Source organism: Chthoniobacterales bacterium, from assembly GCA_036569045.1.
In the GTDB taxonomy this organism is placed as follows: Bacteria; Verrucomicrobiota; Verrucomicrobiia; order Chthoniobacterales; family JAATET01; genus JAATET01.
The window spans coordinates 1-56,959 of the sequence record DATCRI010000088.1 but is presented as its reverse complement, the minus strand read 5'-3'; the positions used below and the strand labels follow the sequence as shown (position 1 = coordinate 56,959).

The 56,959-nt window shown below is 63.9% G+C and carries 54 protein-coding genes and 2 tRNA genes (1 of these 56 cut by a window edge); 26 read left to right on the top strand and 30 right to left on the bottom strand.

Features of this window, described 5'->3' with window-relative positions; translation table 11 throughout:
• Together VIM61_16230 and nusG are read left to right on the top strand one after the other, a co-directional pair.
• Positions 1 to 121, top strand: partial view of a preprotein translocase subunit SecE gene (locus tag VIM61_16230; GenBank protein HEY8901960.1) — the 3' portion only. Its footprint begins 95 nt before the window's first position; the window shows 121 of its 216 coding nt (coding positions 96-216); its start codon lies beyond the left edge, outside the window; it ends in the stop codon at positions 119 to 121.
• 6 nt (positions 122 to 127) lie between these two features.
• Positions 128 to 691 (top strand): transcription termination/antitermination protein NusG, encoded by a 564-nt coding sequence (gene nusG, locus VIM61_16225; protein HEY8901959.1) that lies wholly within the window; start codon positions 128 to 130, stop codon positions 689 to 691.
• Between the two features lie 71 nt (positions 692 to 762).
• On the opposite strand, the gene VIM61_16220 is transcribed toward nusG, so the two are convergent.
• The 6 genes from VIM61_16220 to VIM61_16195 form a co-directional block, all read right to left on the bottom strand.
• On the bottom strand, positions 763 to 1,515 hold the full coding sequence (locus VIM61_16220; protein ID HEY8901958.1) for a hypothetical protein: 753 nt from the start codon (positions 1,513 to 1,515) through the stop codon (positions 763 to 765).
• Positions 1,516 to 1,535: 20 nt separating this feature from the next.
• On the bottom strand, positions 1,536 to 3,056 hold the full coding sequence (locus tag VIM61_16215) for a hypothetical protein (protein ID HEY8901957.1): 1,521 nt from the start codon (positions 3,054 to 3,056) through the stop codon (positions 1,536 to 1,538).
• A gap of 235 nt (positions 3,057 to 3,291) precedes the next feature.
• Positions 3,292 to 5,475, bottom strand: a complete 2,184-nt coding sequence (locus tag VIM61_16210) for an amidase family protein (protein ID HEY8901956.1) — start codon at positions 5,473 to 5,475, stop codon at positions 3,292 to 3,294.
• A gap of 39 nt (positions 5,476 to 5,514) precedes the next feature.
• On the bottom strand, positions 5,515 to 7,122 hold the full coding sequence (locus VIM61_16205; GenBank protein HEY8901955.1) for an autotransporter-associated beta strand repeat-containing protein: 1,608 nt from the start codon (positions 7,120 to 7,122) through the stop codon (positions 5,515 to 5,517).
• Between the two features lie 251 nt (positions 7,123 to 7,373).
• Complete coding sequence (locus tag VIM61_16200; GenBank protein HEY8901954.1) at positions 7,374 to 8,051, bottom strand: response regulator transcription factor; 678 nt, start codon at positions 8,049 to 8,051, stop codon at positions 7,374 to 7,376.
• Positions 8,052 to 8,091: 40 nt separating this feature from the next.
• Entirely contained in the window at positions 8,092 to 9,924 is a 1,833-nt protein-coding gene (locus VIM61_16195) for a sensor histidine kinase (protein ID HEY8901953.1), read from the bottom strand.
• A 214-nt stretch (positions 9,925 to 10,138) separates the two neighbouring features.
• Between VIM61_16195 and VIM61_16190 the strand changes: the two genes are divergently transcribed.
• Entirely contained in the window at positions 10,139 to 10,414 is a 276-nt protein-coding gene (locus tag VIM61_16190) for a hypothetical protein (GenBank protein ID HEY8901952.1), read from the top strand.
• Positions 10,415 to 10,668: 254 nt separating this feature from the next.
• On the top strand, positions 10,669 to 11,604 hold the full coding sequence (locus VIM61_16185; protein ID HEY8901951.1) for a matrixin family metalloprotease: 936 nt from the start codon (positions 10,669 to 10,671) through the stop codon (positions 11,602 to 11,604).
• 28 nt (positions 11,605 to 11,632) lie between these two features.
• Here the strand turns inward: VIM61_16185 and VIM61_16180 are convergent, their stop codons facing one another.
• From VIM61_16180 to VIM61_16150, 7 genes are all read right to left on the bottom strand, one after another.
• Entirely contained in the window at positions 11,633 to 11,911 is a 279-nt protein-coding gene (locus VIM61_16180) for a hypothetical protein (protein HEY8901950.1), read from the bottom strand.
• 48 nt (positions 11,912 to 11,959) lie between these two features.
• Positions 11,960 to 14,251, bottom strand: a complete 2,292-nt coding sequence (locus tag VIM61_16175; GenBank protein ID HEY8901949.1) for a copper-translocating P-type ATPase — start codon at positions 14,249 to 14,251, stop codon at positions 11,960 to 11,962.
• A 125-nt stretch (positions 14,252 to 14,376) separates the two neighbouring features.
• Positions 14,377 to 14,458 (bottom strand) — tRNA-Tyr (locus VIM61_16170).
• A gap of 28 nt (positions 14,459 to 14,486) precedes the next feature.
• Positions 14,487 to 15,149 carry a peptidylprolyl isomerase gene (locus VIM61_16165; GenBank protein ID HEY8901948.1) on the bottom strand — a complete coding sequence of 221 codons (663 nt, stop codon included), beginning with the start codon at positions 15,147 to 15,149 and terminating at the stop codon, positions 14,487 to 14,489.
• The gene (locus VIM61_16160; protein ID HEY8901947.1) at positions 15,142 to 16,011 is read right to left on the bottom strand and encodes a hypothetical protein; all 870 of its coding nucleotides are present in this window, start codon (positions 16,009 to 16,011) and stop codon (positions 15,142 to 15,144) included. The genes VIM61_16165 and VIM61_16160 overlap by 8 nt, the downstream gene beginning before the upstream one ends.
• Entirely contained in the window at positions 16,008 to 16,964 is a 957-nt protein-coding gene (locus tag VIM61_16155; protein HEY8901946.1) for an NAD(P)-dependent oxidoreductase, read from the bottom strand. The genes VIM61_16160 and VIM61_16155 overlap by 4 nt, the downstream gene beginning before the upstream one ends.
• Before the next feature lie 4 nt (positions 16,965 to 16,968).
• The gene (locus VIM61_16150) at positions 16,969 to 18,087 is read right to left on the bottom strand and encodes a peptidylprolyl isomerase (protein HEY8901945.1); all 1,119 of its coding nucleotides are present in this window, start codon (positions 18,085 to 18,087) and stop codon (positions 16,969 to 16,971) included.
• 118 nt (positions 18,088 to 18,205) lie between these two features.
• Between VIM61_16150 and VIM61_16145 the strand changes: the two genes are divergently transcribed.
• The 3 genes from VIM61_16145 to VIM61_16135 all read left to right on the top strand — a co-directional run bounded on the left by VIM61_16145 (position 18,206) and on the right by VIM61_16135 (position 20,113).
• Positions 18,206 to 18,287, top strand: a tRNA-Leu gene (locus VIM61_16145).
• A 30-nt stretch (positions 18,288 to 18,317) separates the two neighbouring features.
• Positions 18,318 to 19,034: a ubiquinone/menaquinone biosynthesis methyltransferase gene (locus tag VIM61_16140; protein HEY8901944.1), complete on the top strand. Its 717-nt coding sequence runs from the start codon at positions 18,318 to 18,320 to the stop codon at positions 19,032 to 19,034.
• Between the two features lie 23 nt (positions 19,035 to 19,057).
• Entirely contained in the window at positions 19,058 to 20,113 is a 1,056-nt protein-coding gene (locus tag VIM61_16135; GenBank protein HEY8901943.1) for a S1/P1 nuclease, read from the top strand.
• A 151-nt stretch (positions 20,114 to 20,264) separates the two neighbouring features.
• Here VIM61_16135 and VIM61_16130 read toward each other — a convergent pair whose 3' ends face one another.
• Genes VIM61_16130 through mutL form a run of 7 tightly spaced genes read right to left on the bottom strand, consistent with a single transcriptional unit; the run spans position 20,265 to position 27,319 of the window.
• Positions 20,265 to 20,477 carry a hypothetical protein gene (locus VIM61_16130; GenBank protein HEY8901942.1) on the bottom strand — a complete coding sequence of 71 codons (213 nt, stop codon included), beginning with the start codon at positions 20,475 to 20,477 and terminating at the stop codon, positions 20,265 to 20,267.
• On the bottom strand, positions 20,474 to 22,471 hold the full coding sequence (locus VIM61_16125) for an alpha-1,4-glucan--maltose-1-phosphate maltosyltransferase (protein HEY8901941.1): 1,998 nt from the start codon (positions 22,469 to 22,471) through the stop codon (positions 20,474 to 20,476). Before VIM61_16125 ends, VIM61_16130 begins: the two co-directional genes overlap by 4 nt.
• Positions 22,468 to 23,460 (bottom strand): phosphotransferase, encoded by a 993-nt coding sequence (locus VIM61_16120; protein HEY8901940.1) that lies wholly within the window; start codon positions 23,458 to 23,460, stop codon positions 22,468 to 22,470. Before VIM61_16120 ends, VIM61_16125 begins: the two co-directional genes overlap by 4 nt.
• Positions 23,461 to 24,369: a nucleotidyltransferase family protein gene (locus VIM61_16115; protein HEY8901939.1), complete on the bottom strand. Its 909-nt coding sequence runs from the start codon at positions 24,367 to 24,369 to the stop codon at positions 23,461 to 23,463.
• Complete coding sequence (gene larB / locus VIM61_16110) at positions 24,366 to 25,049, bottom strand: nickel pincer cofactor biosynthesis protein LarB (protein ID HEY8901938.1); 684 nt, start codon at positions 25,047 to 25,049, stop codon at positions 24,366 to 24,368. Before larB ends, VIM61_16115 begins: the two co-directional genes overlap by 4 nt.
• Entirely contained in the window at positions 25,050 to 25,511 is a 462-nt protein-coding gene (locus tag VIM61_16105; protein ID HEY8901937.1) for a GNAT family N-acetyltransferase, read from the bottom strand.
• Between the two features lie 50 nt (positions 25,512 to 25,561).
• A complete protein-coding gene (gene mutL, locus VIM61_16100; GenBank protein HEY8901936.1) occupies positions 25,562 to 27,319 on the bottom strand; it encodes a DNA mismatch repair endonuclease MutL in 1,758 nt (585 codons plus the stop codon).
• Positions 27,320 to 27,417: 98 nt separating this feature from the next.
• On the opposite strand from mutL, the gene VIM61_16095 reads away from it, so the two are divergent.
• From VIM61_16095 to VIM61_16085, 3 genes are read left to right on the top strand one after another with little or no spacing between them, the layout of a single operon-like run.
• Complete coding sequence (locus tag VIM61_16095; GenBank protein HEY8901935.1) at positions 27,418 to 27,765, top strand: iron-sulfur cluster assembly accessory protein; 348 nt, start codon at positions 27,418 to 27,420, stop codon at positions 27,763 to 27,765.
• A complete protein-coding gene (locus tag VIM61_16090) occupies positions 27,765 to 29,258 on the top strand; it encodes a hypothetical protein (protein HEY8901934.1) in 1,494 nt (497 codons plus the stop codon). Before VIM61_16095 ends, VIM61_16090 begins: the two co-directional genes overlap by 1 nt.
• Positions 29,255 to 30,385 (top strand): SAM-dependent methyltransferase, encoded by a 1,131-nt coding sequence (locus VIM61_16085; protein ID HEY8901933.1) that lies wholly within the window; start codon positions 29,255 to 29,257, stop codon positions 30,383 to 30,385. Before VIM61_16090 ends, VIM61_16085 begins: the two co-directional genes overlap by 4 nt.
• Here VIM61_16085 and VIM61_16080 read toward each other — a convergent pair.
• From VIM61_16080 to VIM61_16060, 5 genes are all read right to left on the bottom strand, one after another.
• On the bottom strand, positions 30,382 to 30,876 hold the full coding sequence (locus tag VIM61_16080; protein ID HEY8901932.1) for a hypothetical protein: 495 nt from the start codon (positions 30,874 to 30,876) through the stop codon (positions 30,382 to 30,384). The two genes, VIM61_16085 and VIM61_16080, sit on opposite strands and share 4 nt — an antisense overlap.
• 52 nt (positions 30,877 to 30,928) lie before the next feature.
• The gene (locus VIM61_16075; GenBank protein ID HEY8901931.1) at positions 30,929 to 31,732 is read right to left on the bottom strand and encodes a DNA-formamidopyrimidine glycosylase family protein; all 804 of its coding nucleotides are present in this window, start codon (positions 31,730 to 31,732) and stop codon (positions 30,929 to 30,931) included.
• A gap of 75 nt (positions 31,733 to 31,807) precedes the next feature.
• Positions 31,808 to 32,863: a class II fructose-bisphosphatase gene (gene glpX, locus VIM61_16070; GenBank protein HEY8901930.1), complete on the bottom strand. Its 1,056-nt coding sequence runs from the start codon at positions 32,861 to 32,863 to the stop codon at positions 31,808 to 31,810.
• A gap of 69 nt (positions 32,864 to 32,932) precedes the next feature.
• Positions 32,933 to 33,829, bottom strand: coding sequence for a glycosyltransferase (locus VIM61_16065; GenBank protein ID HEY8901929.1), 897 nt, complete (start codon positions 33,827 to 33,829; stop codon positions 32,933 to 32,935).
• Positions 33,830 to 34,019: 190 nt separating this feature from the next.
• Complete coding sequence (locus VIM61_16060) at positions 34,020 to 35,108, bottom strand: glycoside hydrolase family 43 protein (protein HEY8901928.1); 1,089 nt, start codon at positions 35,106 to 35,108, stop codon at positions 34,020 to 34,022.
• Between the two features lie 633 nt (positions 35,109 to 35,741).
• Between VIM61_16060 and VIM61_16055 the strand changes: the two genes are divergently transcribed.
• Together VIM61_16055 and VIM61_16050 are read left to right on the top strand one after the other, a co-directional pair.
• The gene (locus VIM61_16055; GenBank protein ID HEY8901927.1) at positions 35,742 to 37,568 is read left to right on the top strand and encodes a hypothetical protein; all 1,827 of its coding nucleotides are present in this window, start codon (positions 35,742 to 35,744) and stop codon (positions 37,566 to 37,568) included.
• 253 nt (positions 37,569 to 37,821) lie between these two features.
• Positions 37,822 to 38,466 carry a hypothetical protein gene (locus VIM61_16050; GenBank protein HEY8901926.1) on the top strand — a complete coding sequence of 215 codons (645 nt, stop codon included), beginning with the start codon at positions 37,822 to 37,824 and terminating at the stop codon, positions 38,464 to 38,466.
• 59 nt (positions 38,467 to 38,525) lie between these two features.
• Here the strand turns inward: VIM61_16050 and VIM61_16045 are convergent, their stop codons facing one another.
• On the bottom strand, positions 38,526 to 39,308 hold the full coding sequence (locus VIM61_16045; protein ID HEY8901925.1) for a hypothetical protein: 783 nt from the start codon (positions 39,306 to 39,308) through the stop codon (positions 38,526 to 38,528).
• On the opposite strand from VIM61_16045, the gene VIM61_16040 reads away from it, so the two are divergent.
• Entirely contained in the window at positions 39,301 to 39,594 is a 294-nt protein-coding gene (locus tag VIM61_16040) for a hypothetical protein (GenBank protein ID HEY8901924.1), read from the top strand. The two genes, VIM61_16045 and VIM61_16040, sit on opposite strands and share 8 nt — an antisense overlap.
• A gap of 336 nt (positions 39,595 to 39,930) precedes the next feature.
• Here VIM61_16040 and VIM61_16035 read toward each other — a convergent pair whose 3' ends face one another.
• Positions 39,931 to 40,842, bottom strand: coding sequence for an AraC family transcriptional regulator (locus VIM61_16035; GenBank protein ID HEY8901923.1), 912 nt, complete (start codon positions 40,840 to 40,842; stop codon positions 39,931 to 39,933).
• Positions 40,843 to 40,970: 128 nt separating this feature from the next.
• Here VIM61_16035 and VIM61_16030 point away from each other — a divergent pair, with 128 nt between their 5' ends.
• The 10 genes from VIM61_16030 to VIM61_15985 all read left to right on the top strand — a co-directional run bounded on the left by VIM61_16030 (position 40,971) and on the right by VIM61_15985 (position 50,414).
• On the top strand, positions 40,971 to 41,930 hold the full coding sequence (locus VIM61_16030; protein HEY8901922.1) for an aldo/keto reductase: 960 nt from the start codon (positions 40,971 to 40,973) through the stop codon (positions 41,928 to 41,930).
• A gap of 7 nt (positions 41,931 to 41,937) precedes the next feature.
• Positions 41,938 to 42,138 (top strand): hypothetical protein, encoded by a 201-nt coding sequence (locus tag VIM61_16025; GenBank protein ID HEY8901921.1) that lies wholly within the window; start codon positions 41,938 to 41,940, stop codon positions 42,136 to 42,138.
• Between the two features lie 5 nt (positions 42,139 to 42,143).
• Positions 42,144 to 42,800, top strand: coding sequence for a cyclase family protein (locus VIM61_16020; GenBank protein HEY8901920.1), 657 nt, complete (start codon positions 42,144 to 42,146; stop codon positions 42,798 to 42,800).
• The gene (locus tag VIM61_16015; GenBank protein HEY8901919.1) at positions 42,797 to 44,041 is read left to right on the top strand and encodes a tagaturonate epimerase family protein; all 1,245 of its coding nucleotides are present in this window, start codon (positions 42,797 to 42,799) and stop codon (positions 44,039 to 44,041) included. The genes VIM61_16020 and VIM61_16015 overlap by 4 nt, the downstream gene beginning before the upstream one ends.
• 19 nt (positions 44,042 to 44,060) lie before the next feature.
• A complete protein-coding gene (locus VIM61_16010; protein ID HEY8901918.1) occupies positions 44,061 to 45,437 on the top strand; it encodes a sugar MFS transporter in 1,377 nt (458 codons plus the stop codon).
• Positions 45,438 to 45,442: 5 nt separating this feature from the next.
• Positions 45,443 to 46,255 carry an SDR family oxidoreductase gene (locus VIM61_16005; protein HEY8901917.1) on the top strand — a complete coding sequence of 271 codons (813 nt, stop codon included), beginning with the start codon at positions 45,443 to 45,445 and terminating at the stop codon, positions 46,253 to 46,255.
• 148 nt (positions 46,256 to 46,403) lie between these two features.
• Positions 46,404 to 47,426 (top strand): zinc-binding alcohol dehydrogenase family protein, encoded by a 1,023-nt coding sequence (locus VIM61_16000; GenBank protein ID HEY8901916.1) that lies wholly within the window; start codon positions 46,404 to 46,406, stop codon positions 47,424 to 47,426.
• Between the two features lie 2 nt (positions 47,427 to 47,428).
• Positions 47,429 to 48,196, top strand: a complete 768-nt coding sequence (locus tag VIM61_15995; protein ID HEY8901915.1) for a class II aldolase/adducin family protein — start codon at positions 47,429 to 47,431, stop codon at positions 48,194 to 48,196.
• A gap of 18 nt (positions 48,197 to 48,214) precedes the next feature.
• Positions 48,215 to 48,607, top strand: a complete 393-nt coding sequence (locus VIM61_15990; protein ID HEY8901914.1) for an RbsD/FucU family protein — start codon at positions 48,215 to 48,217, stop codon at positions 48,605 to 48,607.
• A gap of 13 nt (positions 48,608 to 48,620) precedes the next feature.
• Positions 48,621 to 50,414, top strand: coding sequence for an L-fucose isomerase (locus VIM61_15985; GenBank protein HEY8901913.1), 1,794 nt, complete (start codon positions 48,621 to 48,623; stop codon positions 50,412 to 50,414).
• 135 nt (positions 50,415 to 50,549) lie between these two features.
• Here the strand turns inward: VIM61_15985 and VIM61_15980 are convergent, their stop codons facing one another.
• The 3 genes from VIM61_15980 to VIM61_15970 all read right to left on the bottom strand — a co-directional run bounded on the left by VIM61_15980 (position 50,550) and on the right by VIM61_15970 (position 54,693).
• Positions 50,550 to 53,156, bottom strand: coding sequence for a GDSL-type esterase/lipase family protein (locus VIM61_15980; GenBank protein ID HEY8901912.1), 2,607 nt, complete (start codon positions 53,154 to 53,156; stop codon positions 50,550 to 50,552).
• 113 nt (positions 53,157 to 53,269) lie between these two features.
• A complete protein-coding gene (gene trxA, locus VIM61_15975) occupies positions 53,270 to 53,602 on the bottom strand; it encodes a thioredoxin (GenBank protein HEY8901911.1) in 333 nt (110 codons plus the stop codon).
• A gap of 17 nt (positions 53,603 to 53,619) precedes the next feature.
• Complete coding sequence (locus VIM61_15970) at positions 53,620 to 54,693, bottom strand: trypsin-like peptidase domain-containing protein (protein HEY8901910.1); 1,074 nt, start codon at positions 54,691 to 54,693, stop codon at positions 53,620 to 53,622.
• Between the two features lie 91 nt (positions 54,694 to 54,784).
• On the opposite strand from VIM61_15970, the gene VIM61_15965 reads away from it, so the two are divergent.
• From VIM61_15965 to VIM61_15955, 3 genes are all read left to right on the top strand, one after another.
• Positions 54,785 to 55,153 carry a helix-turn-helix domain-containing protein gene (locus VIM61_15965; GenBank protein HEY8901909.1) on the top strand — a complete coding sequence of 123 codons (369 nt, stop codon included), beginning with the start codon at positions 54,785 to 54,787 and terminating at the stop codon, positions 55,151 to 55,153.
• Between the two features lie 63 nt (positions 55,154 to 55,216).
• Positions 55,217 to 55,600, top strand: coding sequence for a hypothetical protein (locus VIM61_15960; protein HEY8901908.1), 384 nt, complete (start codon positions 55,217 to 55,219; stop codon positions 55,598 to 55,600).
• Between the two features lie 117 nt (positions 55,601 to 55,717).
• On the top strand, positions 55,718 to 56,959 hold a 1,242-nt coding region (locus VIM61_15955), incomplete at its 3' end, for a PDZ domain-containing protein (GenBank protein HEY8901907.1).

Below are 56,959 nucleotides of genomic sequence, written 5' to 3'. Positions count from 1 at the left end.
CTATAAGGAATTGTGGGATTCCACCGTCGTCGTGCTCATCGCGATGCTCATCGTCGGTGGTTACATCGCGTTCTTCGACGTCGTCCTCATTCAGATCGTCAATTTCCTGACGAAGGCCTAATTTTTCATGAGTCTAGCCCCACGCGATCAATGGTATGTCGTGCACGTGCTCTCCGGTCAGGAGAACAAAGTGCTCGAAAACATCAAAAAGCGCATCAAGAGCGAGGAGATGGAGGACGTCGTTTTCGAGGCCCTCATCCCCACCGAGCGCGTGCAGGAAATCAAGCGCGGCAAGAAGACCGAGACCACGCGCAAGTTCTTCCCCGGCTACATCATCGTCAACATGCACCTGCTGGATGAGAACAACCAGCTCGTGGACCGCACCTGGTATTTCATTCGCGAAACCAATGGCGTGATCGGCTTTGCCGGCGCCAAGGATCGCCCAATTCCCATGCGGAAGAAGGAAGTCGAAGGGATGCTCGCGCAGATGCAGGAGCGCGAGGACAGCGTGAAGCCGAAGATCGAGTTCGAGGTCGGCGACAAGGTCAAGGTGGCCGACGGCCCCTTCCAGAACCAGAACGGTATCGTCGAGGAAATCGACCCCGAGCGCGGCAAGCTCCGCGTCTCCGTCAGCATCTTCGGCCGCGACACGCCTGTCGAACTGGAATACTGGCAGGTCGAGCGCGCCTGAGTCGCTCGCCCGGCAAATTTGCAAACCCACCCATCCATCTGGATCGGTGGGTTTCTTTTCGCCGGCTTCACTCAGCCGCGCCTGCGCACTCTGCCTCGCAGGCGAATCGTCAACAGCACGCCGCCGAGGAGGAACAATCCCGTGACTGCCGGCTCCGGCACGGCGGTGGTCGGCGTCAGATCCAGAGCAAATGAGAAACTCGTGACGTTCGCAGCCGCACCGGCGGTGACCTGCGCCGAGGCATCCATTTGAAGGAGGTAATAGCCCTGAGTGGCTTGGAAGGAGATTTCCTGGTCGAAATTGTTGCCTTCATAGCCCAACAAACTTCCGCCGGCCCTGTTCCCGGCCGCATCGCTTGCAAACAACGAAAGGGTGAACCTGTTTCCGGCATCAGCCGCGACGGAACTCCGAATTCCCGAAAGAAAGATGTCGGCATCTGTTGGAAGGAAAATCAGATAGGAGAGCTGAACAGCTCCACTGCCCACTCCCCCCTTCCCGCTGGCACTGAAATCGATCGCCCCCGTCGCGATCAGATTCCCAACTTCGCCATCGTCGACGGAGAGACGGGCATTTGCCTGCAGAGAAGACCCGTTGACGTTCACCAACGTCTGAGAAACCGCCGGCACCGAAAAGGAATCCAGATAGTTGATTCCATCCGATCCGTCGGCACCCTCCACCTCGACGTTCGTTGCAAGCGTCGTCGCCAGCGCTCCACTCCCGAAGAGTTTGACGCTCCCGACTGGGTTGCTCCAGGTCCAGTCGGTCGCGTTCGCAGCCATCAGCGGCGCGAGAACTCCTCCGAAAAATAGAATCTTGCGCCACATTTTCACTCCACACCGCCCCTTCAATTCGACGCCTTCGGAGAAACGGCCTTGAGCATCCTGGTCAGCCGGGTGGTCTCGTCCGGCGTGAGGTCTTTCGTCTCGGCAAGCATGACTCGGGCCTGCTCCGGATCGCTCGCCACGAGGCTGGCGAAAGCCGAACGAAGGGCATCGCGTCGGGTGGCCTGGTTCCGGATGCCGGTCGCCCGCTGCCAGGCGGCATCCGGCTCGTCGAAACTCTCGGCATCTGCGATCTGGGCATTCGCCGCGTCACGTTCCGCCTTGCCCGGCAGCTTGTCGACCCACGCGGCGATAGCGGTTTGGTCCGCGGAGCTGTCGAGCCAGCCGCTCACCACGCCGCTGATCGCCTTTTCCCGGACAGCCGCATCGCTCAACTCGGCGGCCTGCTCGGCAGCCCGCGCCGGTTCCGCCTGGGCCCAGGCTTCGAAGATCGGCTCGGCCGGGGTCGGATTCGACGCACTATTCTTCAGATAATACGCGGAGGCCGCCTGGGGATCCTTCGAAGCCCAGCCGACCAGCGCACTGCCAACCACGTCGTCGCGGAGCCCCCCCGGCGGCAGGGACTCGGTCCATTTGAGGGCAGCCTGAGGATCCGTCTCGCCCCAGTTCTCCGCGATCGCGCGGGCCGCATCGGCGATCAGTCCGAGCTGCGGATTGTCCCGACCCGGCAGGACTTCGGAATTCATCGCATCGTCCTCGGAGAGAGGCTCGCCGGGGGCATACTGCCTGATGTCCGGAATGCCCATTCTGGCAATCTCGGCCTCCCGCTCGGTCGCGTAAGAGGAGACCATTTTGCTGCGGAAGTCGGTGAACTCCACGCCGGCGGCCTCCGGTTCCACTTCTGCCCGGGCAGCCAGAACGGCGTTCATGGCGTAGGGGCGCTCGGCTTCGTTCTGAAGATTCTTTGCCCATTCCGTTGCTTCCACGGGATGCGTCGTTCCATAAACCGCGCCAATCGCACTGATCGCGTCCACGCGCCGCACCGAGGTCGTGATTTCGGCGAACACCTTCAGCGCCTTTTCAGGCGCCTTCTTGATCATCTCGCCCGTGATCGTGGCGAGGGCGGACTCGAGCGCATCGTCCATCAGCCATTGTTTTGCCCAGACGAGGGCCTGGTCGGGATCCTTGCGGGCGGAGTATTCGATGAGTCGTCGCACGATTTCGCTCAACTCGGGCCGCATCGTCACCTCGTCTGGCAGGGACGGCAGGGCGCTGGCAAGCGCGGGAGCAAGCAGCGCCCAGAGGTCATCGGCGTTCGCGGCGTCGTCGACTTCGGTCGCATCGACGAAGGCAATGAAGCCGGTGAGATCGGCATTCACCCAGCGAGTCACGAGCGTCTTCGCGACCTGCGTGCGGATGACGGCGTCGGGAATTCCCATGATCTCGCGCATCAGCGCCGGAAAATCTGCCAGCTTTGCGGTCTCCACCCGCTTCTGCCAGTCCGTGGCGGTTTTCCCGGCAGCAGGGTTCATCTTGCCGGACGCGGAGAAAGTCCCCTTCGTCGCATCCGAGTTCGCGGACATCGCGGAATGGGACCCCGCGGAATCCCGGTCGAAAAAATACAGCGTTGCGCCTCCCACGGCGAGCACTCCCAAACCTGCAAGGCCCCAACGGGCCGTCCGGCCATTTGCCAGTTCCAATAAATTCCGAAGCATATTTTCTCTGGATTTCAAAATAGCGGCGGATCCACCGACTTCGGTGAATCCGCCTGACTATCTGAGACGTGAGTCGTGTTGATTGAGCCGGCTGGCTTCGGGTTTAAAGCTTCACGACCTTGGTGGTGGCCGATGCATTGCCGACGCTGTCCTTGGCCAGCACGGTGACCTCGATGCTCTTGGCCTTCGACTTCGTCCACTTTTTGATCGAGCTGGCCGGAACCGAGGCGGTCCAGCGTTTGCCAACCTTCGAAGCGACCTTGCGGCCGTTCACATACACCTTCAACGAGCCGATGCCGCTCGCGTCGGCGGCGACTCCCTGAATGACGATCTTCTCGTCCTTCTCGGTGGCCTTCTTCTTGATGGAGACGACCGGGGCCAGCTTGTCCGAGCGCTGGCTGAACAGCGTCCCCGAGGTCGTGTAGGTGATCGTCTCCCCGTCCAGAGGAGGCGAAAGCGGCGACGGGATGCGGTGGTTGTAGGCCTGCTGATAAGCACCGGCGAGGGCGAGGTTGTCCGCTTCCTTGCGATAGCGGCCGAGGAAGCCTGCGCAGATCGGCTCACCGCCAAGGGCCGTGTAGATCCCGATCGGCACGGTGCAGATGGGGAGGCCTATGTTGTTCACCAGATCGCGACCACTCACGCTGTTGCTCGTGCGGGTCTTCGTGTAGCTGATCGGCCAGACGAGGGCGTCGAGGCCGTTAGCGTCCATGAACTTCTCGTAGAGCGCGTTGTAGATCGCCTTGCGCTGGAAGTGTGCCGGGATGTTGATCGATGTGGTTTCCCCCGTCGTGGGATCGTGGAAGGACGTGCTCGTAAAGTCGATGAACTGCCCATTGTAAGCCGCGGCGCGCACCGCGGTGCTCAACGAGCTGCTCGCCGCGTTCGCCTGCGTGAGCCGGGTGTAGATGCCCTGGCCAAAGGCCCCGAGCATGCCCGCATTCTCGTAGGCAAGGGAGTAGTTCGTGTAAGGGCTCGCGAGCGTCGCACCGGGAGCCGGCGTGCCGTCATCGAACTGAGTCGGGAACTGTGGAATCGCCGGATTCGGGCTTGCGGCCGGGATCGTCTGAGCCGTGTCGAGGTTCGGCGGAAGGAAGACGGTAACGACCGTGGCGCCAGAGCTTTGGAGTTCACCGACAAAGCGGGCGAAAACCGCCGCGGTGGCCGTGTCCGGCGTCTGCACACCGGCCGCGTTGCCACCACTTACCACGTAGTTCGTGAAGGACGTCATGCCGCCATGGCCGTTGCCAACGCCGAGCGCCTTCTCCATATCCGCTTCGGACAGCTGGACCGGCGTGGGCGCGGGCGAAGGATAAGTCTGGCCGTTGTAAGTGCCGATGATCCCGATCCTTTTGCCCGCTAGCGAGGTGGATGCCACCTTCGCCGCGTAGCCGGTATCGAGGCCGCGACCGGGCACATAGTTGATCGGGGCCCAGAGATCCTGCGGATCGATGGTTCCGGCGGTGATGTCCATGATGTAAGCCTCGTCCTTGACGTAGCGCGCCATCGGCCCGATGACGTCGCGATCGGAAACGAGCGGGATGATGTGGTTCACCGAGTGGGTGCCCACGCTAACCTTGTAACCGGTAACGCCGGCACGATCGGACGGATTGCGGATCGAACCGCCGGTCTCTCCGCCCCAGGCAAAGCTGGCAAAATTCGAACCCGTGAGCGCACCCGGGCCGCCGGAGGAGCCCGACGCACTGCCGAGGCAGTAGGCGTTGAGCGTGGTGCCATAGGCGTTCGAGGCCGTGCTCGAAGCCGAGGTCGCCCAGGTGTCCATGTTGCCGTGGCCAAGAACGATCGCATGCGCGGCCTTGAGCTTGCCAACGACGTAGCAGTCTTCCGGCGAGATCATCGGGCCGTAGGTGACACCGGCTTCCGTGCCGAACGAGCCAGTCACAGACGAGAGCCAGGCCTTCACGCCACCGCTGGTGACCATGCCGAGCGTGGGATAGGAATCCTTCGTGCAATAGAACAGGCCGTGCACGGGACTCTGCTGGCCGCTGGAAGCGCGCAGATCGTCGGCCGCTTGCGCTTCATCGAAGACCGTCGGACTGATCGAGACGACCGAGTTGATCCTGATCCCGGCCTGGTCGTAGACCGCGCGGCGGTTGAGGTAAAGCGTCGCGAGCTCCACAGAAGTGATCGCGCCGGCATTCATCGCCGCCTGGAGATCGTCGAAGGTGGCGGTCTCGAGATTGACCGTGACAGTTTTCGCAAAGGCCGACTGGAACCCGAGGACGGCACAGGCTGCCAGCGCGATGCTACGTGAAAAGTTTTTCATGAATGATTGAGTTTGAGTGAATCGATGTTCGGATTCGCGTTAGTTGGTCTGGCGGCGGCGGCGCATCACGATGGCGAAGGCGGCGAGAGCCGCGATGCCGATGCCCACTTCGGTCGGCTCGGGAACCACGGTAAAGGTCAGCACGCCGGCACTGTTCAATCCGCTGGTTGCTCCAGTCATCTTGAACGTTCCGGTCAGACCGCTGGCGAGATTCGTCGCCACGAGATTGCCAACGGAAACCGAACTCGCGACGCCATATGAAATGAGCGTGTAGGTCTGCCCCGCCACGCCACCGCCCTGGAAGTCAATGATGTAGCTTGTTCCCGAAGAGCGACTGAAGGAGCCGGTCAGCGCGAGCATATCCGCCGATCCGTCCGAGCTACTCAGGTCGAAAAACATGCTCGCGTTCGTGTTGTCACTGAACCATGCGAAGCTTGTTGCCGAGAAGGTGCCGATGGCTCCGTCCGTCGCTCCAATCGAGAACTTTCCTCCCGCCAGCAGCGAGAGCGCACCCGCCGATGCTCCCACGATCGTCCCCGCGCCCTTCAACGTGGAACCCGATCCCACAACCAGGGTGGCCGTGGAATTCGCATCGGTGATCGACCCGTTGAAGATCGTCGTTCCACCCGCCAGCGTCGTCGCCCCGCTATAGGTGTAGGCTCCGTCCATGACGAACGTTCCGGCACCCGTCTTGGAGATCGCACCCGATCCGCTCACCGCATTGGACAGCGTCACGGTCGCGCCGGAAGCGACGTTGAAACGAATCACGCCGTTGTTGACGACGGCGCCGGTTCCGATCGACGAACTCGAATCGACCAACAGCGAGCCGTCCGTAACGGTGGTCGTGCCCGAGTAGGTATTCACACCTTTCAGGGTCAGCTGATTCGCCCCCGATTTGGTGAAGCTTCCACTGCCGGAGATATTCCCGGTGATCTCACCCGACTGGGAACTCACGTTGAAGGCCGTGTTTCCCGAAGCGAGCGTGATCGGCCCCGCGAGGGTCGCGCCGCTGATCTCCGCTGCCGTCCCGCTGCCGCCGTTGAAGGTCATCGCATTTCCGGCGACTGCACCCGACGCAACCTTGATCGACGCGCCACTGGACACCGAGATCGCCGTCGAGCTATTCCCAAATGACAGCGCCCCTCCGGCGTTGGTGGCCAGCGTTCCCGCCGTCACGTCGATTGACGAAATGCCGCTGCTGGCCCCGTTGACGGTGAGCGTGCCGGCACCTGCCTTGGTCAGGGCAGTTCCCGAACCGCTGAGGATGGAAGTAATGGCCGCGCTCGAGTCCGTGGTGATGGTGCCGGTCGCGCCGAAACCGATCGTTCCGTCGGAAATCGTATAGTTTCCCGTCGTCAGACCGAAGAAGATTTCGGCGACGTTGACTGTTCCGGAAACCGATACGGTTCCCGCAGTTCCACCGCTGCCAAAGATGGCAGAATCTCCATTGACCCAGCCGGCGTCGGATCCGCCGCTTGCCCAGTTCGCAACGCCGGTGCTCCAGGTGCCGCTACCGTCCGAGCCAGCCAGGTTATTGGCGGGATCCCAGGTGACGGAAGCGCCCCACGCGGTCCCGGCGAGCAGGGCGGGAACGGTGGCGCGGGCCAGAAAGCCGAATCGGCTCGGCGGTCGCAGCGAGCGGAACAACGCTCGCGTGAGGAAGGATTTTTGCATTGGGTGTTTTCTGCGTTTTGGTTTTTAGGCAGCCATTCGGAGCGGGATTCCCCCCGTTCCGGGCGGGTCCTCATCGAGCCACTGCGGTGCCACGCGGGAAAAATACCGCTCGTCCGAATGGGCGATCACCGTCCCTCCTAATTCGTTCGGGTGAGAACCTGCCCGAAAGTCTCCCTCCGAAAATGGAGCGCAGAAATGCGTCGAACCCGAACGCGAAAGAGTGTCTACACCATGCCTCGCCGCAGGGCGATGGCCGTCGCTTCCGCACGATTCGAGACGCTCAACTTCTGAAAAATCGCGCGAAGATGGGATTTGACGGTGTTTTCGGACATGCCCGTGCTGGCGCTGATTTCCTTGTTCGTCAGCCCTCGGCCCAGGAGGACGAGCACCTGATGTTCCTTCAGCGTCAGGTCGCGTTCGTGCATCCGTGCGCGAAGCGTGGATGACAATTCGCGCACGAGAACGTTCTCGCCACTCACGACCCGGCGCAATGTCTCGAGCACCTCGGGACCGGAGGCGCTCTTGGTCAGGTAAGCCTGCGCCCCGGCCCGCGCTGCCGCCAGCATGTCGTCATCCGACGTGAAGGCGCTCAGCACGATCATCAATGCCGTCGGACGAACGAGCCGCCCTTTCGAGAGCACCTGCACGCCATCCATGTCCGGCAATCGCAGATCGACGACGAGAAGATCGGGCGCCAGATCGCGCAGCATGTCCAGCGCCTCCGCGCCGGAACTCGCCTGCCCGACCACCTGAAATTGCGGATCGGTTCCCAGCAAGCCGGCGAGGCCGTCCCGCACGAACGGGTGATCGTCCACCAGCACCACGCGAAATGAACGGGAGGATTTTCCGGTGGGGTTGTTGGAGAAGGGCGGCGCCTGCATCACGTGAGACATCGGACTCATCCGAACACTCGCTTGCAAATCCCGCAACGAGAAGGATGTCTTAGAGCAGCGAAAGCGGAATCGACACCCCGACCCGAGTTCCCCCCGTTCGCGGGGAAGTCCAGGAAAGTCGGCCCCCGATTGCCCGGGCACGCTCGCGCATGTTGAAGATTCCGAATCGTGTGGATTTCTTTCCACGCGTGGCGGATTTCGCACACCCCATTCCGTCATCGATAATCCGAAGAGAAAGATGGCGACGTGAGACGGTGAGAGAAACTCCGATCGACCGGGGCTCCGCGTGTCGCACCGCGTTTTGGATCGCCTCCGAGGCGATTGCGAAGAGATTCATTTCGACCTTTGCCTCGATCGGTCCCATGTCGGAGGAGACCTTCACCCGGATTTTTACGCCCGTCGCCGCGGCGACTTCGTTTCCGAGCGCCTTCAAAGCGGACGTCAGCGCGTGGTTGTCAAGCAGCGCGGGGCGCAGCATCAGGATCGACCGTCGCACGTCCTCGACGCTGCGCATCGCCTGCGCCTGAATCTTCGACAATCGTTCGGAAACCGGAGCGGAGAGTTCCGGACACTCCGCGCGCATGGCCTCGATCTGCAGGAGGATGCCACTGAACGACTGCGCGAGGATGTCATGCAAATCGCGAGCCATCTTGCTGCGTTCTTCCGCGATCGCCCGGGAGCGCTCGGCCGCCGCCAGCCCCGCCACCCGCAGAGCGAATTTTGCCTGCAGGGCAAGCGCCTGCACCGCGAGCAGGCTTTCCTCCGTGCCCGTGACATTCATCGATGTCAGGATCTGCACGAAGCCGCCGTTCGTCGCCTCGCCGAAATTCAGGGGCACGGTCACCAGGTGCGTGCCGGGCAGTTCGCCCTTGCCGTCGAGAATGTCCACCATGTAGCGCCGCATGGCTGGCGTGGAGCGCTTCCGCACCTGCACCCCATCGGCCGTCGCCCAGAGCCGCACGAGACTTCGATGTTTCTCCCAGGCCACGCACCCGATCTGCCGACTGACCCCCTCCGAAAGCGCCCGCGCTTCTCCGTCACGGCACACCCAGCGCGGAGCAAAGATTCCAAAGCTCTCGTCCCATTGCCACAGCCCCCCCGCCTCACCGCGCAGGAGCTCGACCATGTTTCGCAATGTGTCCTGCAGAAATTGGTCGAGGCTGCCGACGTCATCCAGCGAGGTGAGAGAAATCTTCATCAGCCGGCTGATGCGGCGCATTTCCTCCTCGGCAGAACGCGCGAGCTGCTCGCTCTCGAGGGCGCACTCCATCTCCTGCGCCCGGTCGTTGAGAAAGTGCAGGTGAATCGCCAGGCCCGCCTGCTGCGCCGCAGTCTCCATGAAGGCGACGGTCTCCGGTCGAATCTCCGGCAGGGAACTCGCCGTCAGGTAAACGATCCAGCCAAGAATCCTCTCACCAACCAGCAACGGAAGCAGCAGCAGACTCCGCACGCCGCTGTTCGCGTAAAGCCGCCGGATCGTCGCGGGAATCCGCGAATCATCCGCCCGGAGAACCACGGTGCACCGGTGCTCCTCGATCAGGCCCTGATGCAGCCGCCCAACCATCCTCAGTTCGCGCGCATGCCAATCGCCCGCGATCTCCGCATCCCGGCGACTTTCCTCATCGATAAAGTAATGCATCTCGCGACGCGGCGTCTTCTCCGGAAACAGCCGCCAGAAGGTTGCCCCGATCCCGGCGGTTTCCCGGGTGATTGCCCTCAGGACCCCGCGCACGAATCCCGGTTCATCCGCGCGATCGAGCAGCAGGTTGAACGTGCTCGCCAGCGCCTGCGTCTGCCGGCGCACCGTCCGCTCGGCCGTGGCGCGCATCCGACTCTCGCGCAACAGAGCCCGCTCGACCTGCGTCAGGTAACGGGACTCCACTTCCAATCCGGCTTCAACGGCCCGATCTTTCTCTGGAAACACTCGCTCCGTCCTCGTCGCATTTTTGCGAGACCTACGCTGCAGGACGATTTTCTTTCCCTTCTTTCGAGGCAGAGGTTTTCTCGCGGGGCTCACCTGCCGCCACGTTTCAACCGACTTTCCCGACAATCCAGAAGAAATATTGCAGGCTCCTGCGAAAGTCCTACCTTGCCGCATGCTCCGAGTCGCCCGGCTTCCGATTTTCCTCGGTCTGCTGGCCCTTTCCAGCCTCTCGAGCACGGCCGGAACGATTGCCCCGTCGCAGCTACCCGCCGCCGTCTCTACCGCGTTGAAGCAGAAATTTCCCTCCGCTCGGGTGGAAGCCGCGGAGCAGGATGATCATCGCAACGACTACGTCTACTATCGCATCACCATTGCGGAGGCAAAAAATCGCACGCTCGTGACCGTCACCGAAACCGGCGAAATCATGGCCATCGCACCGCTCGAATAGGTCATCCCGTTCTCGCGCTTGCCTCAAGAAGGCTGCCACCGCCAACTTCGGGCGATGCTCCCGAGAGACTCCTCTCTGGAAGGCGTCCAAATTAGCTCGCCGTCCGGTCGACACCTTCACGGAAGCAGCAATCAAGTCGGAAAAATTCGGAAATTCTTCTACTTTGCCAACACACTCTTAATGAGATTAAATTCTTACGCCATTGAATGTGAATCTTTTTGACCACATGAGATACTCAGCTAGTTTGCGCGCCAATGTCGTTCCGGATCCTGGCGTTCTCGTTCGCTCTCAGCCTGATGTCCCAGGCTCAGGCCTACGTCTATTCCTTCGATCCCTCGACGCCGATTCGAAGCATCGCATTTGAATCCTATCTCGGAACGGCTTCCTTCCACCTGCTCGACGGCTCGTCATCGTGGGACGCCTGCGCCTCGCAGGTCGCTTTCCGCTGGGCCCTCCACGGGCAGAATCTGGAGATCAAAGCCACGCCCGGAACTTCCGCGAGCGGTCCGAGGCTCGGAAATGGCGTGAGTGAAATTTATTGGAGCACTTCAGCCGACGTTGCCGGGAAGCTCGCGGTCTGCAAGACGATCGAACGGTTTGGCGCCGGCATCGAGTCCGACATTCTCGTCAATGCCAGTTACCAATGGGACGCCTACGACGGTCTTGCGTTGCAGTCGACGGTCGACATCAAGCGCGTGCTGTTCCACGAGATCGGCCACGCATTTGGTCTCGGTCATCCGGACGAGTCCGGCCAGAACGTCGACGCGCTCATGAACTCCATCATCGCCGACCGTTACCTCCCCTCGCCGGACGATGTCGCCGGCATGCAATCCCGCTACGGCGCGGGCAATCCGGCTGAAACGCAGTATTACGCGCCGCCGGTCTTCGCCGTAAACCTCATCAAAAATCAGGGACGTCGCCTGAAAATCATCGGAACGGCGACCAGCCCCTATGCGCTTGCGTCCGTCGAGGCCGACACGGCCTCTCACTTCGCCGACGCGCCCGTCCGGAATGGGGCCTGGACGGTCAGGGTGCTCACGCCGCGGGCGAAGGAAATTCGCGGGCGGAGCGCACGGATCAAGCTGACCGGCGTGGATCCCGATGGGAACTCGCGCCTGAACCGCTCCCTCAGATTCGATGGAAAACGGTGGCGTTTGACGCTCCGGAAAAAGATCTCAGTGGATCGCTAACCGGAGCGTCCGTGTTTCTGCGACTCGATCAGTTCGACTTGCCGCCGGAGGACTTCGAGGCCACCGCGGCGTTGTATTTCTTCACAACGGCAGCGGGATCCTTGTCGAAAGCCTTCTTACAGCTTCCGCAGCAGAGTTTGATTTCCTGGCCTTCGTAGGTCACGACCGTCGGCTTGCCCATTTCGCCGATTTTCTCGCCGGAGATCAGGCAGGTATCGAGGGCGTAGGGCTTCGCCGTGTCGGCGGCGCGAAGACTGAACGGCGCGGCGATCATCGCGATCGCAGCAAGGAGGAGCGTGGGTTTCATGGTTTTGGGAATATGAAGGATAGACCACTTTAGCACGGAAGGCGGTTTTCACACCTCCTGCGTTTGGTGATCGGTAGTGAGAGCGGCGTCCCCGAGCTTTATTCCCCGCAATCGCAGGGCATTTCCGATCACCGACACGCTGCTGAATGCCATTGCCGCGCTCGCGATGATCGGACTGAGCAGCAGGCCAAACATCGGATACAGCACGCCAGCCGCCACCGGCACGCCGACCACATTGTAAACGAAGGCAAAAACGAGATTCTGCCGGATGTTGCGCATGGTGGCGCGGCTGAGCGCGACCCCCTGAACGATGCCGCGAAGATCGCCTTTCACCAGGGTGACGCCGGCGCTCTCCATGGCGACTTCGGTGCCGGTTCCCATGGCGATGCCGACATCGGCTGCCGCCAGAGCCGGGGCGTCGTTGATCCCGTCCCCAGCCATCGCCACGAGCGCGCCGGATCGCTTCAACTCCGCAACGTGCTCCTGCTTATCTCGCGGACTGACTCCCGCAAAGACCTCGTCGATGCCCACGGCGCGAGCCACGTGCTGCGCGGTCCGCGGATCGTCGCCAGTGAGCATCACCAGACGCAATCCGAGACGATGCAGTGCCGTCACCGCTTCCGCCGTGGTCGGCTTGAGGGGATCCGCAACGGCGACAAACCCCAGCAGGCGACCTCCCTTCGCGATCCAGATCAGCGTTCCGCCTTCGTCCTGGAGCTTCGCGGCCTGCGCCACGAGCTCCTCCGCCGCCGCGTTGCCGGTGTCCGCAAAGCTCCGTTTTCCGACGAGCACCTCGACGCCGTCAACCGTGCCGCGCACGCCCTCGCCCGTGACCGCCTCGAAATGACTCACCTCGGAAACGGCGATGCCAGCCTCGCGGGCCGCAGCCAGCACGGCGGTCGCGATCGGGTGTTCGCTGGCGGCCTCGACCGCCGCGGCCAGTCCCAGCAACTCATTCGAAGAAACGCCGATCGGTTCCACATGCGTCACGGCAGGTTTGCCGGCGGTGAGCGTTCCCGTCTTGTCGACGACCAGCGTCGCAACCCGTCCCAGGGTTTCCAGGGCAGCGGCATCCTTCACGAGGACGCCCAGCCCGGCGCCTCGCCCGACCGCCACCATGATCGACATCGGCGTCGCAAGCCCCAGCGCGCACGGGCACGCGATGATCAGGACGGCCACCGCGTTGACGAGCGCGTAATTCAGCGCCGGTTGCGGGCCGACGAACAGCCAGATCAGAAACGTCATCACCGCCACCCCGAGCACCGCTGGAACGAACCAGCCCGCGACCACGTCCGCCAGTCGCTGGATCGGCGCCCGACTCCGCTGCGCCTGCGAAACCATCGCCACGATCTGGGACAGCATCGTCCCTTCCCCAACCCGCTCGGCCGAGACGCGCAGGCTGCCGGTTCCATTGATCGTGCCCGCCGCAACCTTGTCGCCGGCCCGTTTTTCGACGGGATTGGGCTCACCCGTGAGCATGGACTCGTCCACCGAGGTCCGGCCGTCGATCACCACACCATCCACCGGAAATTTCTCGCCCGGCTTCACGCGCAACTCCGCGCCGGCCTTGATGGTATCGACATCCACATCGCGCTCCTCGCCATCCTCGATCACGTGTGCCGTCTTCGGCGCCAGCGTCAGCAACGCCCGAATCGCCGCGCCGGTGCCGGCGCGCGCCCGCAATTCCAGCACCTGCCCGAGGAGCACCAGCACGGTGATCACCGCCGCCGCCTCGAAATACACCGGCACCATGCCGCCATGCGTGAAGGCGTGCGGCAGAATTCCCGGCACGAGCAACGCGACGACGCTGAAGCCATACGCCGCGCCCGTCCCGATCGAGATGAGCGTGAACATGTTCAAGTGCCCGGAACGCAGCGACCGCGCACCCCGCACAAAGAAAGGCCAGCCGGCCCACAGCACCACCGGTGTGCTCAAAAGAAACTGCGCCCACGCGAAGACAGGCCCTTCCAGCATGCTCAGGCCCGGCACATGCGCGCCCATTGCCAGCAGAAATACCGGAGCGGTCAGCGCGAGACCGATCCAGAAACGCCGCGTCATCTCGCGCAACTCCGCATTGTCGTCGTCGGTCTGCGCCGCCACCGGCTCCAGCGCCATGCCGCAGATCGGACACTCTCCCGGCTGATTCCGCCGCACTTCCGGATGCATCGGGCACGTGTAGAGCGCCTCCTCGCGAAATGCGGGATTCCGCTCGAGCGCCATGCCGCATTTCGGGCAGGCCCCCGGCTCGTCCGACTCCACCCCGGGACACATCGGACAGAACCATTTCTTGACCGGCGAGGAAACCGTCTCCGATCCCTTCGAATGACAGCACGACTTCATTTCGTAATCCTACCGCAACGCCTCCCGATTCCCGCGCCAAATTTGGCAAGGCTCCGCGCCCGAGCGACCAATCGAGGGCAAAAAAAACCCGCCGCGCCTGAGTTTCTCAGGGTTGGCGGGTAAAATGGGCAGGACAGGATTCGAACCTGTGAAGGCAATGCCAGTGGATTTACAGTCCACCCCGTTTGGCCACTCCGGAACCTACCCGTTAATTACAGCCTTGGGCTCGGCTAACTCACAGCGGCGCACTGGTCGCTACGCGAGGTTCGATCTTGATAGAGGTAATCTCGATTTTTTCCAAGGGGAAATCGTTGGAATTTGTCGGGCGACCGCTGATGTAGTCGAGCACCTCGAGTCCTTCGATGACCTCGCCGAAGACGGTGTATTTCCCGTCGAGCTGCGGCATTGGCTCGAGACAGACGTAGAACTGGCTGCCATTCGAGGCGCGCGTGGGGTTGACCTTGTCCTCGAGCCGCGACATTGCGACGGCCCCGCGGACGTGCTTGCGCGTGAGTTCTGCGGGCACCGTGTAGCCCGGTCCGCCGGTCCCGGAGCGATCGGTATCCCCGTTGCGGCTGTAGGGGTCGCCCGATTGCACGAGGTAGTGCTCGAACACGCGATGGAAGCGCATGTCGTTATAAAACCTGCGGCGGCAGAGTTCCTTGAAATTGGCCACGGTGAGCGGCGCGGCATCGTCGTAGAAGCCGATCACGACTCGCTGAGGCGTCTTCTCGCGGCCGATCTTGATGAGCATCACGGCGACATCGGGACCGAGCGGCGCGGAAGGTTTCGTCGGCACCGGCGCGGCGATGGGCAGCTTGCTGGGCTCGGCCGGGCGATGGGCGCATGCGGAGATCAGGAATACCGCGGCGAGAGAGGTCAGGATGGCTTTATGCATTCAGCGTGGCGGGCGGGCGAAGTTGGATTTGGGAGCCGGTGGCGGCCGTCGTGAGCACGGCGCCCTCCCGGGTTCCGCGCCTGATGTAGCAGAGCCCAACGGCAGGCGACAATGCAAAGTGAATCGACGTCACCACCGCAGCGGCCCGTCCGGATTCGTCCGGTGCAAAAAATTCCGTGCCGACCGCCGGTGTCTCACCCCCAATGAGATCGAAGACCCGGAGGGCGCGGTTGGCGTGCCCGACACTCTTGATTCGCGACACGACCTCCTGGCCGATGTAGCAGCCCTTGTGGAAATCCACGGCGAGCGCGTCGAGCCCAGCCTCGGCCGGGAGCGTCTCCGGCCCGAGCTCGGCTCCCCATTTCGGCACGGCATTCTCGATGCGCAGACGTTCGACTTCATCCGCCGTTGCCTCGAGGCATCCGGACGGGGCCGATGGCAAGTCGACACCCGCAATGTTCATCCGGCCGATCTTTCGGGCGCCGGAAAACGCCGTAGCCGCCGGGCCGAAAACGTGAAACGTCTCGACGGGCGGCAGCGCAGCGACCTCGACATCGTCGGCCACGATGTAGCGCTCGAGCCGCATGGCCAGAGGCTCGGCGAGGGCCGCGTCGCCCTCGACCACGAATCGATCTCCCTCACTCCAGATCCAGACGACGCCATCGAGCCGACCCTTGGCGGACAGAATGCAGGCGGCCATCGCCGTGCCGGGCTCGAGTTTCCTGAGATCGTTGGAAACCTGGCCGTTGAGGTAGCGAAGCCGATCCGCGCCGGTGAAGGCGAATCGCACCACGTCGACAACGGGAAAAAATCCTCCCTCGCTGCGCAGCCGGGCGAGACGCGACGCAAAATCCTCGTTCACGCGGAACGCGAGCCGCCGAAAAAGGAAAAGCGCTTCGGTTTCGTCGCACCAGCGGACGCATTTGCATCCGCCGCCGCGAGCGCGGAAGCCACCAGCGGTTCCTTGCCCGGGAATTGATAGTGTTTGGCGATGGCCGAAAAATCCTGGTCGCCCCAGCCCTGCTGGATGCCCGCCATGAGCGCACCGCCTGTGGCCGCAGCGGCCGGCAATTCCACTCCCGCCGCGCGCCCGGTGGCGAGCGCGAGCTGGATGTCCTTGAACATGTGCTTGAGGGCAAAACGCGGCTCGAAGTCGGCGCTCACCATGCCGGGGAGCTTCATGTCGGCGATCGCCGAGCGAGTGCCATGGGTCGCAAACGCCTCGAGGAATTTCCCACCGGACACGCCATTCGCATCGACGAGCGCGACCGCTTCGGCAAGAGCTTCCACGGTGGCCGCGGCGACGAGATTCGTCGCAATCTTGATCAGGCTGGCCTGGCCGACTTCGCTGCCGATCTCGACGATCGACTTCGAGGTGGCTCCGAGCACGGGACGAACGCGATCGAGCCAGTCGCTGGCACCCGCGACGTAGAAAACGAGCTGGCCGGCTTCGGCGGCATCGCGACTGCCCGTGAAGGGACAATCGAGAAATCCCGCGCTGGCCCGGGCGGCAATCTTCGCCGCCTCGCGAGCTTCATCGGGCGAGACGGTCGCGCAGTTGACGATGAGATGCCGCGCAGACAGGCCGGGCTCGATCGCCTTGAGCGTCTCGAGCAGGGCCGGACCATCGGAAACGAACAGCAGGAGGACGTCGGCGGTTTCCGCGACCTCCGCGGCCGAGCTGAGGAAATTCGGCTCGGGCTTCGGCGACCGGCTCCAGACCCAGACTTCGTAACCGGCGCGACGAATATTCGCCGCGACGCGGGATCCGATGATGCCAAGGCCGATGAGTCCGACCGCCTGTTTGCTGGCCATCCGATTAATTCTCGCTCTTGGACTCCGGAGCAGGAGCGTCCGTGCCCGGCGCCGACATCGTCGGGGCCTTCATTTCGGGCAGATTGTTCGTGATCTTCGCATCGCTGCGCAGCTTCCCGAGAACTTCCTGAACAGCGGCCTGCTGCTTCTGGCTCTTCAGGTAGGCGACGAGCTGGGGCTTGACCTGATCGAACGGCACGGTGCCGGCGGGCTTCTTGTCGGTCACCTTGATGACGTGGTAGCCGAACTGGGTCTTCACCGGCTTGCTCACTTCGCCGACCTTCATCGAGAACGCGGCGTTCGCGAACTCGGGCACCATCTGCTCCTTCGAGAAGAAATCGAGGTCGCCGGAGCGCTCCTTGCCATTCGGCTCCTCGGTGAGCTCGGCGGCAAGCTTGGCGAAATCCTCGCCCTTCTTCGCGCGCTCGTAGGCCTTCTCGGCCGCCGCTTCCTTCTTCTTCACCTCGGAGTCAGGTGCGCCCTGGGGCACCATGAAGAGGATGTGGCTCGCGCGCACCTGGTCGGGCTGTTCGAATTCCTTCGTGTTCGCCTTGTAGAAAGCCTCGGCGTCCGCGTCGGTCACCTTCGTCTTGTCGCCGATCTGCGAGTCGATCCATTTGCGCTGGGCGAGACCGTCCTTGATGAGAACCTTGAGCTTCTCTTCGGTCTGGCCGGCCTGCTTGAGCTGTTCCTGGAAGGCCTTGTCGTCGGGGAAATTCTTTTTGACCTTCGCGAGCTCCGCATCGACTTCCGCGTCGGTGATCTTGTAATCCGCGGCCTTCGCCTTGAGCAGCTTCTCGGTGATCAGATCGTCGAGGAGCTTGTGGTAGCCGGCGAGCTGCTGGTCGGGACCGAGCTTCGAGGCGTCCATGCCGCTCATCTTGACGGCGTTGTTGAAGGCCTCCTCGAGCTGCGCCTTGGAAATCTTTTCCCCGTTCACGACGGCAACGGGATCCTTCAACTCGATCGGCTTGGCCGCGGGAGCCGCTGTGGGTGCCGGGGCATCGGCGCCGGAGGCCTTGTCTGCAGGGGCCTGCGCGTTGACCTTGGAAGCGGTGACTCCGAGCAGCGCAGTGCAGGAAAGGACGGCGGCCAGGCGGGAGGAGGAGAGGACAGGTTTCATGTAGAAATGTGGGATAATTCGTTTCGCACGGGTTAAGACCCATGACCAGCGCAATTTGTTCAATCCAAACTCCGGCGTTGCCAAACCCCGCGAGCCCGTGCATATTCCGCCCTCCACTGCTCACGTGGCGGAATTGGCAGACGCGTGCGTCTCAGAAGCGCATGAAGAGATTCGTGGAGGTTCAAGTCCTCTCGTGAGCACTTCCCCCAATTTTTCGATTGGGATTTTGGGTGGCGAATTGTAACTCCCTCCGCATCGACACGCTTCGCCAGCAAGACCCCGCCTTCATTCGCCGCACGTTCGCGTCCATCGCGCGACGCTACGATTTCGCCAATCACGCCCTCAGCCTCGGCATCGATTTCGTGTGGCGCGCCCGCGCGGCGAGTCTCGTCAAAGGCTGGGCACCCCGGCGCGTGCTCGATCTCGCCACCGGCAGCGGCGACCTCGCCATCGCCATCGGGCGCGCCTGCCCCGATGCGGACATCGTCGGCGCGGACTTCTGCCAGCCGATGCTCCTCGAATCGCAGAAGAAGGGCGCCACTCGCCTCATCAATGCCGATGGCACGCGCCTGCCCTTTCGCGATGCGACGTTCGACGTCGTGACGGTGGCCTTCGGCCTGCGCAACATGGCCTCGTGGCCGGCCGCGATCGGCGAGATGGCACGCGTCCTGCGTCCCGGCGGCCACGTGCTCGTTCTCGATTTTTCCCTCCCCTCGCTCTCGCCGCTGCGTGCCGGCTACCGCTTCTACCTGCATCACATCCTGCCGACCGTGGCAGGCCTCGTCACCGGTGATCGCGGGTCCTACGAGTATCTGGGCGAATCCATCGAGCGATTTCCCAGCGGCGCGGCGATGACGAAACTCCTTGAGGCGAACCAGTTCACCCTCGCCCACGCAGAGCCGCTGACCGGCGGAATTGTTTCCATTTACACCGCGACCCGCCGCTGATCGCCGGGTTCCTTTTCCTCACAATGAATTTCCGTCTCCTGTCCGCGCTCGCCGCCGGCCTCGTCCTCGCCGGCACTCTTCAACCCGCCCGGGCCTGGGATCCCGTCGGACACATGCTTGTCGCGCAGATCGCCTGCGACCAGCTCACACCCGCCGCGAAGGAGCAGTTTGCCGCCGTGCTCGCCCGCTTCAACGCGAAGGACGCTCCGCACGACGCGCCCTACGATCCCGTGACCATCGCCTGCTGGATGGACGACATCCGCGCGCGGCCGGACACGAAGCCTTTCGCCGTCTGGCACTACGTCAACCTGCCCTACACGCCAGACGGCATGCCGATTCCCGACGGCAATGTCGACGGGCCGAACGTCGTCTGGGGCATTCAGAAAGTTGAGGACATCCTCACCGGCAAGGCGACCGATCCCGCCATCGACAAGGATCTGGCCCTCGTCATTCTCACGCACCTCGTCGGCGACGTGCACCAGCCCCTGCACACGACGAATCGCAACGGAGACGCCGGCGGCAACAAGGTCAAGGTCGCCAATCTCAAGGATCCCCTCGCCGATCTCGTCTTCACCAAAGGCGGCAACCTCCACTTTTTCTGGGACAGCGCCTACCGCCGGGTCTATCGCGATGGGTTTGCCACCGTGCTCTACGAGGCACCGCTCTTCGACCGCGCCAAGCCCGTCGCCGGCCACATCGCCTTCGCATCGAACATCCGCACCGAGGCCACCGCCCTCGAGAAAAAATACCCGCGCTCCACCTTGCTCAAGGAACAGGGCGACGCGGTCGCGTGGGCCAAGGAGAGCCACGCCCTCGGCTACGATCTCGGCTACCAAAAGCTGCCCGCGACGCCCGCCGACAAACCCGTGAAGCTCACCCAGGCCTACGTCGATGCCGCCCGCGCCTGCGCCGAGCAGCGCATCGTCCTCGCCGGCTATCGCCTCGGCGCGCTCCTGAACAAATATCTCGCCGAACCCGCCGCCTCCAGCCCGAGCCCGACCGTGGAGGCCTCTCCGACTCCGGAGCCCTCACCGACGCCCGTGAAGATTTCCGCACCGGCGATCGAGAATCCCGCGTAGTCCGCGGCGCCGCGCAGTCTCGATGCGTGAGGGCGTGAACGCCGATATTCATCTCGATTTTCTTCGCCTCGTCAGCAACGCCAACAGGATCCCACGCATTCCGACGATCCTGGCGGTGATCCGGCCTTCATCGAGGCCCCAAACGCGGTCGTCAGGCCGGCTCTTCGATGACGTCGATCTGCGGGATTCCGATCACGGTGACGGAAAACGCGGCCTCGACGACCGAGATCGCCTGCGAATTCAGCACCGCCTGGCCGCGAGCTTCCACCGCGATGCGTCGGCCGTCCGTCGTTCGGATGGCGAACGGCGCGAAGGGCTGCCGCGAGAGAGCTTCCTCGAGTTGCCCATGGATGTCGGCGCTCATGCGTAAATGTCCGCTCCGAGCGCACGGCCCTGCCAGCGGCGCACCTCCAGCACGTGGGCCGGCCGGGTGCGCGGATCGAGCGCGACGAAATTGCGCGCGCCATTCCACAGGAACGTCTCGTTCGTGATGAGGTCGCGCACCTCGTAGGTTTCCTTCTCGTTCCAGCCGAAATCGGAAACCGGAACCGTGACCCACGCGGATTGGAAATTGTGCGGATCGAGATTCACCGCGACGAGCACGATGCTGTCCCGCGCGGCGGTCATCTTGCTGTAGAAAAGCACCTGGTCGCTGCTCGAGGGATGGAAGCGCAGGTTGCGATACTCCTGCAGCGCGGGCTGTTCGCGACGGGCGCGATTCAGCGCGGCAATGACATCCTTGATATTGCCGGGGGCGTTCCAGTCGCGGCCCTTGAACTGGTATTTCTCGCTGTCGAGATACTCCTCCTTGCCGGGTTTCGTCGGTGTGTTCTCGCAGAGCTCGAAACCGCTGTAGATGCCGTAGACCGGCATCAGCGTCGCCGCGAGCACCGCCCGCTGGATGAAGCATGGCCGGCCGCCCGTCTGCAGATGCTCGGGAAGAATGTCGGGGGTGTTCGTGAAGAAATTGCCGCGGAAATAGTCCGCCATTTCGCCCTGTGTGAGTTCTTCGAGATACTCCGTGAGCTCGGCCTTGCCGGTGCGCCACGTGAAATACGTGTAACTCTGCGTGAAGCCGACCTTGGCCAGCGCGCGCATCATCTTCGGGCGCGTGAACGCCTCGCTGAGGAAGATGACGTCGGGGAACTTTGCCTGCACCTCGGCGATCACCCATTCCCAGAAGGCGACAGGTTTCGTGTGCGGATTGTCGACGCGGAAGATGCGCACCTTGTGCTCCGCCCAGAAAAGAAGGACGTCGCGCAGCTCGGCCCAGAGATTCCGCCAGTCCGCGCAATGGTAATTCAGCGGATAGACGTCCTCGTATTTCTTGGGCGGATTCTCGGCGTATTTGATCGTGCCGTCGGGCCGCTTGAAGAACCAGTCGGGGTGGTCCTTCACGTAAGGGTGGTCGGGCGAGCAGTTCACCGCGAAATCCAGCGCGATCTCCATGCCGCGCTTGTGCGTCTCGGCCACGAGCCAGTCGAAATCGGCGAGCGTGCCGAGCTCGGGAGCGACGTCCTTGTGGCCGCCACCGTTCACGCCCTGGCGAAAATTGCCGATCGCGTAAGGCACGCCGGGCTCCCCGGGCTCGCTCGTCGTCGAGTTATTACGGCCCTTGCGATTGGTTTCCCCGATCGGATGGATCGGCGGAAAATAGATGACGTCGAAGCCCATCGCCTCCGCGTCGTCGATGCGCTCGAGACAATCGCGGAAGGTCGAGCCGCTGTCGGGCTTGCCCTCGGCGGAGCGCGGAAAAAATTCATACCACGCGGCGAACGCGGCAGCCCGGCGGTCGACCCAGATGGAAAGCGCGGGCGAGTGGGTCGTGGCGAGCGAGCGATCGGCGTAGAAATGCATCAGCCCCTCGAGGCTGGCATCGATGGCGATTTCCTTCAGGCCGGCCGGGTCCGCCTGCTCGAGGGAAGCCGCGAAGGCCTCGAGGGTGGCGGCGTCGGATTTGTCGGCGGACTTCGCGGCAGCGCGCAGGACGCGGGCGCCCTCGAGTGCTTCGCTGGTGAGTTCCGTGAGGCCGCCGTCGACTTTCTTGACGACCTCGTCGCGCCAGGAGAGGAACACGTCGCCCCACGCCACGACCGTGTATTCGTAGCGCCCGGTGCCGCTCACGGTGAGCGTGCCGCGCCAGCGGTCGTTGATGAGCGGCGTCATCGGCGTCTCGTGCCAGGCTTCCTCACCGGCTTTGCGCCATTTCAGGACGGCGGAGACGATGTCGTGGCCATCCTTGAAGATATCGGCCTCGACGACGACGTCCTCGCCTTCGGCACGTTTGATGGGGTGGCGGCCGCCTTCGATCTGCGGCGTGATGGCTTCGATGACGAGGGTCGCGGTTCCGGGATTCATTCGGGAAGTCTGTCCAGCAGGGCGGCGAGCTCCCCGAGGCCATCCACACGGGATGTCACCTCGCGCAACGATCGCCGCGCCGCCGGGATGTGGGTAAGAAATTCGGGTTTGTCACGCTTCATGCCGAGGAATCCGTAGGCACCGAGGGCCTGCATGAGTCGCTGGGCCGCGCACATGTAGAATACGTCGTCGAAGGCCTTCGTGGTCGTGTGCCCACGGGCGGAGAGCAGGGTCTTGTAGAAGCGCAACTGGTCGACGCGTTCGGCCTCGGTGAGCGAGACGTAGGGGTCGTAAAGCAGGGACGCAAGGTCGTATTGCGCAAGACCCGGCCGCATGCCCTGGAAATCGATGATCCACGCTTCGCCGCCATGAATGATGACGTTCTGCGACTGAAAATCCCGGTGCACGAGCACACGGGGCTCCGCCGCGAGACGCGGGGCAAGGCCACGCACGGTCGGGGCATCCATCACCTTGCGGGCGTCGGCTTCCGCCAGCCCGAAAAAGCCGCACAGGCAGTGCTCGAGGAAATAATTCTGTTCCCAGAGATAGAGCTGCTCGTTGAACTCGATCTCGAATTTCGGGTGCACGCCGTCCCACTGGTCGGTCGCGCTCGAGTGGAGGAGGAAGGCCTGGCGAAGGGCGCGTTCGTAGAGCGGGCGGCGCGTGGTCCAGGGATCGTTGCGGAAGCTCCAGAGATCCTTTCCGCCGAGATCCTGCATCCAGATGAGGCCTTCTTCATGATCGTGCAGGAAGATGTGCGGCACGTTCACGTCGGAGCGGTCGAGATAGTCCGCGATGTCGGCGTAATGGCGATTTTCCTCCTTATCCGGATGATACTTCACCGCGATCATCGTCGGCCCCGAGGGCGCCTGGATGCGGTAGAATTTCCGGCCCGAGCCCCCCTTGTCGAGAAGGTTGACGCCAAAATCCTCCGAGGCGAGATCCGGAAAACGGGCGCGCGTGTATTCGATGACAGTATCGGGAAACATCTAAAAATCGGTGTCCGCGTGAAGGCCGGCGGCCACGCGATGGTCCCGGACGATACAGCCGCACAACTGCGCGCCGGAAGCGATTTTTGCATCCGGCCACACGACGGTGTCCTCGAGCACCGCGCCGGCGCCGATCTCCGCGCCCGCCCCGACGGCGCCAAATCCGCAAAACTTCACGTCCGCTCCGACTCGCGCGGTCTCGTCCACGAGCCATCCCCCGCGGTGCGCCTCGAGATACGACGCGCGGTCGCCGAGGTCGGCCCAGGAGCCGGAATCGTCCAGCACGCCCGCGATGGGGATACCGGCGCGCAGCATGTCGAGGAAGACCGGCACGACGGAAATGATCTCGTCCGGCGGGATGCGATCCACGAAAGCCGGCTCGATCACGTAGGCGCCGGTGAACAGCGTGTCGACGCCGGTCCCCTCGCCCAACGTGCATCGAAAATCCTTCACCTGCGACGTGATCGGATCGAAGAGCACCTGCAGCGGGCCGCCGAAACTCCGCAGGAGCGCGGTGACTTCGCACCCGCCGGCCGCGTGGGCCTCGAGCAAGCGCGCCAAGTTGAGATCGGCGCGGACATCGCCGTTGTGGACAAGCACCGGCTCCGCTCCCAGCAACCCGCGGGCATTGCGGATGCCGCCCCCCGTTTCCAGGAGCACTGGCTCGTGAATATACGCCACCTCGCAGCCTTGATATTTCGGGCCAATGAGCTCTGCGTAGACGCCGGCACAGTGGTGGGTATTCACGACGAAACGCTCGATTCCGACCGCGATGAGGGCGTCGAAAACATGCGTGATGAGCGGGCGATTGCCGACCGGCACAAGCGGCTTCGGGCGCTCCTCGGTGAGCGGACGCAGCCGTTTGCCGAGTCCGGCGCCGGGCACGAAAGCGGTGCGGACGCGGCTCAAGACGCGCCCCCTCCGGCGAGGCGCAGGATCGCGTCCGCCGCACTGGCGGCGCCAAAGCCATTGTCGATATTCACCACGGTCACCTTGCTGCCGCAGCTCGTGAGCATGCCCAGCAATGCCGCGAGCCCGCCAAACGCCGCACCGTAACCAACGCTCGTCGGCACCGCGATCACCGGCCGGTCCACGAGGCCCGAGACCACGCTGGGCAACGCGCCCTCCATGCCCGCAACGACGATCAGCACGCCGCAGGCCCGCACGGTATCGAGCCGATCGAGCAACCGATGCAGGCCGGCCACACCGACATCGTAGATGCGCTCCACGCGCTGGCCAAAGGCCGTGAGCGTGACGGCGGCCTCCTCGGCGACGGCGAGATCCGCCGTTCCGGCCGACAGGATGCCGACGACGAAGCGGGAGCCGCTCGGCGTCGCCGCGCCGCACGTGATGCAGCGCGCCCGTTCGTGATATTCCGCCGCCGGCAGCTTCGCGGCCACAGCCTCGAATTGTTCGCGGCTCGCGCGGGTGCCAAGCAGGTAGCCGGACTCCGCAACAATGCGCGCGGCAATCTCGGCGACCTCGTTCGCCGTCTTGCCTTCGCAAAAAATCACCTCCGGCCGGCCGCAACGCGCGTCGCGGGAGTGATCGACCTTGGCGAACCCCAGATCTTCGAACCCGGAAGCCATTTAGTCGCGGAACAGCATGCGCAGCGGCACCATGTCGCTCTCGAAGAAACCGCGATCGAGATAGAATCGCTTGGCATCCTCGTTGTCGCGGTCGGTGAGCAGGGTGATGCGCAGGAATTTTTTCTGTCTGGCGAATGCGATGACGTGCTCGAGCAACTTCGAGCCGTAGCCCTGGCCGCGGTGGTCGCGGTGCACGACGACGTCCTCCAGCAGCAGCACAAAGCCGCCCTCGGCCGTGCTGATCGTGATGAGCAGATTCACCATCGCGATGAGCTGGTGATCGGTGCGCAGCACGAAGATGCGTCCGCGAGACGGCTGTTCCAGAATGAGGCGGAGGCCGCGTTCCTGTTTCTCGCGATTTGGAATAAAATCGGCCTCCATCGAGAAGAGGTCGTCCAGCAGGTCGACGAGCTGCGGCAGGTCATCCAGCGTGGCCGGCTCGATACGAATGCTGTCGTGCATCCCCGCTTATTTCACAAACGGCGATACGCCGCAATTTCGGGATCGAAAATTCATCCCCGGCCGAATTTCCGCGCGAGTTCGGAATGCGCAAAATGAATCATTGTCGGACGGCCATTCGGGCACGCGTAGGGCAGGTCGCAGGCCATCAGTTCATCCACGAGCGCCCGCGCCGCCGCGGCGTCATCCGGCGCCGGACCTGCCGGCGCGGAGCGGCATACGGATCGAGCGATCGCCTCCTCGATGGCGCGGACGCCCCCTTTCACCCCGCCGGCGCGACAATCATCCGCCACCCGCAGCACGATCTCGCGCGGATCGCAGGCCGCGAGCACCGGCGGCAGACCGTCGACCTTCACCGTGTCCGAGCCAAACGCCTCCACGAGCAATCCCGCCGCGGCCAGCAGGGCGGCGTGGTCGCGCGTCCAGGCCAGATCGCGCGGCGCCAGCTCGACGATCGTCGGCAGCAACAACCGCTGCGACACCGTTTCGCGCCGATCGACGCGGCGCAGCAACTGTTCGAAAAGAATGCGTTCGCGAGCGGCGCGGTGGTCGAGCAACACGAGCCCGGCCTCGTCTTCCATGAGCACGTAGCGATCGGCCAGCGCCCCGATGAAGCGGAAACGCTCCGGCGCAGCCCGCTCGACTTCCGGCAGCGGCAGTTCCGGGGCGGGTTCGCGCATCGGCGCCGATTGGAGAAAAGCGACCGCCTCGCGGGGCAGAGCCACCGGGGCCGCGACCGAAGCCGCCGGAGGCTCGGAGCGCACCGGCGCGACATCGACGGGTTCGGAAAACACCCGCACCGGCAGCGCCACCGCCTGCCGTTGCCCGGCAAGGGCCTTCTCGACGACGAATCGCACGGCCTCGCGCACGGCGATGGCGTCGCGGAATCGGACCTCTCGCTTCGCGGGATGCACGTTGCAATCGACCCACTCGGGATCGAGCTCCACGAACAGAACCGCCGGCGGATGCACGCCCCGGGGCAGCGCCGAGCCGTAGGCCTCGCGCAGGGGCTGCCAGATCGCGGAGCTGTGCACGGCGCGGCCGTTCACGAAAACGTATTGGCCCGAGCGGTCGCCGCGGCTGTGTCCCGGACGCGCCAGCAGACCGCGAAGGGTGAGGCCGTTGTGCGTGGTCGGCTCGAGCGGGAAGAGCTGGCCGGCGAATTCCGCCCCAAGGAGCTCGCGGGCTCGCGTTTGCAGGTCCGCCGCGGCCGCGAGCTGATGCGCGAGGCGGCCATCCCGCGTGAGCGAGAACCGCAGCGCGGGATGCGCCAGGGCGAGCACCTGGAAATGGTGGTCGATATGCGAGGCCTCGGTGCGCTCGCCGCGCAGGAATTTTCGCCGGGCCGGCAGATTGAAAAACAGGGACCGCACCTCGATGCGCGTGCCCGGGGCCTCGCCGCTGTCCCGCACGGTCTCGATCTTCCCCCCATTAATGAGCACTTCGGTGCCGGCTTCCGCGGTCGCCTCCCGGGTCACGAGGCGAAATTGCGAAACGCTGGCGATGCTCGGCACGGCCTCCCCGCGAAAGCCGAAAGTCCCCACGGTCGCGAGGTCGCGACCGGTGCGAATCTTGCTCGTCGCATGGCGCTCAAGGCAGAGCAAGGCGTCCTCGCGATCCATGCCACGGCCGTCATCGGTGACCGCGAGGAACTTGTCGCCGCCACGGTGATATTCCACGTCGATACGCGTCGCGCCGGCGTCGAGGCTGTTCTCGACGAGCTCCTTCAGGACGGAAGCCGGTCGCTCGACGACCTCGCCGGCCGCCACCTGGCTGGCGACCTCATCAGGCAGTAAACGAATGCGTCCCATCGCCTAATCGGCCCACGCACGCGCGCCGCCCGGGATGTTCCCATCCGCGCCTGCTCGCATCATTTGACTTCGTGCCTGACCACCCATAAAACTGCCTCATGCTTCATATTACCGAAAGCGCGGCGGAACAACTGCGAAGCCTCGCGGCCGAGCGGGCGCTCTCCGAGACGCAGGGATTGCGCCTTTCCATCGAGAAAGGCGGCTGCGCCGGGCTGCAATATGGCATGGAAATCGGCAACCGACAGGAAACGGATCTCGTTTGCGAGGAACACGGCGCCCGGGTCTTTCTCGATCCCGAGAGTCTCACGCATCTCGATGAATGCACCCTCGACTATACCGACGACCTCGCCGGCGCGGGCTTCCGCATCGTGAATCCCCGCGCCGTGCGCAGCTGCGGCTGCGGCACTTCGTTCGAGCCCGCCTCCGAGGCGCACTCCACGCACTGATGGCCGAACGGTATTCAGGTTCCTCACCCCGCCGTCGTTCAAACCGCGATGGCTTCGGCGAACGCGACGCAAAGCCCAAGGGCGACGGCGGCCTCTTCGGCTGGACGATTTTCATCCTGCTGCTCATCGGCCTCGTTGCGCTTTGCTGGATGGGCACGCTCTACATCTTCGGCCATCCGGAGGAGCCGCTCGGCTACTCCGTGCTGCACAAGTTCAAGAAGCTCGAGGCGCCGAAGCGCTTTTCCGAATTGGCGGCGCCGAAAGGCGAATTCCTGACCGCGAAAAAACTCCTCGAGCGTTACGGCCAGATGACGCCGCGCCAGCTCGAGAAGGAGAGCCACAAGCTCCTGCGCGACTACATCCGCAACTACGACAACGTCGACGGCCTCGTGCCCTACATCGTCGGTCGATTCAACATTCTCGACTCCTACCAACTCACCGACAGCGACTTCTTCCAGTCTGGCGTCGTCGCGGTCGCGCAGGATTCCCAGCTGCCGCAGGTCATCATCGAAGACATCTTCACGACCGACGCCAACATGGTGCCGCCCCTGCATCGCAGCCTGCTCACCGGCGTCGAGATTCCCATCCTTCGTCTCGGGAATACGAACAGCCTCTCGCCAATCATCCATGTCGAGAAACTCGCCGACGGCCGTCTGAAATTCACGACCATCCCGATTCAGTATCCCGACTACACCGCCACCCAGGGCCCCGGCGGATTTTCGCTGCTGCCGCCGCCCACCCTGAACGTCGAAGCCGGCCTCCCGGTCGTGCCCCCGGCCAAAGTTACTGAAGCCGACCAGCGCTACGCGAGCTATCGCCGGAAACTCGCCAACCCCGGTGCCGCCAACGCGCCCGCCCCCACCCCGGCCAACGCCCTCATGCCCGTGCGTCCCGCCACGAACATGGCCGGCGAGACTCCCGCCCCGGCAGTCGCCGTCGCGCAACCGGCGAGTTCCCCGGCTTCCACGCCTCCCACGGCGGCCACCCCGGCCCCCACCGAGCCGCCCGTCGCCCGCGCCATTCCCGTCAACGGCACGACGCCGCCTCCCACCGCCGTCGCGAATGCCCAAACCGTCGGCACCGACGTGCCGCTCAAGCCCTTCAACGGCTCCGGCGCGACGGCCGTGGCCAGCACGACCAGCGGCAAATGGCAGACCTTCAAGCCCGGCGCCATGCCCCGCGGTCGCCTGCTCGGCATGAAGGCCGCCCGCAACCTCGGCACCGCCGATCTTGCCAGCGAGCGCCTCTACCTGCGCGGCGACTTCACCGTCACCGCCTCGGTCGGCAACAGCGCCGTTCTCCGCAGCGACTCGAGCGATCCCGACGCCGCTCCGAATACCCGCGTCGTCGTGCAATTCCCGACAAATGCCCGCCCGCCCGAGCAGGGCAGCACCGTCCGACGCGGCTCCGATCGTCCCTTCCAGGTCACCAACGTGAAGCAGACCTCCGACGGCCAGGTGAACATCTACGTTCGCGAAGTCATCACGGAGTGACCACGCTTGTCGACCGGTTGAAAGCCGGGATCGTCGCCCACGGACCACTGCGCTTCGACGCCTTCATGGCGAGCGCGCTGTTCGACCCGACGGACGGCTACTACGCCACCGGTCGCGCCCGCATCGGCCGCGACGGCGACTTCTACACGAACGTGAGCGTTGGTCGCATGTTCGGCCGCGTCATTGCCGCGCAGGTCGCGGAGATCTGGGAACTTCTCGATCGCCCCGCGCCCTTCGATTTCGTCGAGCAGGGCGCAAATGACGGCCGCCTCGCCGCGGACGTGCTGGAAGCTCTCGCCACCGACAGTCCCGAATGCGCCCGCGCCATTCGCGTCACCCTCGTCGAGCCTTTTCCCGCCCTCGTCGCCGCCCAACGGATCACCCTCGCCGCCCACGCCGATCGCGTTCGCTGGTTCCCCGATCTCGAATCGCTCCCCCCATTCACCGGCGTGCATTTCACGAACGAATACGCCGACGCCCTGCCCGTGCGCATCTTCTCGCGGAGCGAAGGCGCCTGGCTCGAACGGCACGTCGTCGTGAAGGATGACGCCCTCGCCTTCGACGACCGGGTCTGCTCCGATGTCCCCTCCATCCTCCCGCCGGGATGGCCCGAGCCCTACCTCGCCGAGGTGCGCCCGGAGGCCGGGCCATGGATCGCCGCCGTCGCGGAAAAACTCGTCCGCGGCGTCATGCTCGTCGTTGACTACGGCTTCCCTCGCGAACAGCTCTACGCGCCGTGGCGCGCGAAGGGCACCCTCTCCGGCTACCGCACCCACCGACGCGACGACGATCCGCTCGACGCCCCCGGGGAAAAAGACCTCACCGCGCATGTCGATTTCACCGACCTCGCCGAGGCGGGACAGGCTGCCGGCTTCGAACTCGCCGGCTTCACGGACCAATACCATTTCCTCGTCGGCGCGGCCACGCCCTTGCTTTTCGCGATGGAAACCCTTTCCCCTTCGGCGGGACGCGACGCCGATCTCCGCGCCATGAAGACGTTGCTGCATCCCGAAACCATGGGCACGCAGTTCAAATACCTCGCCCTCTCCCGCGGTCTGCCACTCGACGCCGAGCTTGCCGGCTTCCGCCACGCCCGCCCTGCCGGTCCTGCGCTCGGGCTGGCCTAATAAAACTCGCCCGGAAATGCGTAGGGGAACGGCGCCGGCCCCCAGAATCCCGGATCGGTGAAATACGGATTGTTCCAGGATTCCTTCTGCCACTTCGCGTTCTGCCGCAGCTCCGCCTGCTGCTGCGCGTCCTGCGCATCGACGAGAAAATCGCCCGCCGAGCGGCCCACGTAATTGATCAGCGTGCTGTCCGCCCCCGCATTCAACAGCCCATTGATCTGCGCCTGGGTGAAATTGTAGGGAGCCCGAGTGCTCCGCAGATAGGCCACGATCTTGTCACCCGGCACACCACGCTTTACGAGCTCGAGCACGTCACCGAAGGAAAGCACCCGCCCTGCGCGGATTCTCTGCAACGTCGCCGGAGCGACCTGCTTCGCGACGAGCGTCTGCAAATAGGCCGGCGAACCCGCCGAAGTGTTCGAGCCGGAAGTGGCGCATCCGCCGAGGAGAAATCCGACACCGAGAACCATCGCGAGCAACAACGACTTCATCCCCGCACCTTGCGGAATTCCCGCCTCCGCGCCAATGCAATTCACGCAGCCCTCACCGCGGCTGGCATCGCGGGCACCAGCACGTCGTCCGCCCGCCAATCTGCGCACGATCGAGATCCACGCCGCAGCGCGGACAAGCCCCGCCTTTCTCCCAGCGGTGCCCAAAAAGCCATGTGTCCGGATAACCCCAATCCGGCCCGATCTGCTCGATCGCCAGCCGGCACACCTCGCGCACCGTTCGATGCAATCGCGTGATCTCCGCCGGCGACAACTCTCCCGCGCGCCGCGAGGGATGAAGCTTCGCCCGCCAGAGAATCTCGTCCGCCATCCAGTTTCCGACGCCCGGGAACCGCTCCTGCATCAGCAACAGCGGCTTCAGCGCCATCCCCTTGCGCCGAAGCAGAAATTCCGCGACCGCGTCGCGCGTGAACGCCTCCGAAAAAATCGACGGCGGGAGCTTTGCCCACCACTCCGGCACATCCAGCCCCCGGTGAAACAACACCCGCCCGAACAACCGCGTATCGTGATACACGAGCGACCGCTTCGCCTGCCGAAGGATCAGGTAGTCGTGCTTCCGCGGCTCGAATCGAGACGCTTCCACGCGCAGGTCACCCTCCATGCCGAGATGAATTCCCAACCAGCGATCCGCCTTCACGCCGAAGCGAAAAACCATCTGCTTTCCGCTCGCCTCGGACGCCGCCACTCGCTGCCCGGCAAGCCCGGCCTGCATCGCTGCGACATCCGTCCCGCGAAACACGCGCGCATGCGGCTTCGGCACAATCACCTCCACCACCCGCTCGCCAATCGCGACATCCCACAACCGTCGCGCGAGATCGACTTCCGCTAACTCTGGCATGATTTCGTTTTCAATCGCTTCCGCCCGGAGCATCGCGCATCGCGAGCACATCCTCCAGGAAAGCCGAACCGCCTCTTAGAATCTGCTCTCGGCCTGCGTCGATCGCAGGCGGACCGTCTTGCGTTCGAGATTGTGGAGAGCTTTCACAAACCGGACGGTTCCCGTCCGCGAACGCATCAGCACGGAGTGAGTCGTCGCAATGGTGCCATCCACTTCGACCCCCTCCAGAAGCGGGCTGTGGCTGATTCCCGTGGCCGCAAAGATGATATTGTCCCCGCGGGCCAGATCCTTCGACATGAACTGCTTGTCCATCTGATCGCCCCATCCTTCCGCGACGAGTGAATCACGCTCCGCGGCGTCCCGCGGCCAGATCTTGGCTCGCATTCCTCCCCCAAGGCAGCGCAACGCCGCCGCCGACAGGATCGCCTCGGGCGCTCCACCGATGCCCGCGTAGAGATTGATGTTGGAAGTCTTCATCGCCGGAGCGAGCGCGGCGGCGATATCTCCGTCGACGATCATTCGAAGGGCCGCCCCTTTTCGACGAATGTCATCGATCAACTCCTGATTGCGCGGGCGATCCAGCACGCAAACCACCACGTCCCGGACTTCCTTGCCAAGAATGCGGGCCGTCACATCGATGACCTCTCCAATCGGAGCGTCGATATCGATGGGAAGCGACGGATCCGCCATCCACGCCTTTCGCACCTGCAGCGGGTAGGCGAGCTTCTTCATGTAAAACGCCGGAATGTCCTGAAGGCTCGGCATCCCTTCCACGATCGGCGCGGCGGCGATGCAACTGATCGAATTGGGCATCCCCTTGCTCACGTTGGTGGTGCCGTCCACCGGATCCAGGGCCACCGCATATCGGGGGCTATCGGGACGCCAGGTCCCGACCTTCTCACCCTTGAAGAGCCCCGGCGCTTCGTCCTTGATGCCTTCGCCGATGACCACCTCGCCCTGGATATCGATCAAGTCGAACATGCCGCGGATCGCGTCGCAGGCCGCCTTGTCGGCCTCTTCCTTTTCCCCTTTCCCCAGCCAATGCAGGGTGTTCAATGCGGCAGCTTCCGTGGCGCGGAGGAAGTCGATCTCGATCTGCCGGTCGATGTCGCTGAAGTTCGGCTCTTTCATTGGAGGGATTTGGTCAAAAATTCCGCATTGCGGCTCGCAAAGCGATCTTGTCGTAAGGAAGCAGGAATTTCACTTCGGAAAGAAATAACGCTCCTTTTCCCGACGCGAGAGTTCGCGGTGCGCATGATTCCCCCGCCACGCGCCATAATACTGGCAGGCTCGAAAGGCAACGATCTCGGGCAGCTTGTGGAAAAGCTGCCGTTTCGACAAAGCCAGCGCCATGTCTCCCAGCACGCCAGCCGCGAAATAGCGCACCGCGTCGTGCCAATGGACATGGACCTCGGGCATGATGCGATGCAGGGCGATGGCTTCACGCTCATAGCGTCGAAGCACCTGGGCCCAAGTTTCGTGGTGGTAGTGAAAGACGGCGGCCCGAGGCGCGTATCGCACGTGCCGACCGCTCTCGACGAGGACTCGCGCGAGACGCATGTCCTCGAGCCCGGTCAGCGACTCATCGAAGCGATGCATCGCCCACGCCGATCGGCGGAAAGCGGCGTTCGCATTGTTGCAGAAAAACGGCGCCTGTCCCGAGGACCGATGCGCGGGGAAGTATTTCTCGAAGAGCACGTGCTCGCTGAACTTCGTCTCGGGTCCGCCGACCTGGCGGCCGTAAGTCACCGCGACCTTTTCGTCCGCAAAAGGCTGCACGAGCTCCTCCAGCCAGCGAGGGTTGCAGGGCACGCAATGTCCGCTGACAAATACGAGAAAATCCCCCCTCGCCACATCGCAGCCCAAGTTGAGTGATCGCCCGAACGAAAAATCCTCGCGGCGAATCCCGACGATCCGGCAGCCGTGCCGCGCCGCAACTTCCAACGTGCCGTCGTCGGAACCGGAATCGACGACAATCACCTCTCGACGCTCCGCGGGCCAGGTCTGCGCGGCGACCGCGCTCAGCCCGCTCTCGAGATAGCGCACCTCGTTGTAAGTGCGAATGACGATGGAGCAGACTCGAGCAGTCAGAATCATGAAACGCCGGAGGTCAGGAACCCGGGCCTTCGCGGGGAGACGGGATCACAGCTTTCATGAATAGCGGCGAAAGCTCCGGGAAACAGGCCCAAAATCTCCCGTTTCGCCCGAGGCGTTTCGAGTCGTCACGGGGAGATCGACTGCGAAAAGATTCCGAGAGCTTGCTTCGCTCTGAATTCCTGACGGGAGCTTATGCGGGATCCTTGTCCCACTCGGTCAAATCCCACTCCTCCCGCCAGCGAATCGTCGGCGCGCCGTGCAAAAACTCGATGGGGAGCCAGACGTAACGTCCATCGATGGCGTTCTGAGGGCGCCACCGATCGGCAACAAAGATGTAGGCATCCTCGCGGCCCATCACAGGAAGGATGTAAGTTCCCTGGGATTCAAAGGTGTTGGCAATCGAGGATCCCGGCCCCAAACACGGATTTCCCATTTCCTCCCAAGGCCCCCAGATGGAATCCGCCACCGATACCCGGGCAGAGTTTGGAGCCCAACCGGTGCAATCAGAGGTGATCAGGAAATACCTTCCATTCCGCTTCATCATCGCCGGGGCTTCATGAAAGCGACCGGGAAAAATGCGGATATAGCGTCCAGCCGGGCTCAGATAATCGTCTGCCAGCAGGGAAATGTGCAGCGTTCCATTCCCCTCCGAAGAGTAGATGTGATAAGCGGCGCCGTCGTCGTCCACGAAGAGGGTCATATCCCGTGCCATCTGCCCGCCTTCAAAGTCGCGGCGAAAAAGGAGATCTTTGGGATAATACGGCACAGGCCCTCCTTCGAGTGGCATTTGACCAAGCCTCGTCGATTCTTCGCTATCGAGCGCTCGCCGCTGTTCCACCGGCACATTTTCAGGCCAGACTCCGGCGTTTGGCCGCAGGCTTTTGAGAAACGTGTAGGGACCCGTGACCGTCGGGGAGGTCGCAACACCACTTCTCGCGCCCGAATAGCCCATTCCGTTTGGCTCGAGATGGAACCACATGACGAACTGACCGGTCGCTTCACAATGGATGACCTTCGGCCGCTCGAGAATGCATCCTCGCGCAATCTCACTTTGCGGATCGTCCGAGACCGTCAAAGCAATTCCCTCGTCCGTCCACTCGTAAAGATTTCGAGAGGAATAGACATGCACGCCAACTTGCGCACGGTTGCCTGCCGCACCTTCGATCTTATGCTCTCCGAACCAATAGCAGACCCCTTGATGCCAGAGAAATCCCGCTCCGTGAGCATTGATCGGGACGCCTTGGTTGTCTGGCCAGATTTCCCCGGGAGTAAAACGCATGACGATCGGCCTTTCCTGAAATTTAATGAATGGTGCTCGGGGCGGACAGGGGGATGAGATATTTCGAAATCCCATCCATGGTCTTTGAAGATCGCCGGTCGGGGAAACCCGACATTCGATTTCACGTGGATGGAAGATTCGAACTCGCTGCCGTCCTCTCCGTCGACCTCCCAGACTAGGCACAGGTCCCTCGCCTCGGAGGTTTTTGACATTTTCACTGTTAACTCTCCCTCCCTCATTCGGAGTTCCCGGATGGGGATCTCACTCGTGGGGGCAGCCGAATCATGAAAATTTCCCCGAAAAACCCACTTCATGAGTTGGACTCGGCGCTCCGGCGATCATAATCTCACGCATTCGCTCCTGCCTCCCCGAGAGCTCGCCTGGCGCCAGCGAAAACCCGCAGGCGTGAACCGGGCGATGGAGGGGCCAATTTTACAGTGTAACCTTCTCCTGCATGTGCAAATCGAGCGGATCCGTGGAACTCTCGTCGACTCTCTCCAAAAGATGCACGCCCGGGCCACACATTCGTCCCACCCTCCCCTTCTCTGTGGCTCTGCGGCTGATCTGTGGTCTGGGGATCCCCTGCAGAAGCTTCCGTGAAGTAACACCTCGTTCGTTCAGCGCATTTTTCTCATGATCAACGGTTACGACTATTTCATCATCGCGTTTTACTTCGTCTTCATGCTCGCGATCGGCGTCATGTTCCGCGGGATGAGCAAGAACACGTCGGACTATTTCCGCGCTGGCGGCGCCATGCCCTGGTGGTTGACCGGTGCGTCCGCCTGGATCTTCAGCTTCAGCGCGTGGACCTTCACCGGTGCCGCGGGCAAGATCTACGAATCCGGCACTCTCGTGCTGGTGGTCTTTTACTCGTCGGTGGTGGCGCTGGCCTTCGCGATGTGGGTCACCTGTGTTCGTTTTCGCCGCATGCGCGTGATTACGTGGATGGAGGCTGTTCGCATTCGTTACGGTCCGGCCACGGAGCAATTTTATACCTGGATCAAGCTTCCGCTGCTTCTGCTTTTCTCGGCCATTTCGCTCAATGCCATCGGCGTCTTCATGTCCGCGGTCTTCAAGATCGACATGTCTATCATGCTGGTGGTGCTCGGAGCGGTCGTCACTTTGGTGGCCTTTGCGGGCGGCTCCTGGGCCGTCCTCGCGAGCGACTTCGTTCAGGCATTTCTCATCGTCACCATCACGATCTGCACCGCCGTCCTGGTGCTCGCACTTCCCCAGATCGGCGGATTGACCGGCCTGATCGACAAAGCGCCCGCAAATCATTTCGATTGGAGCGGCTCGGCGCGGCCGGAGATCCTCCTCGTCTGGATCCTGGCCAACCTCTGGCTCAAGTTTTCCGACGAGAACAACATGGAGCGCTCGACGATGTATCTCATGACGCGCAGTGATCGAGATGCGCGCCGCATGGTGATCATCCCTCTGGTCGGCACCATTATCGGCCCCTTGATTTGGTTCATCCCTCCGATGGCCGCCACGATTCTGCATCCCAATCTCGCCGCCGAATTTCCCGCCCTCAAGCAGCCTCATGAGGCCGCGTTTCTTGCGGTCGCCATGGACGTGATGCCGCAGGGGCTCCTTGGGCTGTTACTCTCGGGAATGCTTGGCGCCACGGTGACAAGCATGGACGCGGGCCTCAATAAAAATGTCGGCATCGCCATCCGCAGCCTTTACAAGCCACTGTTCCGTCCCCACGCTTCCGAGAAGCACCTCCTCATCGCGGGAAAGCTTTGCACGCTTCTCTTCGGCGCCGTGATCGTTCTTCTCGCGCTTTATATCAACAGCATTCGCCAGACGAACCTCTTCGATTTCGTCAACCAGCTTGCGGCGAATCTCCTCATGCCGCTTGCCCTTCCACTGATCTACGGCCTCTTCTATCGACGGACACCCGGTTGGTCGGCATGGAGCACCGCGCTGGTTGCCGGCTTCGCGTCATGGATGCTCGGCGAGTATTTCTCTCCGGAGGTTCTCCAATCGTGGTTTGGCTGGCAAAAGCCCCTCAGCCACGATGAAGCCACTTACATCAAACTGGGGATGACCACACTGGGTGGCACGGTGCTCGTCGGCTCGACATGGTATTTTTTCACCGGGTTGTTTTACAAGGCGGCGCCGGCGGAAGAACGGGGGCGCATCGACCGATTCTTCGGCGATCTGGCGACCCCCGTTGACAAACACGGGGTCGAGCAAGTGCAGTCCTCCATTTATCGACTGCTCGGGATTCTCTGCACGATTTACGGCTGTTTTATCCTTCTGCTCATGGCTATCCCGAACTCGCTCGCCGGGCGCGGCGCTTTCCTCTTCTGCGGGGCGGTGATGGCAGCCGTTGGCATTGTCCTTTATGCTGTCTCACGTCGGATAGAGAGGAATATCGAGATTCGTCCTGAACCCATTTCTTCGCCCGAGGATGAGACGATGCCGCCTGCCGAAGGTGGCCGCATCGGTTAGCCTCGATCACCGGAGAGCCGCGCTCCCGCATTCGACACGTCCCGAGTGTCGTCTCGTTGTGTAGTCACCGGGCTGGCCAGCGACGCGGTGATGGACGTATCGGGCGGCAGCCACGCCGACGGCCCCCCATGTCATCCCGCGGAAAGACCTCAAGGGAGACGATCAGGAGTGGCTTCTCCGCATCGTCCCATGATATGGTCTGCCGTCTTTGTTCGACGCTGCGGCAACCATCGCGGCAACGACACTCCCCCCAATGAGCAGACCCCTTCTCCTCGCACTCCTGCCCGGCGTGGTCCTCCTGATCGGCGTGCTCGCGTGGCAGCGTCCTTCGCCACCCGGCACCGCGATCGAGCCCGTCGCCGCTTCCCTGAACTCGAGCCCCTCGCCGCAGAGGCAGCTCCTCGCCCTCCCACCGCAACCTTCGCCGCAGGCTGTCACTCAGGAAAAACCTCTCTCCCTCGTGCGCCACTGCCTCGCTCTCGCCGAACACGATCCGCGCCAGGCCGTTTTGTTCGCCCTCGACTCCAATCTCGATGATACGGATGCCGCCCTGCTCGAAAACCTCGCTGCGCAATGGGCGACGCGCGACTTCGAGGCTGCGCATGACTGGGCGCAACAGCAGGAAGACCGTGAGATGCGCGACGCGTTTCTCGCACGAATCGCGTTCATCGGCTCGCAATCGGACCCCGCCACGGCCGCGAAAATCGTCGCTTCGGAAATGGCGCCTGGCCCCAGGCAGGACGAGGCCGCGATTTCCGTGCTGCACCAATGGGCTCTGCGCGACGTCGACACGTCGGCAGCCTGGGCAGCCGCATTTCCAGATAATCTTCGCAAGCGCGCGATGGCGGAGATCGAGGGCATTCGCGAATCCCGGCGGGCCATACTCGAGAACCGGTAATCACTTGCCGGAATGGCCGAGGGACCTCCCGCCATCCAGGAAGCGAGCCGCCATCCGCATCAGAGTCCTCCGAGCGGACCGCCCCCGGGCCGCGTCGAGAAGGAAGGTCCCTCAAAAGCGCCGGCCGGAAGATACTGCCCGAACGCTTTCTTTTGAGCATCGTTCAAGCTCCCAATCTTAAATAGCGGAAGATTGGGGACACCGCGCGCGCCCTGCTCGTATTTGACCCCTTGTTTTTGCAGGAAGAGCCCCGCGCAAAAAATGCCCCCTTCGTCGCCCACAACGACTTCCATGCGCTTTGGATCTCCCTTCCGCAGGGTGAACCAGGTGCCGAAAAAGATCGGCGTCGACTTCTTGGCTGGAAAATCGATGCCGCCGCCCGCTTCGCGCCGCCGCTTCGTATACCCCTTGTCCGACGCGTCGAGCACGAGCGCCGTATCCAATTTGACAATCATTACGTTATCGCCAAACCCCACGAAGCGATACGTTCCATTCTCCGGAGGAACGATCATGCCTACGTAATGCGCGAGCCATCCGCCGGGCGCCGTCTCCGGCGCCTGGAAAGCTTTGCCCGCCTCCGTGTCGCGAATTGCAGGAAAGAGAAACGTCTTCCCGTAGAGTTTTACCGGAGATTGGAAGTTCTTGAAATTCTTGGGTCCCCACGCGCCGGTGGTGAAACGATCCACGATCTGGTCGAAGGGCGGAACTTTATCCACGGAACGGTCCTTCGCCTCGCGCTTGAAATCGTAAAATGTGCCCTCAAGGCCAGCACCGCTGTCACGGAGTCCAAAGAAGGGCGACCCTCCGCCCGCGGCTCCATCCCCGCCGCCGATCTTGCCCATTCCAAATCCCGCCGCGGGAGCGCCCATTCCTGCCATGGTGGTCGGCGTCGCAGGCTCCGGGCTTGCGACATCCGGCATCTCCGGCAGCACGACCTTCGACAGGCCGGTGGAGGTGATGCGCTTCGTCTGCATCGGCGCACTCATGGTGTTCTGTTTCTTCACCATGTCGATCTTGTGCTCGACCTCCCTGTTGCGCGGTGCCGGCGGCCCCGGTTTGAACGACGGCGGGCGCGGCATGAACGTCTGCACCACGAGATACGTCGCCACGACGGCCAGGATCACGTGAAAGAGGATGCTGATGACGAGGAAGCGCCCCCTCAGGAGGCGTTTAGGTTTGGGGGAAGCTGTTTTCTCAACCATTTTTCAAGGCGTTGCGGTGGAATCCTAACCCGGAGAAATTCTTAAATCCGCAATTCATTTCGAAAAAAAGAGCCATGTCCCTTCCTCGGCGAGACGCCGCAGCGAGGGACGAAACATGGCATTCCTCGTCCTCTGCATGATGATTCTTGACTTGTTCTCGCCATCGGCAGCCAGAGCACGAGTGCGCTGCGTCGGGCGGCAGTGGTCTCGAAGGCGATCTCCACGATCTCGATCGAATCACTCCATCAGCGGAGACCTGTTTTCAGGCTTGTTCGTTGCGAGGCGATTCCCGCTCCTCGCCGCTCGCCCCGGCGTAGAGGGCCATGAATTTCGCCGGCGAAATGCCATGGATGCGCTTGAAGGCGCGAGAAAACTGAAACGGGTCGAGCCCGAGCCGGTCGGCCACCTCTCGGACGATCAGGCTCCCGCCGTGGAGCAGCTCGGCGGCATACGCCATTTTCCGGCGCATCAGATACCGATACGGCGGTTCGCCTCCGTGCATCGCAAAGAGCCGGCTCAAATACGCCGGATCGACATGGCAGGCGCACGCGACGTCCTCGACCGCGCGCAGTTCGAGGAAGTGCGCGTCGAGATGGGCTCGACATCGCTCGAACGTCTGCCTCGAGCGCAGTCGCCCGTCGAGCGGCTGGTGGGCATCCGAAAGTCGCAGCAGCAACACCTCCGCCTGCAGGGCGGTGACGCGCGCCACGTGTCGGCCGTAATCCAGCCCCGCAGCCAGCACTTGCTCGAAGGCCGCGATCGCCGTGTCCGGCTCCGCCACCGCGCGGCATACGCCGGGCGTCAAGCCGCACTCGGCAAGCAGCGGGACGCAGTCACTCCCCGCAAAATCCACGAAATACTTCACCAGGCAGCGATCGGGATGCGTGCGCATCCGATGCGGAACGCCGGGGCCGTAGGCGAAGGCGACACCGCGGTGAAGCGGGTGCGACTTTCCGTTCAATTCCAGCCAGCCTTCCCCGTCCGCAACGAACTCCACGCCGTGATGAGGAAAGCGGGAGCGGTTGACGTCGTAATTCGGCGCGCAGCGTTCCCAGCCTCCGCAGAGGACGGTAAAGCGGCCCTTTTGGTCGGGCTCGAGCTGGAGATAGAAACGCCGTGCCTTCCGCACGGCACGCGACATGAAGCCCGGCGGCGAGGCATCGGCAGGACGCATGAACCCTACGTAGCGCCCCCCGGGAGCAAGTCAAGAATCGTCATGGATTCGACAAGGAGGGCCATGTTCCGTTCTCACGGTGCCAATTAGGTTGACACCTCACTCCCAGAATAATCCGCTTTCGTTTCATGAAGTATCGTCCTCTTGGCCAGACCGGCCTGAACGTTTCCGTCCTCAGTTTCGGCGCTTCTTCGCTCGGAGGAGTCTTTCATTCCGTGAAACTCGACGAATGCATCGAGACCGTGCATGCCGCGCTCGACGGCGGGATCAATTTCATCGACGTGTCACCAGCCTACGGGGGCACCCGCGCCGAGAAGGTGCTCGGCCGCGCGCTCGAGGGCGTGGATCGGTCCCGCTACCTCCTCGCCACGAAGATCGGCAGCTACAGCGAGGCCCGCGGCGACTACGACTTCTCCCGCGCCAGCACCGAGCGCAGCGTCGAGCACAGCCTCGTGCGACTCGGCGTCGATCATATCGATCTCATCCAGTGTCACGACATCGAGTTCGCGGATCATGACCAGATCGTGAACGAGACGCTGCCGGCACTGCACAACCTCAAGAAGCAGGGACTTGTCCGTCACGTCGGCATCACCGGCCTGCCGCTGAATGTTTTTCCAAGCATTCTCGACCGCGTCGAACCCGGCATCGTGGAGACGATCCTCTCGTTCTGCCATTACGAGCTCAACGACACCTCGCTCGGCGATCTCCTGCCTTCCCTCAAGGAAAAGGGGGTCGGCGTCATCAACGCATCGCCGACCGGCATGGGGCTGCTCACGCCCCAGGGAGCGCCGGGCTGGCATCCCGCCAGCGAGGCGATCAAGGAGGGCTGCCGCAAGGCTGTCGCGCATTGCCAGGCGCGCGGAGTGGACATCGTGAAGCTGGCCGTCCAGTTCTGCTGCGCGAATCCCGACATTGCCACCACGCTCGTCGGCACCGCCCGCCCGCAGAACATCCGGGACAACATCGCCTACGCCAGCGAGCCCCTGGACGAGCAGCTTCTCGCCGAGGTGCTCGATATCCTCGCGCCGATCCACAATCACAACTTCACCCGCGGCCTTCCCGCGCATCGGGACCCCATCCTCGCCTGATCCTCCCGTGACACGCATCCGTTTCCCCCACCTTGCGCTGCCTCTCATCCTCGTCGGGGTCTGGCTCGGCATCTTCCCCTCGGCGCACGCCGATAATCCCATCCCGAGCGACGCCACCCCCGGTATCCTCGTGAGCACCGAGCAGGAACCCATCGCACCCGGCCCCTTCCCTGCGGAAACCGTCGTCTTCAAAATCGCCTCGAACTAGTCGTCATGCGCATCTTTGACCTCTCCCAGCCCCTCGCCGACGGCGCACCTAACTGCCCGGTCCATCCGCCCGTGCAACTCCCGCGCATCGCCGACCATCCCGCCGATGGCTGGCGCATGGAAGTCTTCCATTTCGCCTCGCACACCGGCACGCACCTCGACGCCCCGCTCCACAAGCTCGCCAACGGCGCGAGCATCGACGCTTTCCCGCTCGAGACCTTCACCGGCCCCGCTCACGTCGCCGATCTTGCCGGCATCGGCCCCGATCACGCCATCGATCGCGCCGCGCTTGCGTCCGCCCTGCCCGACGACCTCGCCGGCAAGATCGTCCTCCTGAACACCGGCTGGGGTCATCGCCGCGCGAAGACCGAGGAATGGCACTACCACTCGCCCTACCTCTCTCCCGAGGGCGCGGAGTGGCTCGTCGCCCGGGGCGTGAAAGGCATCGGCATCGACCACTATTCCATCGGCGGCAGCCGCGATCCCGACAACACCCGCACGCACGAGATCGTTCTTGGCGCAGGCATCTGGGTCGTCGAGGATCTCTGCTTCCGCGACGGCTGGCGCGAGGCCGCCGAGGGCGCCATCTTCCAGGCCCTCCCGCTGCTGGTGCCCGGCCTCTCCGGCTCGCCCTGCCGCGCCGTTTTCATCCAGATTCCATGAAGATCCAAAAATACACGTTCGGCTCCGGAGATCGCTTCGCCCATCAGGGCCGCGCCCAGCTCCAGGCCATCGTCGAAGCGCGCAAGCTGGGACTCGAGGTCCATCCCACCTGGAACAAATCCAACCGCGAGCACACCATCGTCAAGAGCCGGCCCGACGATCTCCGCGCCGAGGCCGACGCCGCGGTCACCGCGCTCGGCTGGACGGAAGCCTACTACGTCGATGCCGACCACATCGGCCTCAAGACCGTGGACGCCTTCATCGCCGCGAGCGACTTCTATACGCTCGACGTCGCCGATTTCACCGGCAAGCCCGCCTCCGAGGAGTCCCTCGCGAAGTTCATCGAAAGCACGCGCAAATACCTCGGCGCCCTCGCCATCCCCGGCATCGCGCAGCCCTTCACGCTCACCGAGGAAATCGTGCGCGCCACCGCGGAAAAATTCCTCCTCGCCGCGCAGGAGGCCGGCGCCATCTACCGCCACATTGCGGAGAAAAAAGGCGCGGAGAATTTCATCACCGAAGTCTCCGTAGACGAGACCGACACGCCACAGACGCCCGTCGAACTCTTCCTCATCCTCGCCATGCTGGCCGGAGAGGGGGTGCCCGCGCAGACCATCGCGCCGAAGTTCACCGGCCGCTTCAACAAAGGCGTCGATTACGTTGGCGATCTCGCGCAGTTCGAGAAGGAATTCGACGAAGACCTCTGCGTCATCGCATTTTCCATCCGCGAGTTCAACCTGCCCGCCACGCTCAAGCTCAGCGTTCACTCCGGCAGCGACAAATTCTCGCTCTACCCCATCATCAATCGCCTCGTCAAAAAGCACGATGCCGGCCTGCACGTGAAAACCGCCGGCACCACCTGGCTCGAGGAAGTCATCGGCCTCGCCGAGTCCGGCGGCGACGCGCTCGCCATCGCGAAGGACGTCTATGCTGGCGCCTACGGCCGCTTCGACGAACTCACCGGTCCCTACGCGACCGTCATCGACATTCAAAAAGACCGCCTCCCCACGCCGGAGGAAGTCGCCGGCTGGAGCTCCGAAAAATATGCCGCCACCCTGCGCCACGAGCAGGCCTGCCCCGACTACAACGCCGACTTCCGCCAGCTCATCCACGTCGGCTTCAAGGTCGCTGCCGAGATGAAGACCCGCTACACCGACGCCCTCGCGGCAAACGAGGCAATCATCGCGCGCAACGTCACCCACAACCTGCTCGAACGCCACATCAAACCGATCTTCGGCTAACCCTCTCCCCCTCCCCATCATGTCCACTCCCTCCTCACAATCGCGCAGCGTTGGCTTCGCGTTCGCCCTCGTCACGATCCTCTTTTTCCTTTGGGGATTCTGCCACGCGATGCTCGACGTGCTGAACAAGCACTTCCAGAACATCCTCCACGTCCCGGTCAGCCAATCGACTTACATCCAGTTCGTGACCTACATGGGGTATTTCCTCATGGCGATCCCGGCGGGGCTGCTCGTGCGGCGCTTCGGCTACAAGGGCGGCATCCTCATCGGCCTCGGACTCGTCGCGATGGGATCGTTTCTGTTCATCCCGGCAGGCAACGTCTTCGGCACGTTCTGGGCGTTTCTCACCGCGCTCTTCATTCTTTTCTGCGGCCTCGCCTGCCTCGAAACCGCGGCGAATCCCTACATCACGATCCTTGGCCCGAAAGAGACGGCGAGCTCGCGCCTCGTGCTCAGCCAGTCGTTCAACGCCGTGGGCTGGATCCTCGGCCCGATGGTCGGCGGACTCTTGATGTTCAAAGTCTCGCACGAAGAAGCGAGCGGCACGCCGAATTTCGACACGCTCCTCTTCCCCTACATCGTGCTGGGCAGCTTCGTCGCGGTGATCTTCGTCATCTTCTCGTTTCTGCGTCTGCCCGAGGGCGACGGCGAAGTGGACCCGCACGCCATCGAGCCGATGGATGCCGGAAACTCCGACCCTGCCACGGTGGCCGCCGCCGAGGCGAAGGAAGGCCTCGGTCACTACGGGGCGCAAAATGGCGAGAAGTCCCTCTTCGCGAAGCCGCACTTCACCCTCGGCGTGCTCGCGCAATTCTTCTACGTCGCCGCGCAGACGTGCATCGGCGCGATGATGGTGAACTACCTCATCGAGCACTCGCATACGATCCTGAACGACACGGTGCTGCCGATTCTAGCCGGCCCGCTGAGCAGCCTTTATTCGAAGACGCCCACCATCGACCAGAGCGCCAGCTTCATGGTGAGCGCAGGCATGCTGTGCTTTGCAATCGGGCGGTTCTCGGGATCGGCGATCCTGCGCATATTCTCGCCGAGCCGCGTGCTCGCCACGTGCGCCTTCGCCAGCTCCCTGCTGCTGCTCGTCGTCGTCCAGGGCCTGCCGATCTCCGGCTACTTCCTCGTTGCGACATTCCTCTTCCTCTCGATCATGTTCCCCACCATTTTCGCGCTGGCGATTCGCGACCTCGGCGCGCAAACGAAGATGGCCTCCTCCGCGCTCGTCATGTCCATCGTCGGCGGCGCGGTGATCCCCCTCATCATGGGCAAGGTCATCGCCTCGGCAGGCGGCAACATCGCCATCGGATACATCGTCCCGCTCGTATGCCTGCTTTATGTCGGTGTTTACGGCCTGATCTATCCCCGCCTCGTCGCGAAATCCTAGAAGCCATGGCACACTCGATCTTCGACCTCACCGACGAAATCGCCGTCGTCCTCGGCGGCACCGGCGTCCTCGGCGGCGCCATTGCCGAGGGCCTCGCGGATTCTGGAGCTACGGTTGCCGTGCTCGGGCGTGGCCGCGAACGAGGCGAAGAACGCGTGGCACGAATCTCGGGGAAACAGGGCCGCGCGCAGTTCTTCCCCTGCGACGCGGCGGACAAGGCCAGCCTCGCCGCCGCGCACAAGGAGATCGAGGCGGCCCTGGGCGCCCCCACGATCCTCGTGAACGCCGCCGGCGGCAACGACCCGAAGGTCACCGTCACCACCGAGCGAAAATTCGAGGACATCGAGCTCGCGGATTGGAACGAGAACCTCGCTCTCAATCTCGCGGGCGGCGCGCTACTGCCCTGCCAGGAGTTTGGCCCCGCCATGTGCCGTCGAGGCAAGGGCAGCATCATCAACATCGCCAGCGTCTCCGCCCATCTGCCGCTCAGTCGCGTAGTGACCTACTCCGCCGCCAAGGCCGCCGTGCTCAACCTCACGAAATTCCTCGCGCGCGAATGGGCGACGGCCGGCGTGCGCGTGAACTCGATCACCCCCGGCTTCTTCCCCGCGGAGCAAAACCGGGCCCTTCTCTACAACCCCGACGGCACGCCCACGCCGCGCGCCCAGTCGATCCTTGGTCATACCCCGATGGCGCGTTTCGGCGAATCGCACGAGCTGATCGGCGCCGCCGTCTTCCTCGCCTGCTCTGGCGCGAGCAGCTTCGTCACCGGGATCGACCTGCGGGTCGACGGCGGATTTCTTTCCCAAACGATCTGATGCCTGCCCTGTCGATCCGTTCGACAGGCAGCCCCCCTTGCTCGACAATCCCTTCGCAACGCTCGAAGAACCGGCCGAAGCATTCGTCGCCGAAAACTCTCTCCCGTCTCCCGAAATCATCGTCCATCCCGCTTGACAACTCTGACCCATGAAAACGCTGACGCTCGAAGAACCTGGAAAGCTCATCCTTGGCGACACGCCCGAACCTGACGCCCAGCCGCCCGCGGGCCATGCCCTCGTGCAGGTGCGCCGCATCGGCGTCTGCGGCACGGACATCCACGCGTTCAACGGCAAGCAGCCGTTCTTCTCGTATCCGCGCATCCTCGGCCACGAACTCGGCGTCGAGGTGGTTGCGGTCGCCCCCGACGTCACGAACGTCGCTCCCGGCGACCGTTGCACCGTCGAGCCGTATCTGAACTGCGGAAAATGCATCGCCTGCCGACGCGGCAAGGGTAACTGCTGCACGAACCTCCGGGTCCTCGGCGTCCACGCCGACGGCGGCCACCGCGAGCGCATCGTCGTCCCCGCCGCGAAGCTCCACTCCTCGAAAAAACTCACGCTCGACCAGCTCGCCCTCATCGAGACGCTCGGCATCGGCGCGCACGCCGTGGACCGAGCCCAGATCGAAGCCGGCGAGATCGTGCTCGTGATCGGCACGGGACCGATCGGGCTCGCGGCGATCCAGTTCGCGCAGGCCGCCGGCGCAATCGTGATCGCGATGGATGTCAACGACGCGCGCCTGCAATTCTGCCGCGACACGCTCGGCGTCGCGCACACCCTGAACGCGACCGTTCCCGATGTGGTCGCCGAGCTCGAGAAGCTCACGAACGGCGACCTGCCGACGGCCGTCTTCGACGCAACGGGAAATTCGCGCTCAATGATGGCGTCATTCAATTACCCCGCGCACGGCGGACGGCTCGTTTTTGTCGGCCTCTTCCAGGGCGACGTCACCTTCAACGACCCAAACTTCCACAAGCGCGAACTCACGCTCATGGGCAGCCGCAATGCTCGCAGCGCCGATTTCCCCCGCATCATCGAGCTCGTCGAATCGGGCCGCATCGACACGGCGCCCTGGATCACGCACCGCGCGCCGTTCGACACCGTGCCGGAGCAATTCCCGAGCTGGGTTAAGCCCGAGACCGGTGTGCTCAAAGCCATGATCGAATGTTGAAAATGAGCCAACCTGTCGATTCCGAACGCCTCGCCTCCCTCATCGCGCTCTCCCATGAGCTTGGCGCCGAGTCCCGCGCCCTGGCGATCCTCGGCGAGGGCAACACCTCCACGCGGCTCGGCGAGGAAACGTTCCTCGTAAAGGCCAGCGGCAGCAGCCTCGGCACGATGTCCGCAGCCGATGTCGTCGAATGCCGCCTCGCGCCGTTGCTCGCGATGCTCGAGCGCGACGACCTCACCGACCAGCAGATCGAGGACGAACTCTTCGGCTGTCGCGTCGATCCGGCGGCGAAAAAGCCCTCCGTCGAGGCGCTCTTTCACGCCTATCTGCTCTCGCTGCCTGGCATCGAGTTCGTCGGGCACACGCATCCGATCAGCGTCAACCAGATCCTTTGCTCGCCGCATGCGCGCGACTTCGCCACGCGCCGGCTCTTCCCCGACGAGATCGTCTGCTGCGGACCCGCCTCGGTGCTCGTGCCCTACACCGATCCCGGCCTGCGCCTCTCCCAGGCCATTCGCCGCGGAGTCACGGAATTTCTCGAGAAATTCGGCACGGCGCCGCGCGCCATCCTGCTCGAGAATCACGGCCTGATCACGCTCGGCGGCTCGGCCAATGCCGTGAAGGCGGCCATGCTCATGACCGACAAGGCGGCGCGGATCTTCGCCGGCGCCGTCGCGCTCGGCGGGCCCGTCTTTCTCTCCGATGAAGACGTGCATCGCATCGCCAATCGCATCGACGAGCACTACCGCCAGCGCGCATTGAAGCTGTAATCTCACCAATCCCCGAACATGCTCAAAACCGGCATCCTCAATCCCCAGATCAACTCCCTCCTCAGCCGCGTTCGCCACACGAACATGCTCGTCATCTCCGATCGCGGTTTTCCCTTCTGGCCGCAGATCGAAACCGTGGACATCTCGCTCGTAGACGACGTCCCCACCGTGCTGCAAACGCTGGAAGCCGTCCGCCGGAACTTCGTCGTCGGCCAGGCCTACATGGCCGAGGAATTCCTCGCGCACAATTCCGACACCGTAAGATCCGCCTTTGCCACCGCGTTCGCCGGCATCCCCGTCACGCACGAGCCGCACGAGGCCGTCTTCAAGAAGCGCGTGCCCGCAGCCATCGGTCTCATCCGCACCGGCGACACCACGCCCTACGCGAACATGATCCTCGTCTCCGCCTGATCTCCTTCCCATCATGAATTCCCTTCCCTTCCCGATCGGATCTCTCCCGAAAATCGGTATCCGCCCCACGATCGACGGCCGCCTTGGCGGCGTGCGCGAATCGCTTGAAGACCAGACGATGAACCTCGCGAAATCCGTCGCGAGCCTCCTCACCTCCACCCTCCGCCATCCGAACGGCCAGCCCGTCGAGTGCGTGATCGCCGACACCTGCATCGGCGGCGTCGCCGAGGCCGCGGCCTGCGCCGAGAAATTCGCCCGCGCCGGCGTCGGCGTCTCGCTCACCGTCACGCCCTGCTGGTGCTACGGCTCCGAGACGATGGACATGGACCCGACGATTCCGAAAGCCGTCTGGGGCTTCAACGGCACCGAGCGCCCCGGCGCGGTCTATCTCGCCGCCGTGCTCGCCGGCCACGCGCAGAAGGGCCTGCCCGCCTTCGGCATCTACGGCCGCGACGTGCAGGACGGCGGCACCCAGGAAATCCCCGCCGATGTCCAGGAGAAGCTCCTTCGCTTCGCCCGCGCCGGCCTCGCCGTCGCCACCATGCGCGGCCGCGCCTACCTCGCGATGGGCGGCACCTCCATGGGCATCGCCGGCTCCGTCGTCGATCCCGCGTTCTTCGAGAACTGGCTCGGCATGCGCGTCGAGAGCGTGGACATGACCGAGTTCGTCCGCCGCATGGAGCGCGGCATCTACGACAAGGCCGAATACGAAAAAGCCCTCGCCTGGGTGAAGGCGAACTGCCCCGAGGGCAAGGATTACAACTCCCCCGCGACCACGCGCAGCCGCGCCACGCTCGATGCCGAGTGGGAGACCTGCGTGAAGATGGCGCTCATCGCCCGCGACCTCATGGTCGGCAATCCGAAACTCGCCGAGGCCGGCTTCGGCGAGGAAGCCCAGGGCCACTACGCGCTCGCCGGCGGCTTCCAGGGCCAGCGCCAGTGGACCGACCATTTCCCGAACGGCGACTTCCTCGAGGCCATCCTCACGAGCTCGTTCGACTGGAACGGCAAACGCGCGCCCTACATGGTCGCCACCGAGAACGACGCCCTCAACGCCGCGTCCATGCTCTTCGGCCACCTCCTCACGAACACCGCGCAAATCTTCGCCGACGTGCGCACCTACTGGAGCCCCGACGCCGTGCAGCGCGTCACCGGCCACGCGCTCACCGGCGCGGCCGCGGGCGGCTTCCTCCACCTCATCAACTCCGGCCCCGCCGCGCTCGACGGCACCGGCCAGCAGTCGCTCGACGGGCAGCCCGCGATGAAGCCCTTCTGGGAAATCTCCGACGACGAGGTGCAAAAATGCCTCGGCGCGACGACGTGGCACCCGTCCATCACCGAATACTTCCCCGGCGGCGGCTGGTCCACGCGCTACCGCACCCGCGGCGGCATGCCGACGACCATTTGCCGGCTCAACCTCGTCAAGGGCCTCGGGCCCGCCCTGCAAATCGCGGAAGGCGAGACCGTCGAGCTGCCCGAGGAGGTCCACGCCGCGCTCGACGAGCGCACGAATCCCACGTGGCCGACCACGTGGTTCGTCCCGCGCACGACCGGCCAGGGCGCGTTCCGCGACGTCTATTCCGTGATGAACGCCTGGGGCGCGAACCACTGCTCGCTCAGCTACGGCCACATCGGCGCGGACCTCATCGCCCTCGCCTCGATGCTCCGCATCCCGGTCTACATGCACAACGTCCCCGGCGAGCAGGTCTTCCGCCCCGCCGCGTGGAACGCCTTCGGCACCGCCGAGCCCGAGTCCGCCGACTTCCGCGCCTGCGCGAACTTCGGCCCGCTCTACGGCCGCGCGTAAATTTTTGCACAGGAGGAAACCGAGAGAACGGAGGACGGCAATTTCCACTCTCCCTTACCTCCGTTTCCTCCTGTTAAATACGGCAACATCATCCTCAAAAAAGGCGTCACCGCCTGCTGAGGCTATCGGCCGGGGTTACGGTGTCGCGATCTGCGGGCGCGGCGGCTTTGCCATGCCTTCGCCCAGATAATAGCTCGGGTGCGGCGGCTGGTTGTAGCCGACGTTCTGCCACGCGACGCCGAGCCGGTATTGCGGATCCTGCATGAGAGTGGGCAGGCGGTAATTCGTCGGAATGGTCGTCGTATAAATGCGCAGCTCCTTGTTGTCCGCGCTCCGCCAGACGACCTCCTCGCGCCAGTCGCCGAGAATGTCCGCGCTGAGGCAGGGCGTGGCCTTCGTGCCGTTGTTCGAGGCGCATCCTTCCGCGGTGAGCAACGTGTCCAGGGCTTTCGTGCGCGGGTTCCACTTGGCGATCCAGTTTTTGTCCAGCAGCTCGCGGAGCAGGTCGCCATCCCACCAGACGGCGAAATTGCAGGTCGGCGGCGCCTTGTCGGAAATCACGTTGCCCTTGCAGTCAAACAGGCCCGTGATACCCGCGCCCAAGACCCAGCACTCGGCTCCCTCGTGGCTCGGGTCGATGTCCGCCGCGAGCCCCCGCGCCGGCCCTTCGCCGTCGGGGCCCTTCGCAAGCGAGGGTTTTTTCCAGAGGATCCGGCCCGTCTTCGCGTCGAACATGTGCGCCCCTGCGTCGTCGAACCGCTCCTGGATTCGGAAAACCTCCAGCCCCGGCCGGCCGGGATCGAGATCGGTGACGTGAAGCGCGTCGCCGTGGCCCAGCCCCGTCGAATAGAGCCCCCTGCCGTCGTCATCGATGCACATTCCGCCGTAGACGATCTCGTCCCTGCCGTCGCCGTCCACATCCGCGATGGAAAGATTGTGGTTTCCCTGCCCCGCAAACTTCCGGTTTTCCTCCGGCCCCTCGCTGCTGTCGAAAGTCCAGACGCGGCTGAGCCGCCCGCCGCGCCAGTTCCAGGCCGTCAACGCCGTGCGCGTGTAGTAGCCGCGACCCATCACGAGGCTGGGGCGCACCCCGTCGAGATAGGCGACGCAAGCGAGGAAGCGGTCGCAGCGGTTCCCGTAGCCATCACCCCACTCTGCCTTCAATTCGTCGGCCGTCGGATGAAGCGGATTCCCCGGATGCCGCGGCGGGATGTAGTTCGTGGTCGCGAGCGCGGCGCCAGTGCGTCCGTCGAAAATCGTGAGAAATTCCGGCCCGGAGAGAACGTAGCCGTCGGCGTTCCGGTAATCCGCCTTTGCGTCGCCGATGACCTTCCCCTGTCCGTCGATCGTGCCGTCGGCCGTCTTGCAGGCGACCTCCGCACGGCCATCGCCGTCGAGATCGTAGACGATGAACTGCGTGTAGTGCGCGCCCTCGCGAATGTTTTTGCCGAGGTGAACCGTCCAGAGCAGCGTGCCATCCAGCTTGTAAGCCTGGAGGATCGGAGGATCGGTCACGCCGGGCTGCGAGTTGTCATGGCTGCGGCCGGCCTGGTGGAGAACGATCTCGTATTCCCCGTCGCCGTTGAGGTCGCCGACCGACGCGTCATTCGGCGTGTAGCCAGGCGGCGTCTGCAATGGCACGGAGAGATACGGGCGGGCGGGCGAATTCGCCGGCAATCGAAAGACTCCCTTTTCCCTGCCCTCCACGCCGTCGATAACCGGCCGCACGAAATACGCGCTCTCCCGGGCAAACTGCGGAGCGGTGTCCGTGAAACAGGTTTGCCGCGTGAGGGGCGCGTCGTTGAGCCGCACCGGCGCGTCATCGCCAGCCGCGCGATACACGTTGAACGCCGTGCCGTCCGGATCCGTGGCGAGCAATCGCCAGTTCACGAAGACATGTCCGTCGCTCTGGTGAATCGCGACCACGCCGCGCCCGAGATTTTCCATCACCCGCGGCTGCCCCGGCGGCCGGAGCGTGGCGGATAGCGGACAATCCTTCGCCTCGCGGATGCCTTGCACCACGCACGCCACGTTGAATTTCGCGCCCTCCCGGTTGGTGTGCGTGTGTTCGTCCGGAAAAAAAGCCTTCACCTTCCCCGCGCCGAGCTGGTCGTAGCGATCCGCAACGATCCGGTTGAGATCGATGAACTCCGCGCCGCCCTGCCGCGCGGCCTCCGCGGCCCATTTTCCATAGCTGTCCGTCACACGGATCACCTTCGCGTCCTTCCAGTCGTTCCGCGGGACCATCGACAGGACGATCGGCAGCGCACCGGCGGCCTTCGTGTCCGCGATAAACTTCCGCAGATACCAGCCGTAGGTGTGCACCGTCTCACGCTTCCCCGGCGCGCCCGTGATCACCGTTTCCTCGCCATTACCCCGCAGCGACGCGCGCGGCGGGCGGCCGGGAGAGATATCCTTCTCCACGTTTCCGCCGTCGTTGTGTCCAAACTGCATCAGCACGAAGTCCCCCGGCCTCAATTGCGCTCGCACCTGCTCCCACAGGCCCTCGGTGAGGTAGGTCCGGCTGCTGCGTCCGCCGAGCGCGCGGTTTTGAATCCGGATTTTCGCGGGATCAAAAAACTCCGCAATCTCTTCGCCCCAGCCGCGCGGGCCTTTCACGCCGTTCTTCACGGTCGAGTCGCCGATGATCCAAAGCGTCGGCGAGGCCGCGACGGCCTGCACGAACAGCGCCAACACGGCGAGCCCGGCCGCACGCGACCGGGTGAAAAACGGCGTCGCCATACCGGCGAAAGCTTATCGCAGGAACGCCTCGTGGAGTCCACCGCCCAAGGTGCTCACCTGGCCAGTGGTCTTGCTGAGACGGTTCGTCACGAGGAGGAAGCCGGCTGTCGAAATCAGGCCGCGACTGCGGCGACCCTGCCCAGGAGCGTCTGCTTGCTGGTGAGCCCGACGATCGTGTCCTTCAACGCGCCGTCGGCAAAGACCAGCAGCGTGGGAATGGACCGCACGCCGAACTTCGCCGCGAGGGCGGGGTGGTCGTCGACGTTGACCTTGGCCACGCGGATCGCGCCGGAGTTTTCCCGGGCAATCTCGTCGAGCAGGGGTGCGATCATCTTGCAGGGGCCGCACCAGGGCGCCCAGAAGTCGACCAGCACCGGGATGGGCGACTGGAGGACCGCGCGGTCGAAGCTGGCTTCATCGATATTGAGTGGTTCGGATGGATTCATGATTGGCAGAGGTTCGTTCAGCGGGCCGCCGGTTCCGGCGACGGCGCGGACTCCCGCGGCGTGATCGGGAGCAAGAGTTTCTGGGTATGGCGGGAGATCGTGAGCCGCGCCGGCACGCCGATTTCGCGGCCGAGCAGCAGCTTGTGCAAATCGGCGATGCTCGCGACCGGGTGCTCGTTGTAGCCGACAATGACGTCGCCGATCACCAGACCCGCGGCTTCCGCCGGGCTGCCCGGCTCGATCGAGACCACCAGCACGCCGGTCTCCACGGGCAGCTTGTGAAAGAGGACCACCCGGCGGTGCAGCGGCACGTCCTGCCCGCCCACGCCGATGTAGGCCCGGCGGAATTTGCCTTCCTTGATCAGCCAGCCCGCAATGAACTTCGCCGTGTCGATGGCGGTGGCGAAGCAAATGCCCTGCGCCGGCCGGATGATGGCGGTGTTCACGCCGATCACCACGCCCCGCGAATCCACGAGCGGACCGCCGGAGTTGCCGGGGTTCAGCGCCGCGTCGGTCTGGAGCACATTGTCGATCATGCGGCCGGACTGCGCGCGCAGCGAGCGCCCAAGGGCGCTCACGACGCCCGCCGTGACGGTGGCCTGGAAACCAAAGGGATTGCCGATGGCGATGGCGAGCTGCCCGACGCGCACCGCCGCGGACTCGCCAAGCTCCGCGTGGGTGAGACTCGGCGCGTCGATGCGAATGACGGCCAGATCCGTGTCGGGATCGTCGCCGATGAGCGCGGCCGGGTAGTGCCGACCGTCGGAGAGCGAGACGTCGATGCGGCTTGCGCCATGCACGACGTGGCTGTTCGTGAGAATGAAACCGTCGCGCGCAATGACGAAGCCCGAACCGCTGCCGCCGGCCTCACGGGAGCGCCGACCGTCGTTCACGACCTGCCGGATCTCGATGTTCACCACCGAGGGCGCGACCTTTTCCACGGCGTTCATGACGGCCTGCGAATAGCTGTCGAGCAACGACGCGTCGTCGACGGGTGACGAGCGCCGATCGCCCGAGGCCGCCACGCCTTCATGCCGCACGGGCAGCAGATCTGCTCCCCTCGGCCCTTGGAACTCCTGGTTGATTCTCATCGATTAATCCTTTCGGTGAGGGCACAATCCGCTTAACTTCCAATTACGTCAATTACCCACATTTCGGTATCATACGCACCTTTTGGTTCCCATGAACTCCCGCCGCAAGCCCCCCGCCCCTTCGGTGATGAATCCCGCCTGCCGCTCGCGCGAGGTGCTCGATCGCATCGCCGACAAGTGGACGGCCCTCATCATCCATACGCTGGCCGATGGCACGAAGCGTCACAGCGAAATCCAGCGCCAGATTTCCGGCGTCTCGCAGAAGATGCTCACCCAGACGCTGCGCAGCCTGGAAAACGATGGACTGGTGACGCGCACGGTGCACCCGGTCGTTCCGCCGAAGGTCGAATATGCCCTCACGCCCCTCGGTCGCAGTCTCATCGAGCCGTTGGAGGCGATCTGCGTCTGGGCCGAGAAGCATCTCCCCGAGCTCGAGGCCGCCCGTGCCCGCAATCGCTGACTCGCCCCCAAATCGTCAGCTTCCCTTCGAGGCCGCGCCCAGATTAACTTCTGCCACCTCGGCATGAGCATGATTTACCGGAGCGACGTCCTCACCGTATTTCACGATGCCCGGGGATTTGTGGAATGGGTCGTCCGCGAACACCGCCAGATTTCGAAAACCGAGATCGATGAGGTCGCGGCCATTCTCGAAAAATGCGGAGTCACCCGCCTTCGCGCCCTCGTGAACCGGGTGAACGACTACGCGACACCCGACGACTACCTCTTTTACGACCTCCACGAGATCGGCAGCGTGACCACGGAACGCGTGGCCTTCTTCGCTCCATCCCCGATGGACCAGAACCGCTCCCACGCGGTCGCCATCACCGCCCTCCACGCGGTGCCGACGCGCGTCTTTGCCGCCCGGCAGCCCGCCATCGACTGGCTGCTGAGCGACGAACCCGCCTGACGTCCCCGGTCGCGGAGCCCGGCAAAGAATCGGCCTCCGAGCATTTGATTTTGCACCGTCCCCTGCCATGCTGTAGCTCCACGTCCGCCATCCATGGTCGCCGACATCCTTAAATTTTTGTTCATCGCCGTTGAGGTCATCCTCATTTTCAACCTGATGATTCTGGTCCACGAACTGGGCCATTTTCTCGCTGCTCGCTGGCGTGGTCTCGTCGTGGAGAAGTTCGCGATCTGGTTCGGCAAGCCGATCTGGAAGAAGACCATCAATGGCGTGGAATACCGCCTCGGCTCGATTCCCGCCGGCGGCTTCGTCGCCATCCCGCAACTCGCCCCGATGGAGATCATGGAAGGCGAGGTCGAGACCGACCGCTCAAAGCTTCCGCCCGTGAAGCCGATCGACAAGATCATTGTCGCCGCCGCCGGCCCCCTCTTCAGCTTCCTGCTCGCCGTCCTCATCGCCACCATCGTCTGGGTGGTCGGCCGCCCGATCGGCGAAGGCGAGATGACCACGAAGATCGGCTACGTGCTGCCCGACGGCCCCGCCGCGAAGGCCGGCCTGCGCGCCGGCGACACGATCCTCTCGGTCAACGGCGCGCCCGTCTCGCAATTCAGCCCCGCCGGCAACGGCCGCGGTAGCATCGTCTGGAACGTCGTCCGCAGCGAAGCGCCGCTCATTCCGGTTCGCTACGAGCGCGACGGAAAAGTCACCACCGCCGACATCGAGCCCATCGCTCCGGCTCGCAACGGCTGGGGCCGCACCAGCCTCCGCTCCATCGGCATTGCGCCTGCGATCACACCGCGTATCGCCCGCGTGCTGCCGGGCAGCGCGGAAGCCGCCGCCGGCTTCGAGGCCGGAGATTTCATCGTGAAGGCCGATGGGCAGCCCGTCCTCGGCCTGTTCCAGCTCGAGGATCTTCTGAAATCCTCGCCAGCGCCCGTTCCCGTCACGATCGATCGTAATGGCCAGTTGCTCGAGAAGCAGCTCCCGCCGCTCGCAGCCCGCGTCGGCACCGTATCGAAGGACAGCCCGGCCCTCGCCGCCGGCCTGCAGAAGGACGACGTCATCACCGCCGCAAACGGCCAGCCCGTGCGCGACCTCACGAGCTTCAGCGCCCTCGTCCAGAAGAGCGCCGGCGCGCCGATTTCCCTCACGGTCGACCGGGCCGGCAAGTCCTTCGACGTCACGCTGCGTCCGCAGGTGCCCGAGGGCGACACCGCCTACCGCGTGGGCATTCTCTGGAACCTCGGCGGCATCCAATGGGACGCCGACGGCCGCCTCGACCGTGTGCATCCGAATCCCGTCCAGCAGGTCGTCGGCAGCGCCACGACGATGTGGGACACGCTCACCGCGGTGCTCTTC

Coding starts and splice junctions, on each gene's coding strand:
- nusG (HEY8901959.1), top strand. CDS start 128: ATGAGTCTAGCCCCACGCGATCAATGGTATGTCGTGCACGTGCTCTCC.
- VIM61_16220 (HEY8901958.1), bottom strand. CDS start 1,515: ATGTGGCGCAAGATTCTATTTTTCGGAGGAGTTCTCGCGCCGCTGATG.
- VIM61_16215 (HEY8901957.1), bottom strand. CDS start 3,056: ATGTCCGCGAACTCGGATGCGACGAAGGGGACTTTCTCCGCGTCCGGC.
- VIM61_16210 (HEY8901956.1), bottom strand. CDS start 5,475: ATGAAAAACTTTTCACGTAGCATCGCGCTGGCAGCCTGTGCCGTCCTC.
- VIM61_16200 (HEY8901954.1), bottom strand. CDS start 8,051: ATGAGTCCGATGTCTCACGTGATGCAGGCGCCGCCCTTCTCCAACAAC.
- VIM61_16190 (HEY8901952.1), top strand. CDS start 10,139: ATGCTCCGAGTCGCCCGGCTTCCGATTTTCCTCGGTCTGCTGGCCCTT.
- VIM61_16185 (HEY8901951.1), top strand. CDS start 10,669: ATGTCGTTCCGGATCCTGGCGTTCTCGTTCGCTCTCAGCCTGATGTCC.
- VIM61_16180 (HEY8901950.1), bottom strand. CDS start 11,911: ATGAAACCCACGCTCCTCCTTGCTGCGATCGCGATGATCGCCGCGCCG.
- VIM61_16175 (HEY8901949.1), bottom strand. CDS start 14,251: ATGAAGTCGTGCTGTCATTCGAAGGGATCGGAGACGGTTTCCTCGCCG.
- VIM61_16165 (HEY8901948.1), bottom strand. CDS start 15,149: ATGCATAAAGCCATCCTGACCTCTCTCGCCGCGGTATTCCTGATCTCC.
- VIM61_16155 (HEY8901946.1), bottom strand. CDS start 16,964: ATGGCCAGCAAACAGGCGGTCGGACTCATCGGCCTTGGCATCATCGGA.
- VIM61_16150 (HEY8901945.1), bottom strand. CDS start 18,087: ATGAAACCTGTCCTCTCCTCCTCCCGCCTGGCCGCCGTCCTTTCCTGC.
- VIM61_16135 (HEY8901943.1), top strand. CDS start 19,058: ATGAATTTCCGTCTCCTGTCCGCGCTCGCCGCCGGCCTCGTCCTCGCC.
- VIM61_16130 (HEY8901942.1), bottom strand. CDS start 20,477: ATGAGCGCCGACATCCATGGGCAACTCGAGGAAGCTCTCTCGCGGCAG.
- VIM61_16125 (HEY8901941.1), bottom strand. CDS start 22,471: ATGAATCCCGGAACCGCGACCCTCGTCATCGAAGCCATCACGCCGCAG.
- VIM61_16120 (HEY8901940.1), bottom strand. CDS start 23,460: ATGTTTCCCGATACTGTCATCGAATACACGCGCGCCCGTTTTCCGGAT.
- larB (HEY8901938.1), bottom strand. CDS start 25,049: ATGGCTTCCGGGTTCGAAGATCTGGGGTTCGCCAAGGTCGATCACTCC.
- VIM61_16105 (HEY8901937.1), bottom strand. CDS start 25,511: ATGCACGACAGCATTCGTATCGAGCCGGCCACGCTGGATGACCTGCCG.
- mutL (HEY8901936.1), bottom strand. CDS start 27,319: ATGGGACGCATTCGTTTACTGCCTGATGAGGTCGCCAGCCAGGTGGCG.
- VIM61_16095 (HEY8901935.1), top strand. CDS start 27,418: ATGCTTCATATTACCGAAAGCGCGGCGGAACAACTGCGAAGCCTCGCG.
- VIM61_16090 (HEY8901934.1), top strand. CDS start 27,765: ATGGCCGAACGGTATTCAGGTTCCTCACCCCGCCGTCGTTCAAACCGC.
- VIM61_16080 (HEY8901932.1), bottom strand. CDS start 30,876: ATGAAGTCGTTGTTGCTCGCGATGGTTCTCGGTGTCGGATTTCTCCTC.
- VIM61_16075 (HEY8901931.1), bottom strand. CDS start 31,732: ATGCCAGAGTTAGCGGAAGTCGATCTCGCGCGACGGTTGTGGGATGTC.
- glpX (HEY8901930.1), bottom strand. CDS start 32,863: ATGAAAGAGCCGAACTTCAGCGACATCGACCGGCAGATCGAGATCGAC.
- VIM61_16065 (HEY8901929.1), bottom strand. CDS start 33,829: ATGATTCTGACTGCTCGAGTCTGCTCCATCGTCATTCGCACTTACAAC.
- VIM61_16060 (HEY8901928.1), bottom strand. CDS start 35,108: ATGCGTTTTACTCCCGGGGAAATCTGGCCAGACAACCAAGGCGTCCCG.
- VIM61_16055 (HEY8901927.1), top strand. CDS start 35,742: ATGATCAACGGTTACGACTATTTCATCATCGCGTTTTACTTCGTCTTC.
- VIM61_16050 (HEY8901926.1), top strand. CDS start 37,822: ATGAGCAGACCCCTTCTCCTCGCACTCCTGCCCGGCGTGGTCCTCCTG.
- VIM61_16045 (HEY8901925.1), bottom strand. CDS start 39,308: ATGGGCAAGATCGGCGGCGGGGATGGAGCCGCGGGCGGAGGGTCGCCC.
- VIM61_16035 (HEY8901923.1), bottom strand. CDS start 40,842: ATGCGTCCTGCCGATGCCTCGCCGCCGGGCTTCATGTCGCGTGCCGTG.
- VIM61_16030 (HEY8901922.1), top strand. CDS start 40,971: ATGAAGTATCGTCCTCTTGGCCAGACCGGCCTGAACGTTTCCGTCCTC.
- VIM61_16020 (HEY8901920.1), top strand. CDS start 42,144: ATGCGCATCTTTGACCTCTCCCAGCCCCTCGCCGACGGCGCACCTAAC.
- VIM61_16015 (HEY8901919.1), top strand. CDS start 42,797: ATGAAGATCCAAAAATACACGTTCGGCTCCGGAGATCGCTTCGCCCAT.
- VIM61_16010 (HEY8901918.1), top strand. CDS start 44,061: ATGTCCACTCCCTCCTCACAATCGCGCAGCGTTGGCTTCGCGTTCGCC.
- VIM61_16005 (HEY8901917.1), top strand. CDS start 45,443: ATGGCACACTCGATCTTCGACCTCACCGACGAAATCGCCGTCGTCCTC.
- VIM61_16000 (HEY8901916.1), top strand. CDS start 46,404: ATGAAAACGCTGACGCTCGAAGAACCTGGAAAGCTCATCCTTGGCGAC.
- VIM61_15995 (HEY8901915.1), top strand. CDS start 47,429: ATGAGCCAACCTGTCGATTCCGAACGCCTCGCCTCCCTCATCGCGCTC.
- VIM61_15990 (HEY8901914.1), top strand. CDS start 48,215: ATGCTCAAAACCGGCATCCTCAATCCCCAGATCAACTCCCTCCTCAGC.
- VIM61_15985 (HEY8901913.1), top strand. CDS start 48,621: ATGAATTCCCTTCCCTTCCCGATCGGATCTCTCCCGAAAATCGGTATC.
- VIM61_15980 (HEY8901912.1), bottom strand. CDS start 53,156: ATGGCGACGCCGTTTTTCACCCGGTCGCGTGCGGCCGGGCTCGCCGTG.
- trxA (HEY8901911.1), bottom strand. CDS start 53,602: ATGAATCCATCCGAACCACTCAATATCGATGAAGCCAGCTTCGACCGC.
- VIM61_15970 (HEY8901910.1), bottom strand. CDS start 54,693: ATGAGAATCAACCAGGAGTTCCAAGGGCCGAGGGGAGCAGATCTGCTG.
- VIM61_15965 (HEY8901909.1), top strand. CDS start 54,785: ATGAACTCCCGCCGCAAGCCCCCCGCCCCTTCGGTGATGAATCCCGCC.
- VIM61_15960 (HEY8901908.1), top strand. CDS start 55,217: ATGAGCATGATTTACCGGAGCGACGTCCTCACCGTATTTCACGATGCC.